This is a genomic window from Atopobium sp., from assembly GCF_034113385.1.
Lineage (GTDB): Bacteria > Actinomycetota > Coriobacteriia > Coriobacteriales > Atopobiaceae > Atopobium.
Genome location: NZ_JAXEXL010000008.1, coordinates 1 through 57284 on the forward strand (window position 1 = coordinate 1; position 57284 = coordinate 57284).

The window sequence follows — 57284 nt, forward strand, 5'->3', positions numbered from 1 at the left end:
AAGCAAGTTAGTATCCCACACAACAAAATCTGCAAGCATGCCAGATTCCAGCGTGCCCAGCTCATGCGCGCGGCCTGTTGCTGCAGCACTGCCGTGTGTATATGCAGCCAACGCCTGAAGGCGCGTGAGCGAATGCTCAGGATACCAACCGCCCGTAGGCATATGCTCTCTTGGCGTTTTGCGCGTACAAGCGGTATACAGCACATCGCCAGAATGAGCTGGAACAACAGGAGCATCAGTTCCCAGCGCCAGAGTTACTCCAGCGGCTGCCATCTGTGCAAACGGCCACATACGAGAAGCGCGGTGCTCTCCTAAGTCATGTGCAGGCTGGACCAGATTGATGGTTACATGAGGCGGCTGCACGGAAGCCACCACTCCAGCACCAACAAAGCGCGGTATATCCTCAGGCACAATATCCTCTATATGTTCCATAGTGTTAACGCCCTGCAAAGGCATACCAAAGCGCTTACGAGCCTCCTCAAAAATAGAAAGTGCTTCAGATACCGCACGGTCTCCAATGGTGTGGATACGCACAGAATAGCCAGCTGCTGCAGCCTTAAGCACCAACGCGCGCATACGAGCAGCAGGCACGGTTGGACGACCCACATCCCCCTCAAAACGTGCATTGGCATACGGCTCTGAGCACCAGGCTGTGTGCTGGCTAGAAACGCCATCAAAAAACTGCTTAAAGCCAGGTGCACGCAACTGAGGGCCAGTCAATCGCTGCTGCAAAGTTTCCAAATACGAAAGGTCATCAGTAAGCGTGGGATACAAATGAGCGCGAACCGTCAACTTGCCCTCTGCTTGGAGCGCCTCATATACACCAGGATTGATGCCATCGGCGCCAGCTACTAAAGAAAGAGCCATATCACAGACGCTTGTAATACCTAAGGAGTTGAGAAGTGCAAAATAGTTGGCATATATTTCTTTAAGCTCATCCATACTAAAGCTGGATAAAATGCGCGCAACGTACACCATGCCTGCAGCCTCACGTAAAACACCCGTAAGGTGACCGTGTGCATCCCTATCAAAACTTCCACCTGCGGGAGACTCTGTTGCGTCCGTAATACCCAGTTCACGCATTCCGCAGCTGTTAAGCCACAAGGTATGCGCGTCACCAGAATAGAGCGCCACAGGTCTGTCAGGAAACGCCTCATCCAAAGAGGCGCAGGTGGGAATGGTACAGGGGGTCCACGCAGTTTCACGCCAACCATGGCTGACTAACCAGCCATTTCCGGGACGCAGAGCCGCACAGTGAACCATGTGTTCTACGCAGTCCTTCTCGCTTGCGCCTTGATACTCGCTTGCCAAGTTTGAGGGAAATAATGCTGCATGAAACACATGTTGGTGCGCATCATGAAAGCCTGGACATACAAACAAATCACCTGCATCAAAAGCATCTGGCTTACCTGCAAACTGAGCAAATGCTGCACGTGGCAAGACTTCAGACACGCGCCCCTTCTCTAGCACTAACGTTGCTGCCTCGTTGGGTTTATCGGCAGAAATAAACATGTGATTGGAAGAAATCACCCGAAGTTGTTGACCCATATCTGCTCCCAAAACTAGCTGTGAGATATACAGCTAACAAAACGTGCACGTGTAGACTGCTTTAGTCTAGCGCGTGCACGCAAACTTACTGGCACAACTGCACAATCAATCGGATAAAGAATCAAATTGCTGAGTTGTACGTATGGAGTTTTAAGCCTCTGCACCCGTGTCTTCTAAATACCGAGACAAAAACTCACGCGTACGACTGCACACAGGATTGGCAAACAGCTGAGCGGGAGCACCCATCTCTGCAATAACACCCTGGTCCATAAACACAACCTTGTCCGAGACATTCTTTGCAAAGTCCATCTCGTGCGTAACAACCACCATGGTCATGCCCTCAGTTGCAAGATTGCGCATGACGGTAAGAACCTCACCGACAATTTCTGGGTCAAGTGCACTCGTAGGCTCATCAAACAACATGAGTTCGGGCTCCATGCACAGCGCGCGTGCAATTGCCACACGCTGCTTTTGCCCGCCAGATAACGAGGCAACGGAAGCATAAGCAAAGTCCAACAGGCCTACGGATTCAAGATGCTTTTTTGCTACCTCTTCTGCCTGAGACTTTTTCATTTTCTTGAGCGCCGTGGGTGCGAGCGTGCAATTATCCAATACATTGAGATTGTTAAACAGGTTAAATCCCTGGAAGACCATGCCGATGCTCGAACGCAGCTTGTTAACATCTACATGCTGAGCTGCTAAATCGTGGCCATGGAACCATACATGGCCAGAATCTGGTGTCTCCAGTAAATTGATGCAACGAAGCAACGTAGACTTTCCCGAACCAGAGGCACCAATAATAGTTACAACCTCGCCAGGAAACACTTCAAAGTCGATAGTTTTAAGTACTTCATGCGAGCCAAAACTCTTGCGCAACCCCTCAATCTTAATAACAGGTTCTTGAGCAATGGGAGCTGTTGTAGAAGCAAATTCAGTCATGGTGCTTACCTTTTTGTCGAGGTGTTTGGGTGTGTAGCGTCAGCGCTATGAGCAGCATCGGTACTGACAGCCTGAGAAGCAGGTTTTGCAGCAGCCTGAGCAACCTTGTGTGGCTTGTGCACCGCAACCTTTGCAGGGTCTGCTTTAGCGCCAGCAACACCATGCGTATGCGTCATATCAGAGGTAGATAACACAGGGCCAGGCGATGCGACCTCAAGATGATGAGCCAACATGCTGAGCAACTTAGAAGCAATCATGGTCAAAATGAGATAGCACACCGTAGCCACTGCGTATACAGCAAGTTGGCGATAATAAATGCCCGCAACCGTAGTAGTAGCAAACATAAGGTCAAACACACCAATAACAGATAAAACCGAAGAGTCCTTGATGTTTACTACCAGCTCGTTAGACAGGGCAGGAATGGCGTTTTTGATGCCCTGAGGAAATACCACGCGCGTCATGGCCTGCCACTGAGACAGACCCAAAGAGCGAGCGGCTTCATTTTGGCCAGCATCTACTGCCTCGATTCCTCCTCGTAGGACCTCCATCATGTAAGCAGTAGAGTTAAGCGAAATAGTAACCAAACCAGCAATAAACGTACTCCAAATGGCACCAATCTCACCAGTAGACATGCCAGTAGAGCTCAACACGGCAAAGCCAGCAAAGTAAATGAGTAAGGATTGCACCATCATAGGAGTGCCACGTACCACGGCAGAATACAGCTTGGCAAAGCCCACTCCCACTACCTTAAGGAAGCGAACAAAGTCATTATCCGGCCGATCAATTTGTTGAATACGAACAAATACCAGCAAAATAGCCAGGAAAAAAGCGATAACGGTACCAAATACCGCCAACTCAATAGTGGTTACAATACCGCGCGCAAATATTGCGCGACCTTGAAATACCATGTATACCGCACTGGGCAAAAAGCCATCAGGATTTGTTTGTGCATTCAAGCTCGCTGCAACAATAGAGCCAAAGCCCATCACAATGCGGTCAAAAGCCAAAATGACGGTAAGCACAACAACCACATACGAAGCAATGCGTTCAATCTTCTTTGCTCGTGGCGAGACAAACCACGAGGTAGTAGCATAATCCTTCCAATGCAAGAGCTTGGCGATAAGTGCTGCAGCAGAAAAAACTACAAACGCAAACAGCGTGTAATACATACCAACTTCCAACGCATATACAGGCGCCAAAAAGCTCCACGTGCTGCGGACTTGGCTAGAAAGCCACATCCCTATGCACGCAATAACACTCGTACCCAACAACACATAGCGATGGTCAGATCGTATACCATGCATAAGCGCCCTAAACCTCGTATGCTGAGGCACAACGCCGCCTGATTGATTACTCATGGATTGCTCCTTATACAAACAAATGGTACAAAAGGCATGCTACCAGCACGTTATGCTGGCTGACGCTCTACGCACGCATCAAAGATTTTGCTGCGTTCATCATCGGAAACCTTAGAAAACGCCTCGTTAATTTTGGCAAGAATGGCATCTTGTCCTTTCTTAATGCCTGCATTACAAGGAACAGTTTCACTAAAGCCTTTACCCTCAGCAAACTGGATTGCTACCAAACCTTTGTTTGCACGCAGCAGGCCCTTGGTATTCTCGGTGTTGTAGGTAATGGCATCACAAGTACCCTGATTAAGTTGGGATAGCTGAGACGGAACGGAATCTACCGGTGTCAGATGGTTTACGTTAGGAATCTCATCAATAACAGTATCCAGCAGCGTATCCTTCTGCCCCAATACGGTGGCGCCATCAAAATCAGCTAAAGAGGTGGCGTTAACATACTTAGAATTGGCTTTTACCAGCAAACCAAATCCGCCCACAAAATACGGGTCGGAAAAATCTATGGCTTGGCGGCGTTCATCCGTAGCACTCATACCTGCCATAATAATGTCAATCTGACCATTGTTGAGAGAATCAATCAAGCCAGTAAATGACATCTTAACCGCAACAGCCTCCATACCCAAAGCAGCTGCAACCACTTTAGCAAGCTGTACGTCATAGCCATCCGCATAGGCGCCAGAAACATTCTGAATTGGAATAGTGGTATCAGATGCCTGCGTAGCCTGCCAATTATAGGGAGCATACGCTGCTTCCATACCAACACGTAAGGTTTTACCATCACCTAAAACGGTACTCGAAGTTTTGATGCCCTCATTGGCAGCTAAATCTACCGTACCTTCTGGAGCAGGGCCACAAGCTGTTAAAACAGATATACCTGCCATACTCAAAACTGAGATGCCAGAAAGTTTAAGGAAGTCACGTCGCGAAAACTGTACCCGCCGAGGCTTGGCTGTCATATTTGAATGAGCGCTTTGTGGTGCTTCTCCACATGTAAATAAGGTCATGTTGGTTCCTTCTTTCCAGCAGTTTTGAGTGACCCCTTCCGCACATACAACCGGAGGGGACCCATTCCCCTCCCCCTTGCAACTTAATGCGTGAAAGTTCCATGTGCTATAGCACCAGTCTAGTCTTATGTTGGAACTCAATCGCACATTTTTTTAGAAAGAAACAGCATTGACATAAAAGCGACTGCGGATATTTGTATCCTCAGTCGCACTTTATTGAATATCGTATGCAATTTTATGCACTTTAATTCTTACAAGTTAGCCTGAGCAAAAAGCCCACCGTACAAAAATCTACTGCTTCCATCGTTGTACAACAGGCGTTACCAAGCTGGACCAGGTGCCTAAAGCAGCATTCGGATCTGCGTCCAATGTAAGATCTGCAAACTGTCCCGCATAAAAATTGCGTAACGCTGCTGCTGCAATCATCGCGCCATTATCGCCACAAACAGCTAGAGGAGGAACGGTCACACGCACGCCACGCTTACCGAATTTGTGCTGGTATTCTGCACGAAGCGCAGGATTTGCCGCAACGCCACCACCTACGCAAAACTCAGAAACACCCGTCTGCTCTACTGCAGCAAGAGCCTTTGCCACCTGTACATCAATAACCGCGGCTTCAAACGAAGCTGCGAGGTCTGGAAGGTTAATGGGATTGCCTGCTTTATTCTGGTTCTCAATATAGGTTATAACCGATGTCTTGAGTCCAGACAGAGAAAACCGGTAATCATGACTGTGCATCATGGCACGCGGAAAATGTATAGCCTTCTTGTTGCCCGAAGCCGCAAGCTTGCTTATAACGGGACCACCCGGGTAACCCAAACCAAGCGCTTTAGCCACCTTATCAAAAGCCTCGCCCACCGCATCGTCAATGGTGGTGCCCAAAATATGATAGTCACCCCACGCACGAACGTGAACCAGCATAGTATTACCACCAGAAACCAGACTTGCCACAAAGGGTGGCTCTAAATCAGGCGTCTCAAATAGATTGGCAAGCAAATGACCTTCGAGGTGATGCACGGCAATCAAAGGCAGCTGCGCGCCAGCACACACTCCCTTAGCAAAAGCAACGCCTACCACCAATGCCCCAACAAGACCAGGACCTGCAGTTACGCCAACAGCAGACAGATCAGATGGCTCCAACGTATCACACCCAAAATGCTCGCCTGCCTGCGCCATAACCTCCTCAAATACGCCCACAATTGCTTCAACGTGCTTGCGAGAAGCAATCTCTGGAACTACCCCACCAAAGCGTGCATGAAAATCAATAGAGGTTGCCACAACATTGGCACAAATGTGTCCCTGCGAATCCATAATAGCCATGGCAGTCTCATCACATGAGGACTCAATGGCCAAGATAAGATTGCCTGCTTGCGCAAGTGCCTGCTTGGCTTGCTCAGAGCGCGCCTGCGCCACAATGGGCCAGGGCCGGATAGATGCCTGCGGCTCAGGTGCAACTTCACCTGCCACCGCATCTATCGATAAAGGCAGCGTAGCACGCATAATATGTGCTGCATTGCCAGGGCCATAATAGTTGGGACGCACACCTTCTTGCACAAATCCCATGCTTACATACAGTGCCAGCGCAGCCGTATTGTGCTCATATACCTCAAGAGAAATGCTCTGTGCATTAAGCATTTGTGCATCATAGGCAAGGCGTGCAATCAAACGAGACGCAATCTTTTCTCGGCGACGATGAGGTGCCACGTCTACCGTTGCAATCTCCATGTCATCGCCTACCAGCATGCCACCGGCAACACCAATAATTTGATCCATGTCATGAGCAACCCACCAGCTGCGACCTTCTGCAGAGAGCTCCTCTTCAAACATGGTGCGCGTCCACGGCTTATGTACAGAATCATGAAAACAAAGGGCATCAAGCGCAGCCACTTGGTCTATGTCATTGATGCTCATAGGGCGCAGCTGTAAATGCATACCTGCAAGTACATCTGCGGTGCCCGTAAGAGCAACACTGGCAGGCACCTGCATCCCTAAACGTTTGCGCTCATTTTCTTCTGCGTCAGATAGACGCGTATACACCGGCAGCACTAACGCTGGGTCTCCAGCAGCACGATCTTTCACAGCATCAGGCGCGGTATATGCAAGTAACAAACCTTCACTCGTAGGACGCCACAGCTCTTCCGGCAAAATGGAAGTAAAGCCCGCCTGTTCAAACTGAGCTCGGTGTTTTACTAAGCCATCGCCACAAACTGTAAGCTCTGGGGCCTCAGGTAAAGCACTCCATTGTTCCACACAAAGCGCTGCTTTACGTACAACTTCTGTGCCAAACAAACGATGGGCACCTGTATCATCCAGCTGGTATATGCCAGGATATACCTCACTACGCATGGCATCTGCCACAACACCTAGTTTGCCACGCACACCAGACTTCCAAGCAGTCCAAGCAACGCCATCGAGTGTAGAGCCTCCCCACAAGGCAGTACCCGCACCGCACGCAAGCCCTTTTGCCGTAGCAATACCAATACGTACGCCTGTAAACGACCCAGGGCCACGACCTACCAGCACGCTATCCACATCTGCCATGCTAAGATTTGCATCTGCAAGTGCCTGTTGTACCGTACTTACCAGCTCTACGTTTGCTTGTCGGCGACACAGGTGGTCGCGGTTAGAAAGCATCTGTACTGCACCAGAAGGTTTCTTCATAGGGGATACTATTGCAGAACTAGTATCATAATTAGCGTCACAATCGGCTGCCTCACCTACGGCAGCTACGCCGCAAACCAGCATGTCAGAAGACGTATCAAGCGCAAGAACAACCCTGCGACCATCTACCAATGCCATATAAAACCTCTACTTAATTGTGCTAGCTAGCTGCGCCACAATGGATTGTGCGCGCGTGCCTTTTGGTTTAAAGCTAATAAGCCGTGCTGGCTCTTGGCCATCTACTGCTTGTTTATCTAACCTGGTGAGAAACACATCAAGGCGCTCATCTCCCAGTTCGTCAGAGAACTGTTCGCCCCACTCTATAACGCAGGGGCCATCACTTTCTAATGCATCCCACACCCCCGCATCGCCGAGCTCTTCTGGATCAGACAAGCGATACAGGTCAAAATGGTACAGTGGCAGATTGATGCCGCGATACCTCATCTGAATCGTAAACGTAGGGCTGGTTACATCATCTGTAACACCCATGCCTTGTGCAATACCCTTAGTCAGTTGGGTCTTTCCTGCACCAAGGTCACCCGTGAGCACCACCACATCTCCAGCTTGCAGCAAACAACCTAGCCGTGCTCCCAACTCTCGCGTTTGCTCAAAGCTTGCAGACTCATAGGTCTTCTCGTCAAGCTTAGTTGGAAGGTGGGTCATGCCTGCTCCTTATGAGAATCTATATGGCTGCTTGCATGTGTATCCTGGCGGGGATTTTGTTGAAGCCACGCCCCCACACGACGTAAGTCTTCCTCTAACAGTGGCTGCCAGTCTCTGTGGTAAATAGTTGCCGCTGGATGGAACGTGGGACAAACAACAAAATGACCCTGCTGATACAACTGCCCGCGCAGCGCAGTAACGCCTTTTTCTGTTTTGAGTACCCACTGCGAAGCAAAATTGCCAAGACACACGATAACATCAGGCCAAATGGAACGAACTTGCTCACGCAAATAGGGTGAGCACGCTTGGATTTCATCATAGCGTGGATTGCGATTTGAGGGTGGCCGACACTTAAGCACGTTGGCGATAAAAATCTCTTCTCGGGTAAGACCTGCACAACTTAACAGAGCATCAAGCTTGTGGCCTGCGGCGCCAATGAAGGGCTTACCGCCTAAATCCTCATTACGACCAGGAGCCTCGCCAATAAACATCACGCGGGCATGTGGATTACCATCCCCAAACACAATGTTGGTGCGCGTATCACACAGTGTGCACTTACGACAATCTTGCATGAGCGCTGCAAGTTCATCGAGTGAAACCTCGCCCGGTTTTGGATGTGGGTGCCCCGGAATCTCCATGGCGTACATAGTCCCTTCAGCATCCGCCAGTGACGGACGTTCTCTTTGTACTCTGGCCATACGCTATACATACACTTTCTGCAGGCGCATACCAAAATTGCAGGTAACTTCATAGTTAATAGTGTCACGTATACGAGCATGGTCTTCTGCTGTAATGATTTGCTCGCCGTCAGTACCCAAAATGGTTACTACATCCCCCACCTCAACAGGCGTGTTTGGTTTATAGCTCCGACCATTTACATCCACCGCAAACATACACTGATCCATGCAAATACGACCAACTTGCTTACAGCGCTGGCCACGCACCAATACATCCATGTTGTTGGAAAGATTGCGAGAAAGACCATCGGCATACCCAATAGGTATTGTGGCAATTTGAATATTCTGTTTTGGAATACGATAGGTCAAACCATAACTGACGCCATCACCCACCGCAGGGTAACACGTATGCGTAACACGTGCACGCACACTCATAACAGGCTTAAGATCCATGGTACCTACCGTGGTAGCAGCGGGATGCATGCCATACAAACCAACGCCTACACGGCACATCATATGTTGCGTTTCTTTATGCAGCATAGTTGCAGGGGTATTATTGCAGTGCACAATACCGTAAGACAATCCTGCTTCATCTAAGGAACTGACTGCATCCATAAAGCGCTTATATTGCAGCTCAAAGTCCCAACCTGTTGGCTCATCCGCCGTAGCAAAGTGTGTAAAAATACCCGCACACTCAAGTCCCGCATGAAACTCTACATTACGACGAAACTCCAGCACATCAAGGGGGCGCAAGCCAATACGACTCATACCTGTATCTACAGCAATATGATAGCGAGCTATCTTACCAGCAAGCGCCGCGCTTTCACCCAATGCATAGGCAAAGGCTTCGGTATACACCGAGGGCATAATATCGTACTCAATAAGCGTAGGGATAGCTTCTACGGGTGGCTCTGAAAGCAGCAAAATTGGCTCGACAATACCGCCGCGACGCAGCTCAACACCCTCATCCACCGTAGCTATTGCAAGCTGGTCTGCTCCAGCAGCAGACATAATTTTTGCGCAGGGCACTGCACCATGACCATAGGCGTCAGCTTTGACTACACACATCATTTTAGTACCACGTGCAAGTTGAGCTTTAAAGGCACGGGTGTTATAGCGCAAAGCCGCTTGATCAATCTCTACCCACGACCAGCGTGTATCGGGGCAAACCCTACTATGCAATCCGGTCATCTCCCCCAGTAGCTATCTGCTCATCAAGATTAAAATCCATGCCTTCAGGCATAGCCGCCTGCGTTTCCAATTGATCAGTTGCTAAGCCCAAGCTATCGATAAGATCAGACGCCATGACACCGCGACTACCAAAGCGAGTTTCTGCCATACCTGCAGCAATACCATGAATCTCACAAGCTAGTGCGCAAAGCAAAGGTAGTTGAGTTCCTGCTGGCTTGTTTTGTGCAAGCTGAGCTGCAATAATGCCACCCAACACATCACCTGAACCCGCTGTTGCCAACGATGCAGGACCAGGCTTAGGTAGTACAGCAGACTCTACTCCCACGCAAGCAGTAGCGCTACCTTTTGCAACAATCGTAAGGTCAGAACCGCCGTCAGACCAAACAATACGACGAGAAGCCTCAAGTGCAGAGGTAAGTGAGTCTGGTGGTGTATCGGGCAATCCCATAAGACGACCAAGCTCACGGCGGTGTGGAGTAAGTACCAAGGTAGCTTGACGACGGATAAGCTCAGGGTAATTATCCAAACGGTTCTCCGTAAGGCGTGCAAGACAATTGAGGGCATCTGCATCTATGACTAAAGGAGTTTTGGTAGACAATAAACCAGAGCACAAAGATACCGTAGCTGCTGTAACGCGGATGCCAGGACCAAGCAAAACGGAATTGACACGACCAGCAAGCTTAACAATAATGTCTACCGCATCCTCAGAAAACGTTCCAGACTCCGCATCATAAGGACAGGGCACAACAGGAATCTCTACTAACTGTGCCTGAACAATTGCCGCAATACATGCAGGAACTGCCAAAGTCACATACCCAGCGCCGCTTCGCGCAGCAGCACGTGCCGCCAAAATTGCTGCACCAGGATAGCGCGTAGAACCCGCCACAACCAAGACACTACCGCGCGTATATTTATCAACAGCACTTGTACGATTGGCAATAACATCCATGTAGTCACTGGTCTCTACACGCCACGCTACGGGATCGGCCTTTAAAACAAGCTCCTCGGTTTTATCGTCAAGTGGGGCAATAACAATGGCACCACAAGCATCACGGCCTTCATCTGCCAAAAGACCTGGCTTAAGCGCCAGCATGGTTACCGTAATATCCGCATATACGCAAGAGCCAGCAGCATGACCCGTTTGCGCGGATAAACCACTGGGTACATCCACAGATACTACGGGAATGCCGCTCATGTTAATAGCGTCAATCCAAATATCAAAAGGAGCAGAAGGAGCGCCATGAAACCCGGTGCCCAACATGGCATCTAAGCAGGCATCATGTTCAAACAAAAGCTCGTCAAGCTCGGCGCGCGGTGGTGCCACCTTTACAGAAACACCTGCTGCGACAGCGCTACGCGCTGCTACCAAAGCTAAATCAGAACGCAAGGCCTCTGGCGCAACGGGACATACCACCGTAACGCCAAAGCCCATCTTGAGAAGGTCTTCTGCTGCAACCCAGCCATCGCCGCCATTGTTGCCCATACCAACAAAGATAAGAGCAGAATGCACATCATCCATGTGAGAGACTTCCGCCGCCGCAGCTGCACCGGCACGATGCATAAGCTCAGAGACGCTCACGCCTGCACGATTGAGGCTATTCTCGACACGCTTAATGTCCTCGACATTAAGAACTGGTTGCATGGACTATCACTACTCCTCAAAAACATGATTGGAAGACCCAATCATTGAATCAATGGTAAGGTTGCGAGGTTGCTCTTGCTTGAGCTGTACCGCTGGTTCCATGGCAGAAATTTGCACGCGTTCCAGCTCATCTATGACAGAACGGGCCTCTTTAAACGAAGCTGCAAGCTGTGCTTTGCCGTCGGGCTTCTCGTCCTTTTTGGGGCGAACTTGATCCGTTACCGCAACCGCATTGGCTACCGCAAGCTCATGAGTAAACGATAGCGAAAGTGCAATCTCAAGTACACCGTTTGTTTGTGCAATTTCTTGCGCCTTGCCACGCAAAACAGCCACTGGCTTGCCATGCGCATCATGTGCCACGCTCACATCAGACAAGCCAATGCCTTGCGAGAAGCCCGTCCCTAACGCCTTAAGCACTGCCTCACGTGCAGCAAAACGGCAGGCGTAGTGCTGAGCAGGGCGTGCCTTAGCGTTGCAATACGCTTGCTCCTCGGGCGTAAAGACGCGCGACGCAAGATGGGGCCGACGCACAAGCGCCTGTTCCATACGGGCAATCTCAAAAATATCTACCCCAACACCGGCTAATGCCATAGCTGTGCCACCTCTGCCCTACTCAACCGTAACCGATTTAGCTAAGTTGCGAGGCTTATCTACATCACAATTACGCGCTAGTGCCACATGACGTGCGAGCATTTGCAAATGGACAACTGCCACAATAGGAACGAAGAACTCTTCATTCATAGGCGGAATCCACAGCACGTGATGGCACAGTGCAGCCACATCGGTGTCACCGTCTGTAGCTACGGCAATACAGGTAGCTCCACGAGCGATAACTTCCTCAATGTTGGAAACGGTCTTATCGTGTACGCGGTCACGCGGTACAAGCGCCACAACGGGAAAGCCCTTCTCAAGAAGTGCAATGGGACCATGCTTCATTTCTCCTGCAGCATAAGCCTCGGCATGCAAATAGCTAATCTCTTTGAGCTTGAGTGCGCCCTCCGCAGCCGTCGTAGCATTAACGCCGCGACCCAAAAACAGACTGGATTGAGCCTGAGCAAAGGCACTTGATACAACCTTGTCTTGCCAACCGCGTTTGAGCACTTCACGGATTTGATCGGGCAACTTAGTAAGCTCAGTAAACTTGTCCTGCACCTGCTTATAGCTCATAGCGCCATTGTGATGTGCCACGTACAAAGCAAGTAAAATGGCAGCAACCATTTGAGCGGTATACGCCTTAGTAGAACAGACGCACACTTCAGGACCTGCCTGAATATACAAAACACCATCGCTTTCACGCGCGGCAGTGGAACCAATCACATTGGTAATGGCAAATACACGCGCGCCCAACCCACGCATCTTGCGAGCAGCAGATAAGGTATCAGCAGTTTCTCCAGACTGAGAAATGATGACACAAAGTGTATGGTCTGTTACAAGAACATCCTGGTAAATAAACTCAGATGCCGTTTCTACCACAACGGGCACTTGAGCCCATGCCTCAATAACGGTGCGTGCAATAAGGCCTACGTGGTAGCTTGTGCCACAGGCAATAACATAAATACGATCAATAGCAGCAATATCCTCGTTTGTCATCTTAAGTTCGTCTAATTTAATGCCATCGGAGGTTAAACGATCACGTAAAAGACGCTCAAGCGCTTCGGGCTGCTCGGCAATTTCTTTTGCCATAAAGTCTGGATAACCACCCAGTGTAGCTGCGGATGCTTCCCAATCAACAGCATATTTGTTGGGTTTTGAAACCAGCGAACCCTCAGAAGTAATAACGTTAACGCTACCGTTCTTGGACAGGCGAGCCAGCTGGTTATCATCAAGTTGAATAACCTCAGAAGCCTTGCCAGCCAAGGCAGACACGTCAGACGCCGCATAAACACCATCAGGTGCCTGAGCAATAATCAAGGGTGACCTGTTGCGCGCAACCACTAGTTCATTGGGGGTATCTGCACACAAAACGGCCAGTGCCCATGAGCCTTCCAGACGACTTGTTGCAATGCGTACAGCTTCTAGCAAGTCCCCCTTAGCAGGACCGGCCAACGACTCACTTACCAAATGAGCTACTACCTCAGAATCTGTATCGGATGCAAAACTATGTCCCGCAACAAGCAGTTCCTCTTTAAGTGCGCGGTAATTCTCGATAATACCATTGTGCACAATGGCTACACGGCCCGAGCAATCCAGATGAGGATGAGAGTTTTTATCTGATGGAGCACCATGAGTTGCCCAACGCGTATGAGCAATACCACTGGTACCCAGCAAGTTTGCCGTTGAGCAACGCTGTGCCAACACGGACACGCGTCCGGCGCACTTTACCCCGTGTAGGCCGCCATCATTGGATAGTACCTCTACACCTGCTGAATCATACCCACGATATTCAAGAGCAGCCAGGCCTTGCAATAAGAAAGGCGCTGCCTGTTTAGTTCCAATGTAACCAACAATTCCGCACATAGCTGTCCTAACGGTTGCGCTTAAAAAACGTGCCTAAGCCTTAAAGGGTTCCAAAGCTGCAATAACAATGGCATTTGCATCACGACAGAGCTTCTCGTCCGGTGCTTCTGCCAACACTCGAACTAAAGGCTCGGTACCCGATGCGCGCACCAATACGCGGCCATTGCCCTTGAGGAACTTCTCGGCAGCGTCCACCGCAGCCTTAACCTTGGGAGATTCCATGGCAGCTTGCTTGTCTGTAACGCGAATGTTGTCCAACTGCTGTGGATAGAGCGAAACAGGACGAACCAGTTCCGACAAGGTCTCGCGCTCTGCACGAATAACTTCCATCACACGAAGGCTTGTCATGATGCCATCCCCGGTGTTTTCTATGTCACCAAAAATGACATGACCAGATTGCTCGCCACCAAGGGAGTAGCCGTTGGCACGCATGCATGCAAAGACGTTTTTATCGCCTACGTCAGTCTTCTCATACGCAACCTTGGCAACATCCAATGCCTTAAAGAGTCCAAAATTAGACATAACGGTGGGAACAACAGTACCCGCAGCCAGACGTCCGTGCTTATTAAGATACTTGGCACACACGTACAAGATGAGGTCACCATCTACTACACGACCACGATCGTCCACAGCAATACAACGGTCAGCATCTCCATCGTAAGCAAAGCCCACATCCAAGCCCTGCTCTACAACATGGCGTTGCAGCACCTCAATATGGGTGGAACCAGCATCTACATTGATATTAAAGCCATTGGGTGAATTATTAATCACGCGCACATCCGCGCCCAAAGCATCAAATACCGGTTTGGCTACACTCGAGGCAGAGCCATTTGCGCAATCCAAGCCAACTTTAACACCCTGAAGAGAAAAGTTTGCGCTTGCAATAAGATGAGCAATGTAACGGTTGCGACCCTGCATATAGTCCACGGTACAGCCAATTGCATTACCCGTGGCTAAAGGAACCTCAAACTTGTTATCAATATAGTCCTCAACCTGCTGTAAGACGTCTTCTTCCATCTTATAGCCATCATTATTTACCAGCTTAATGCCATTATCAGTATACGGATTATGACTGGCGGTAATCATAACGCCACAGTCAAAATTACCATCTACCACCTCATAGCTTACGCCAGGCGTAGGGATAACATGCAGCATGTAGGCGTCAGCACCTGAGGCAACCAAGCCCGCGATAAGAGCAGATTCAAACATGTAACTGGAGCGACGCGTATCCTTACCAATAAGAATGCGAGCCTTACGCTCCTGTTTAGCACCATAATACCAACCAATAAAACGACCAATTTGGTAGGCATGATCTACCGTAAGGCTTTCATTGGCCTTACCTCTAAATCCATCAGTCCCGAAATACTTCATTGTGTCTCCCGTTCTTTCGGCTTGTACTATGGTAACCCAACGAAAAAGGGGCTCGCCACTAGGACGAACCCCTTTGGAGAATCTGAAATAAATAACAGATTAACGCTTGGAGAACTGAGGACGCTTACGAGCCTTCTTCAGACCATACTTCTTACGCTCAACAGCACGTGCGTCACGAGTAAGGAAGCCAGCCTTCTTGAGCTCGGGGCGATACTCACCAGCGTTCAAAAGAGCGCGAGCAATACCCAAGCGAAGAGCGCCAGACTGACCGTTGATGCCGCCGCCATCGCAAAGAGCGATAACGTCAAAGGCATTGACGGTATCAGTGACCTTAAAGGGTGCAAGTGCGTTGTCTACGAGCTGCTGACGACCAAAGTAAGCCAGAGCCTCGCGACCATTAATGGTAACCTTGCCGGTGCCGGGAACGAGGCGTACGCGAGCGACAGCCTCCTTACGACGGCCGGTGCCGGTGTATACAGCGGTGTTATCAGCCATCGGTTATGCCTCCAAATCAATCTTGGTAGGGTTCTGGGCGGTGTGGGGGTGCTCGGAACCAGCGTATACGTGAAGCTTACGATACTGCTGAGCACCAAGGCGGGTCTTGGGAAGCATACCCTTGATTGCATGCTCTACTACACGCTCAGGGTGCTTCTCCATAGCCTCCTTAAAGGACTCGGTCTTAAGGCCACCAAGGAAACCAGAATAGCGCCAGTAAGACTTGTGCTCTGCCTTAACGCCAGTAAGAACTACCTTGTCAGCATTGATGACTACTACAAAATCGCCAGTGTCAGTATGAGGGGTGTACTGAGGCTTGTTCTTGCCGCGCAGGATCATTGCAACCTGAGTAGCAAGACGGCCCAAGGTAGCACCCTCAGCGTCAACGAGCACCCAATTGCGCTCGACTTCGCCGGCCTTGGCGTAATGAGTCGACTTGTTCACTTGACTCCTCCAACATACGGATACGTAGCTGCTCCTGGACGAACAGCTGCTGCTAATTCTTTTACAGAGGTTACGGGGCTCTACAAAAATAGCTTTAAAAGTATACACCACACAAAAATAAAGGTCACGTCCTAGATTTGGTTTCTCGTTTAAACACGCAACAATCACGTAATTTTCACGCAAAGGAGCTGTCAGGCTGTTGCTGGAGGCATGCTCGCTATAATAAAGCCGCTTAATACGTATAAGGAGCAGCATGATTACACTTAAGAACGTAAACGTAAACGAGCTAGAATCCGCAGCTCAAAGCTGTGATTTTATACTTCCTATAGAACAAACTGCCGTGTGGGCAAGCTATCAGGCAACCATTGAGGGGCGCAAGCCTTGGGGTTGCTTTATCATCCAGCAGGACGAGAAACCCCTTGCTTTTATTTCTCTTATCGATTTTGAAACGCATGGCTATCATTACGTACGCTCTATGCATGGTCCCGCATGGCTTGAGCATCCCACCCAAGAACTAGAAACGCAGGTGTTACAAGCCTTAGCAACACAGCTTAAGCAAGCCGATAAAAACCTTGTCTTTATGCGCGTAGACACGTGGTATGACAATCTGGCGGTTCCTGTTTTGAGCACCGTTCCCTACAATCAAACCGTCATCATCTCTTTAGAGGGTGGCTATGAAGAGATTCTAAAACGCATGAAGACTCGTGGTCGCCGCGATGTTCGCAAAGCAATGCGCGAGTGCCCTGCAACATGCATGGACGAGACAGAGCGAGCGTATAACGACTTTAGTGAATACTACGAGGTGATGGTGGACACGGGCAAGCGCGATGGTTTTGTCCCCGCTCCTTTGTCTGACTACACCGATATGCTGGGAGCTTTAGGCAAGGATCACTGCCGCGTATTTGCAGCGCGCGTAGACGAGCGCGTGGTTGGCTGGTCCATTATTACTATGCACGGCCCCGTTGCCGTGCGCTATTACGCAGCCATGCGCTCCGATGCCATGCATATGTTCGTTACCGATAGACTTTTGTATGCGGAATGCTGCATGCTGTATGACTTGGGCGTTACCCACTATGATCTTATGGGCATTGGCAATGACTTTGCCCCTTCACTCAAGGGTCTTAATGTATTCAAAACCAAATTTAGCACCGAGATTATTCCTGTTGCAGCAGGTAGAGACATTCCTTTGCGTCCTGTTTATTACAAGGCGCTCACCACAGCCAAGAAACTTCGCAAGGTCTTAAAGCATTAGACGCACACTAGACACGCGCTAAGCACCTAGTAGCAAGCGCGCAAGTGCCGTAATGTAAATTGCGAGTGCTCGCTTGAGGGAAGATTCTAATACTGCCTCTTGAGGACCATGAATGGTACCCACCCACTCAGGCTGGTGAGGGTCTGGCTCTTCCTCGGGACCAAACGCCACAGCATAGGGAAAATGCTTTGCATACGTTCCGCCACCCAAAGTGACAGGCTTTTTGTGCTGACCCGCCCACTCTGCATAGCTATCGAGAAGTATTTGAAGCTCGGGACTTTGTGGGTCAACGTAGAGATACTTACCACGACGAATCTCTTCATATGCTAGACCATGCTGAGCACAGACCTTTTGCAGTTCTGCACAAATGGCATCAGGCGTAGTAGATTTGGGATAGCGACAATCCACTGTTTGAACTAACTTACCATCACGGGTATACATGACACCACTCACAATGGTAAGCGGGTCAAATATATCATCCGTAGCGTCTACACCCAACAACGAGCCATCCCATGCTCCATGCATACGCTGCTGGAACTCCAGCCAGCGCTTCTCGGCAGGAGTATAGATGCCATGTTCCAACAGATAGGTTGTCAAAATCCCAAGAGCACTCTTTGTGCCTTCAGGCATGGCGGCATGACCACCAACGCCTTCTGCAAACAGCCGCACATAGCCATTATCCTCAGGGACATATGAAATGTTTTTCGCGGCAGGAAGCTCACTGGGCGTAGCACGTACAACTGCCGTTGCATGAGCAGCCACTGCGTTGCGCACCGTACCAGCTTCAACCAAGACAATGCGTCCATCTGCTTGCAGTGGAAATGAAATGAGCGCATTATACGAGCCCTTCTCGCCACACACTACGGGCCAGGAGGAATCAGGCGTAAACAAAAAATCGGGTGCCGAGAACTTAGACTGATAGTAGCGCGCATCTGCCATGCCCGTTTCTTCATTGCCACCCAAAAGCACGCGCAAGTTATGGAACGGCGCAAATTCTGGCTGTGTAAAGAAATGCGCTGCCCATAGCGTAAGGATTGCAGGGCCTTTATCGTCCAAAACGCCGCGCCCAACCAAATAACCTTCTTTGCGCTGGACAACAAAGGGGTTACTCTCCCACCCTGGTCCAGCAGGAACAACATCAAGATGTGCAATGGTGGCAATATGCTTGCGCTTATCGCTCTTACTGGGTGCATCCGAGCGTAGACACGATGCAGGCACATCAGCAAACGCAAGGTAGCCATCGCAGGGGTGTGCTTCAAGGCCTAGGCGCGTCGCAATTTCCATACCGCAGCAAAGTGCCTGATCAACAGGGTCACCAAAAGGCTTCTGAGCAGATGCCGTAGACGGGTCTTCTATACTGGGAATGGCAACAAGTTGGGCAATGTCTGCCACAATCTGTTCCCAATGCGTATGCACAAACGCCTCAACTTGCTCGTGTGTTGGCAGCTGTGGATGCTGATTCATATTATTTCTCCAGGCCAAGTAAGTTCATGAGCTGCAAATAGCTTATGTTTGGAGCACTCAAAGTCTGAGTAGAAAGCATGGAATACACGTACGAGAAAATCGTGTTCTTGTCATCCTGATGCTTGCTTGCAAACACCACCAAAATAAGATTGATGTCCTCATCTTGGGTATGCACTGTTGTTGTGGGGCAAATTGCAAACAGCCTAAAGTTGTTAGATGGTACGTTGGTAACGCAGTGTGGAACAGCCACGCCATTAAACGCCAAGCGCTCTCCTTGTAGTTCACGAGCCAATGTAGCAGCAGCTTCTTCTTTGTTCATACGTCCGCGCTGGATAAACACATCCAAACCCTTGGACAAAACCTCCTCATACGTTAAACAATCCGCTGGTAGCGCTACGTACTGTTCTTGTGGCAACATAGTTGTAAGAGATTTTTTATATGACGTATACAGCACGCTGCGCTGTAGTAAAGCCAAGTCCTTATCGCGCAAAATGCCACGAGTAACCAAATCCCAGGGCAACTCGTCTACCTCAGAACCACAACAGGCTTCATCTCTAATAAGAAGATCAAAACTCTGCGTTTGATACTTCTTAATAGCAGAAGATGCATCATCAGCCAACACGATAGTGGCATCATTCATGGCCTGCTCAAGCAAGGCTCGATTGACAGACTCAAGCGACTTGCGAGCACTTAAAAGTAAAATAGATGTGGGCGTTGCATCAGAGCGCGCTGCCGTACCAATCACATAGAGCGCGCATAGTTCTGGCTCGAGCAGCAGCCCTGGATGCATAAGCTCTACGCGCGAACAATAAATACGCGCAAAATCAAATTCAAAAGGATGTGCAATACGCAGCTCTTCAATCTGGGAACGAAACTCATCATCCATGATGGTTGGAAACAGTGCTGCACGAGCTATATGCGCAAAAATAAGATTGGGTAAATTGGCACTCATCCCCTGAACGCCGTGCTGATTGAGCATATCTGCTGCAAGTCCCATAAGTTCGTAGCGTTTTAAGACAAGCCACGCATAGGTTTGCTGTTTCTCGGCAATAAACGCACGCAGGGCCTCACGATAAGAACTGGTAGAAGCAGCCGTCCTTTGCACAAAGCACGCCGTTGCAATAGAAGCATTAACCTGTATATTTACCTGCGTGGCAGTGAGCCAAGGCTCCAATTTAGTACGATACTCTTCCACTTCTGGTATTAAAGAACCCAACGCAGTAAGGCCTGCATTTGCCAGCAGCTCTACTTCACTTTTGATAGCTTTATTTTGCGCGCAAAGAGCAGCAAGCAAGTCTACCGGACCAAGTTTGTAAAATACCATGTTCAGACCGCGGCCTGCTTGCGAGGTAATATGCAAAATGTCTCGATATCGCATATTAATTGCATCTATTGACTTCCGAACCGTACCTACAGGCAATGACGTGAGGTCAGACAACTCACCCACTGTTACAGAAGGCAAAGTTACCAGAACGAGTAAAACCTCAGTAACCTCGTCGTACGTGTTTTGCACCAAGGCATCCAGCGCACGCACTGAATCTATACGCAAGCTGTAATTAAGCCCTGATTCAATCTGGCCCGCATTGCAAGATTCCAAAAGTGCATTCAGACGCAGGATATCACGCAGTACCGTACGGCGAGAAACGCCAAGGGCATCGGCCAGTTGCCTGCCTGTTGCTGGCCCTTCTCGTAAGAGATGAATCAGTTGCTTTTCTCGACCATTTAATCTCATACGCTTTGCACGCCCTTGTATAGCCCCTCGAGCCCCTGCTCAAGTTTGGATTGAGGGCACGCAACGCACATGCGCATAAAGCGGTCATCTCCATAGGTAGCACCACTCATAATGCCCACATGACCATAGGTTACGCACGCCTGTTGCAGCCGAGAAGAACTTACATGCAACCCAGAAATATCCATCCACGCCAGGTAGGTACCCTGAGGGATTTCAAACTTGATTTGCGGGATAGTGCTACTCAGAAAATCCTTAATGAGCTGCATATTAGAGCGTGTATGAGCCACCAAGCCATCGACATAATAATCACAGCTCGTATAGGCTGCCATCTGCGCGTGCATGCCCATAATGCTCACGCTTGACAAGGCATTGCGCTGCTTGAGCTCCACCAAGAACTCTTCACGCGTTTTTGATTCTGGAATAAACACGTAAGAACCAATCAGCCCAGCCGTATTAAACGTTTTAGAGCTAGAGCAGGCAAGCGCCACACCTGTAGTTGTAATCTCCGTAAGGGGCGTGTACGGCACATCTCCCAAAATGATGTCACGATGGATGTCGTCAGAAATAATAAACGTATTGGTCTGCTGGGCAATATCTACAATGTCTGCAAGCTCCTGGTAAGAAAACACTTTGCCTGTGGGATTGTGCGGATTAGTAAGAAGCAGAACTTTTGCCTGGGGTTTCTCGCAAGCTACGCGCAGCTCATTGAGGTTAAGCGAAGCGCTCTCATGCGCGGCAGGCAGGTACACCGGAAGGATGTCTCGACCGTTTGCCTGAATTGCTCCATAAAAGCCGTCATACAGCGGGGTAAACGTAACAACCGCGTCCCCCGGATTGGACATCATACGAATAAGGGTTGCCACTGAATAGATGACACTAGGGCTATACACAATCCAATCTGGATCTACCTCGGCACCAGAGCGCCTACTAAACCACTGCACAATAGGCTGCTTAAAGTCAGAATGGTTCCAGCGCGTGTAGCCAAAGACAGGATGAGACAAACGCTGCTGCAGCGCTGTAACTATAGGAGATGGCACCTCAAAATCAGCATCAGAAATGGAAAAGGGCACAACGTCATTGGTGCCAAAACGATCCGCAATGTAATCCCACTGCGTGCTATAGCTGCCATGGCGATTGATAACAGCATCAAAATCGTAAGTTGGTACATTCTGCTGCGTGTGCATGGCAAGACCCTTTCGATACACGTATGTCCAACCTGAGTGCGGCTCTAGTGTGCCCGGCATGCGCTTTGTGGTACGCATGCGCTTTGTGGTACGCATGCGTCTAGTCATTATTAATTTTAATAATGACTAGACGGCTCCCATAACAAAACGCACCTGTGGGGAGTATGCCACAGGTGCGCGTATCACAAACTGCTTAAGCGTTATCCTTTTGAGCGCGTTTCTTCATCCACGCAGACTTGAAGATAATAATAAACGCAACGTTAAGGGCAAGGCCCGCAAAGAATACGAAGTAGTACTGTGGTGCAGGAGTAATAAGACCAAGCAGCGGGTCAAACACACCAATGCCCGGAGCTATACGCTTGATACCCAACGCCATAGACAGAGCACCCGCAATACCACCAGCCAAAACGTTGGCAGAAATCATAGGAAGTGGAGCTGCCAAAGCGTAAGGAATTGCAGGCTCTGTAGCGGTGGTAGCGCCAACGATCAAGGCAGGCCATGCGGCGTCACGCTCTGCCTCGGTAAACAAAGCGGGCTTAATCCAAGTGGCAATAGCTGCAGCAACAGGAGGAAGCAGTGTTACTACGCCAACAATGCCATACCACTCGTATACGCCAGAGGCTACCAACGAGAAGGAGAAGAACCACGCTGCCTTATTAACAGGACCGCCCATATCAAAGGCAAGCATGGCGCCCACAAGAAATGCGGCAAACAAACGTGCACTTTCGGGCACACTCTGAAGCATGGTTACCAGGCCGTTCATCATGCCAGCGGCAAGGGGACCCAGTACGTAATAGGTCAAAATGCCAAAGATAAGCAGAGCCGTAAAAGGAATAATCAAGAAGCCCATGAGACCTTGCATATTCTTGGGCAGCTTAATTCCCTTCATGGCCTTAGCGTAATAGCCTATGAGCAAACCAATAGCAACCGCACCAATAAAGCCTGCATTTGCAGGAGTGCCCAACAAATCAGAACGATTTGCCAAATACGAGCAGATAAATGCTGGTGCTAAAGCGGGCTTACCACCAATAGACTGGGCAATGTAACCACCCATAACAGGAACCATAAACGAGAAACCTAAGCCACCAATGGTATTGAGTACCCATGCCAAAGAAGCAACGGTACCAGCCTCCACATTGGGCTCTACATTAGGAGCGCCAAACTGAGCCATAATGGAGCCAATGGCCATAAGCAAGCCGCCACCAATAACAAACGGTAAAGCAGCGGATACACCAGCCATGAGGTGGGACATAAGACCACTTACGGATGACTCTTTGGCGGTACGCCCGCCTAGATCTACAGCAGTGGCACGATACAGGTGAGCTTGTGTCTCTAGGTTGGACATAATAAAATCCATATCCTTAAGCGCCTTAGACACAGATACTTCTACAAGCTTTTTCCCATCAAAGCGAATGCGGTCATCGTCCGTCATGCCCTTACCAAGCGCAAGAATGACGTAATCGGCAGCCTTAATTTGCTCTGTAGTAAGAGCGTTCTCAATGCCATTTGCACCCTGCGTCTCGACATACACCTCGTACCCTGCAGCCTCGCCCTTTGTCTTAATTGCCTCTGCAACCATATAGGTATGGGCAATACCTGCGGGACAATTGGTTACTGCAACAATTGACTTAGACATAGGCCCTCCTTTCATTGCCTCTCATTGCATGTATGGCTACCAGCTTTCTTGTTGCTGGATTTACCTGCTAAAACGTATTACTCACCAGTAAGTGCACTGGCAATCAACTCATATACTTCATCTGTGGTACCGCCTTTGAGCACGTGAGCAAACTCAGGATGAATTAGCTTACGGCTAAGTGACGATAAAAGCCTGAGGTGCTCAGAGTTCTTGTTTGTGGGAACCAGCAAAGAAATCACGGTATCCACGGGTTTATCGTCAAGAGCAGCCCAAGCAACAGGTGTTTTAAGCTTGGCAAAGAGCACTGCTGTGGTAAGGACGCTTGCAGACCTTGCATGCGGGATAGCAATGCCTCCACCAAAACCAGTGCTTGCCTCGGCTTCTCGCTGTAGATAGTCAGACACGATTGCCTGAGGGCTGTTGGTGACGTTTAGCTCTTGCGCGCGAGCGGCGAGCGCCCTAAATGCCTCTGTCTGAGTAGCTACATCCAACGTGCCCAGCATATGATTTTTGGAAAAAAGTGCCATGGTTTGTCATGCCTTTCTTAAGCACCCAGTGCGGGTATGACTTCCATAGTCACAGTATTAACTACCATCTTGAGCAAGTTAAGAATCAAATTGTCACAACGGCTGTGACAGGTATATATACCTGCAGTTTTTATTACAACCATTACAAAATAATTTTTGACTATACCTGAGGGAGTTCAAAATTGAGCATGATATTGAGTAAGATATTGAGTATGATATTAAGTAAGATATTGAGTAAGATAGTTTGATAGGGGACCTATGCAAAACTACCAGCCGCCCTACTCTATTACTTCCAACATGATGATGCTTGCTTCGTCTATTAGCGAGAAAGTCGGCAAGCTTGAAATATATCAGAGCTTACACGCCCACCCTCAACTGCGCAAAAATAATCGTATTAAATCAATTCATTCTTCTTTAGCTATTGAAGCTAACTCTCTTTCTCTTGACCAGGTCAAAGATGTTATTGATGGAAACCTCGTCTTAGGACCAGCGCGAGAAATCCAAGAGGTAAAAAATGCCTATGCGGCATATGAATGTATTAACTCCTATGACCCCTACTCATTAGATGATTTAAAAAGAGCGCATGGTGTAATGACGCAGGGTTTATTGCCCGATGCTGGGAAGTTTCGTACCGGGAATGAAGGGGTATTTAATGGAGATACCTGCATTTTTATGGCACCTCAACCACATTTTGTTCCCGAACTCATGACGCAACTTTTTGCATGGATGCACACTAACAAAGATACGGTTCATCCGCTTATTATCTCATCCATATTTCATTATGAATTTGTTTTTATTCATCCTTTTTCTGATGGCAATGGTCGCATTGCTCGTCTATGGCATACGGTACTTCTTAACACTTGGAACCCGTTTTTTGAATATCTTCCCTTAGAAAGTCAAATTGCTAAGTTCCAAGCTCAGTATTACGACGCAATTGCACAATGCCATGTACATGGATCATCAGACATATTTATTGAATTTATGCTACAGCAGATTGATGCCACACTAGATACAATGCTCATACAAAACAATCGTGCGGCAACTATATTGCCTAAACAGGTCTCTTGTTTACTTCAAGCAATGGAATGGGGAGTTGCTTATAGTGCCGCGCAGTTGATGGAATTAGTACACGTCAAAACAAGGAATACTTTAAGAACAAGTTATATAAATCCAGCACTTGAGCTTGGTCTTATTGCTCCCACCATTCCCGATAAGCCCAAAAGCAAAAATCAGCGCTACATCAAGCAGTAGCGCTGATTCAGCTAGACCATGGGGTACTCTGGATTAAAGCCTAAGCCTGAAGCCGCATAGGTCATCCTATAAATCATCCACAAGAGCAGTGGACTTAGCATATGCAGTAGAGCGAGCTTCAAAGAAGTCCGTTTTTACCATATTGGCACTAGAATACTGAGAAACCCACTCCATGCCCTCGGGCTCGCCAGATACATCATCAAATAGCTGACCATACCCCAGGCCACTCCAACGCAGATTGCCCAGGTAACGGATGTACTTCTCTACCATATCGCCCGTTAATCCAGAGACCTTATCGCCAATCACATAACGGCCCCATGCAATCTCTTGGCGCACACCTTCTAGTAACATGTTGCGCAGCTCTTCCACGGTGTTCGCATCAAACAGCTGGGGCTCTTCACGCTGAAGCTCAGAAATAATATTGCGGAACAACCATAAATGCGTGTTTTCATCGCGATTGATATAACGAATTTCCTGAGCGCTACCAGGCATTTTTCCATTGCGGGCCAAATTGTAAAAGAACATAAAGCCAGAGTAGAAGTACACACCCTCCAAAATGTAGTTGGCCATACACACACGCAATAAAGCACGAGGGCTCTGCTGCGCCAAAAACTCATTGTAGAGGTCACCAATAAAGGTATTGCGGGCAAGCAAATGTGTATCATCGCGCCACTGATACAAAATCTCATTGCGTTTCTCGGGAGAACAAATGGTATCCAGCATGTACGAATAACTCTGCGAATGGACGCACTCCTGGAACGTCTGAATACCTAAACACAAGTTGACCTCGTTAGCCGTAATATAGCTGCTTATATTTGGCAAATTAGCGCTCTGTAGGCTGTCGAGAAACACCAGAAAGCTGAGGATTTTATCGTAAGCAGTGCGCTCAGCCTCGGAAAGCAAAGGATAATCCTTGATGTCCTGTGCCAAATTAATTTCTTCGGGAACCCAAAAGTTGTTCATGGCATTGCGATACCAATTGCTCACCCATTGGTAACGCATGTTGTTAAAATCGTTGAGGTTGGTGGTATTGCCACCAATCATACGACGATTACGCACGTCAATGTCGCCCTGGGGGTTAAACAGAGGCTTGCGCTCCAATTTCATGTTTTTATCAACAGTCATGCTCTCTCTCCATTTCATTACTTGCCAGGCATTGCTTATGACGCACAGCTTTCGCACTCCTCTACTTCAAGAGATTTGGAACGCACATAATACACGGTCTTTACGCCACGAGCCCAAGCGTCTACGTAAAGGTCAAAGACCTGGCGCATGGTAAAGTCATTGGTAATATACAGATTCATGGACTGCGCCTGATCAATATGGCGCTGACGAATAGCTGCCGCACGAATAGACCAGTGCTGGTCAATGCTGTGCGCAGGCTTGTAGTACCAGTACGTTTTAAAAGAAAGCTCAGGCGCAATACGCGGCAACATCATGCCCTTCTTTTCTTCCAAGAAAAACGATTGCATGATGGGGTCTAAACCAGCCGTAGTACCAGCGAGAATAGACGTGGAGCTTGTGGGGGCAATGGCCAGCAAGTAGGCGTTACGCATCCCGTTGGTAGCCACCTGAGCACGAACAGCATCCCATTCTTTACCCGTATATGCGCGCTTCTTAAAATAGGCGCCCGTCTCCCAATCAGAGCCTTCAAACAGCTCATATGATCCGCGTTCAGCCGCCAAATTGCAGGATGCCTCAATGGCAAAACGATTGATCTTCTCAAACAGCTGGTCTACAAAATCCAGGTGTTCCTCGCTCTCCCAACGAATAGCCCGCTGAGCCAACATGTGGTGGTACCCGCTTACGCCCAACCCAATAGAGCGATAGCGGTGGTTGGTAATCTTGGCATAGGGCAAGGCATAAAAATTGAGGTCAATGACGTTATCCAAGGCGCGAACCACCGTATGCACAAGCCCGCGCACATGCTGGGTGTCATCAAGATTAATGTTGCCCAGCGATAGACTAGCCAAATTGCATACTACAAAATCACCAGGCCTAACAGTAGTAACTACCACGGTGTCACCCTCATCAGTCACAATCTCACGCGAGACCGTCTCCATAGAAGAGGTGTTCTGTGCAATTTCTGTACACAGGTTCGAGCAGTAAATAATGCCTGCATGCGGATTAGGGTTGGCACGATTTACGGTATCGCGCATAAAAGCAAAGGGTGTACCTGTTTCTACTGCAGAGCGAATAATCAAGCGCACAATTTCACGAATGGGCATGCTGCGCTTAGCAATACGAGCATCTGCTACACACTCAAGATAGCGGCGCTCCCATTCCTCACCAAAGTACTCCTCCAGCGCATACCCCTTAATGGTCAGGATTTCATGAGGATCCATGAGGTGCCACTCTTGTGACATATCTTTTTGTGCCAATTTCCAAAACAAATCTGGATAGCACACTGCTGGGAAGACATCATGTGCTTTTGTACGGTCATCACCATTGTTGGTACGAATTTGCAAGAACTCAGGCAAATCACGATGCCAAGCATCCAAATACACCGCAACAGCACCTGCGCGCATACCCAACTGGTCTACGGCTACGGCAGTATCATTAATAACGCGAATCCACCGGATGACACCGCCAGCTACACCCTGAAAACCACGGATACTACCACCAGAAGCACGCACTTTACCCAGATACATGCCCATGCCGCCGCCAAACTTGGACACTTGCGAAAAATTATCAATGGAGCGATAAATGCCCTCCAAAGAGTCTGGCACAGTGTCAATAAAACAGCTTGACAGCTGGTGATGAGGCTTGCGCGCATTGGAAAGCGTAGGGGTTGCCATAGTAACTTCCAACGTGCTGAGCATGTTGTAAAACTGAGCCACCCAGGTCAAACGATTGCTGCGCTCCTCTTTCATAGCAAGATGCAAGGCCACACCTAAAAACATCTCTTGAGGCGTCTCTAGAATCTCGCCTTCATGCGAGCGAATAACATACCGACGAAGCACCAAATCAAGACCTGCATAGTCAAAAAGCTTGTCTCTTTCATTATTGAGAAACTCCTGCGCTTGCAGTATTTCTTCGCGGCTATAGTTTTCCAAAATATAGCTACCATATAAATGTGCATCCACCAGCATCTGAATTTTGTCATAGAGGTTGGAAATGCCGCGAGACGCCATGGTTTGTGCAAGCACCTTATGCGCTGCAAATGCCCTGATGCGAGCAGCAATGTAACTCCACTGTGGAGCCTCACGGTTACACAGTTCTACCGCCGCGCGTGCCAGGGTATCTAGGCGTTGAGCAGAGTTCATCTCTGACTTGATTAGACCTTCAAAACGAGAAACCCAAACATCTAGAGGATATAGTTCTTGCTCAAAGTCCTTCTCGATATCCAACAGGACGGGGAGTAGGTCATCATCTCCAGCAAGGCGAATGAGTTCAGAGCGCTGAGCGCGCAGCTCACTTCGTTTGGAGCGGTACAAGATATAGCTTTTTGCCTGCTTAAAGTAACCGGCACGCATAAGAGCTTCCTCGACCAAGTCTTGGATAAGCTCCACCGTTGGCTCAGTAGACAGCACATCGGTGCGCCGTGCGTTAGCGCGCTGCACGTCAGGGCACTGTACGTTAGTGCACTGAGCACCATCATGCTGCATGGACTTTGTTATACATGCCTCTACCTGCGTTAGAAGCTGCTCCAGCTCTGCTTGGCTATAGTGCTCCGACGTTGCAGCAAAGACCTTTTGCAAGGCACGAATAATCTTTTGACCGTCGTACTGCTCAATCGCCCCGCTACGTTTAATAATGTTCATGTGAACCTCAAATATGATATGAATAGAAGATATTGTGGTTAATTCCTTATAAACATACCATATATTGTGTTCAATGCCAGTAAAATGTTACAGTATAACCAACATTTATTTTTGTTACTTTAGGGTTATAGGACAAAAATAAGGGCTGCACGACTCACAACAAGCCGTACAGCCCCAGCGCTAAGTAACTAAGAACTAAGCATCTCGCTAGTTTACAACGCCCTTAAGACCATAACTCTCGTGGTAGATATTATCTGGGTCGTACTCAACCTGCGTAGAGAAGTCATCGTCCTTGACCTCAACCTTAACCTTAACAGGAACGGTGTGGTTATCGTAGCGCATGTTATCCATGAACCCAGACTCGCCTGGCTTGGGAACAACAGGACGGATTGTATAGGTATATGTACCTTCGCGTTTGTACGGAATGTCCTTAAAGTAGACATTACCGTCTGTGTCATTACCAGCGACTTCAATCACGTTACCATCTGCATCTACGAGCTCAAACATAAACATGTTGGGTGATAGCTTCATGTTGTACAGCACCACATGTGCGCTTACTTTACCCTTATTGTTGGGCTTGAAGTATACTTGGACAACAGGTTTGGGATACGTGAAGGTTTCTCCCGTACTAGTACCATCCTGAGCTACGTACTTCACCTGAGCCTCAGCCTTATCTATGTCATAGAAGCCCGGCTTTGCCGTAGAGGTGGGGTTCGCCAAATCATAGTCAGTGTCCGCGTCACCTACATGAGGGTATGACTCATTCGCGGCAAGCCATTTCTTGATAGCAGCTGTGGACGTTCGTTCATCAAACGAGAAGCGATACTTGGTGTCCTCGTTTACCTTATTAACAATAGTTGCTGTAACCGTACGTGTAGCGCCATCAAAAGCAACAGTGTAATCTACGCCATAGTTAAGCTCACGAGTGCGACCATCGGCACCAGTTGCTACCAATTTGTAAGAATTGGGATAGAGGGTTACATCTTCACTCAACTGGCAGGAGATAGTGATGTGCACCTCAGGATTCTTCAGGCGTAGCATAAGAGAGTCAAGCATGTTTTTCATCTCAGTGTCACTGTTTACCGAGAACGCAGCCTTCTCATCACGTGTGGTTATGCCCTGTGTAATAGACTGTAATACCGATGCACCTCGGCCAGAACCAATGAAGATGGAGTACAAAGAATCAATACCCTTAATTTGGTTAAGCAACAGCTGCGTTGCTGGGTATACAACGTCTACCGAAGTATTATAACCACCATAACTTGCACCAAAGTAGTTATAGGGAATCTCAGTGGGCAAACCATCAGTTACCAACAGCAAAACATTGTCAACGTCGGGGCTGTGGTCCACATAGCGCTGCACCTCCATTAAAGCGCCACCAGTGTTGGTACCACCACCAGCTGTCAGTCGGTTAATCGCCCATGCTGCTTGCTGATAGGAGCCCTTATTTAAAACTGGTTGCACTGTATTGGAATAAGCAAGAATAGAAAACGTATTACTGTTATCAAAGGTACCAAGCTTATTGACCATAGTAGAAAGATTACGCTTGAGTGAATCCATCTTTGACTCACTAGAACCATGTAAATAGCGTTCTCTCATGGAACCAGAAACGTCAGCCACGATAATAAAGTTTTTACGACGATACTTAGGGAAGTTGGAATTATCTGCTGCTTGCGCAGACAAATAGGTACGATAGTCATTGGGACCCTTACGCTGAGTATCTGCATTAGAGTTACCGTCGCCCAAATAGTCAATTTGTTTAGTGGTTTTAATGGCAATATCGGGCTTAGGAAGCTTAACAGGGCCAAGCTCCTCGTTATAACGGAAATGCAACTTAATAGAGCCAGACCAGCCAGAAGATGCAAGCTGGGTAAATTGGCCATAACCTGGAAGATCCCATTTTCTACCATAATATGACATTGGATAGGATAGCTGTGCTGCTCCAGAACCAAACTCCATATGAGAAAAACTTATATGAGAGTCAGTACGATCATTGGGCGTCACATAGAAGTACGGAATACGATTAGAAATAAAAACAGTATTTGCACCGCGCTTAAGGGTTGGACTTTTCACAATTGGCGATACGGGAATTTGTCCGTTAATCGAGTAATCTAGCTGCCGCACCTCTGAGAAAAACTTAAAGTCGTAGGAAAAGCCGCTTGAGTCTACAATGCTTTTTGACTGGTCTGATAGCTCATCATAATTATCTATGATGACCTCAACGTTTAAGGTAGACCCATATGCAGTTTGAGCTGGCGCAACAACCGTAAATACACCAGCAAGGCCAAACACTGCCAAGGCACAGACAGCAAGCATACGCACCATATGTGTACGTAAGGAGTGGCGGTTATTCATCAGAAGTCCCTCCTATCTGAGAGATGGCAGTATTAACAGCATCAAGCGCGTTTTTGCGGTGCTGTTCATCAGCACGTTCAAACAAAGTAATGCGCGCCTTATGCTGCAAAGAAATGTTGGCAGGCTTAGTAGTATTTTCGTCTGGATTGTAAGCAGCCTGCAAGCTGTTGGTATCGTGAGCCAAAGAAGCCTGGGCATCATCTGCTAACAGCCAATTAAGAAAATCCTTCTCGCGAGAACCTGCGTCAGGTAAAACAGAAGCAGAATAGCGAGGATAAAATACCGCAGGGCTATCATCAGAAGAGCCTGGTATAGTCATAAATGCACAGTTGACACCCTGCTTTTGGAGCTCCATTGCTTCTTCAGAGCTGCCGATAAACCCAGCAAGTTTACCATCCTTAAACGACGATAAAACCTCCTCGCGGGATGGCAGTGATTTGACTTCAGGCGCAATGGTTGTACCGTCTGATAGAGTGGCTTGCCAGTTATATAGCTCACTCATATATCGCTGCGTTGCCACAGTCCAATCCAAATCACCTTGATCCAACGAATCCGTAAGAAATACCAACGACCCAATGGTTTTATCGGACGGACCCCACATGCCTACACCTTGCGGGAACAACTCAGGATAGCTATGCCCAAGGGCAACCACACCTTCGCTGGACTGCGGAACAATTGCTTTGGCATCATTAAAGGAGTTGGGATTATATACAAAGGCGCTTACATTACCCGTTAAAGGAATGCTGGCAACGCCCCAAAACTCAGGTGCATGCTGAGAAGAATCTCCAGATTTAGCAGCTTCTTTTTTAGCCTCTTCCGCTTTCTTTGCAGCTTCCGTCTGATCCTCTTCCTGACTTTTTGCGATGCCATTTTTGAGGTCTTCATTAGAAGGTATGCCACCGGCATTTTTGATTGCTGCCATGGTAGCCTCTGCACCATCGGGCTCATTGTGATTAAGAGAAGCCTCACCTTTGGTTACACCCTGATTATCTGTAGATTGCGTACTTGCAGCAGTGTTGTCAGACGTATTTGCATCAGAAGTAGAAGCTGCAGTATTGGCATTCTCGGCAGTTTTTACGGCAGTGGAATAGGGCATAACCATAAAGCGGTCATAATTTTTTGCTGCTACATCTTTAAGATCACCCAATTTATCCGTGGTACCCAGTCCATCATTGATGGAATTAGGCCAAATGCACAGCTTAGCGCCCTCGCGCTTCATAACATCCGCAATGGTAGCGCTGGTAAGCTCAGCATCTGGGACAGCGCGCACATGAACCATGCTCAGATGCGTAATGCCATACTTAAGGGAAAGCGGAAACATGGCACCACTTAAAGACTGAGGCACTACGACGGTTACTGCGTTAAAAAAGGAAAACACAACTAACGCCAAGATTGCAAAGGCAACGCTCGCACCAAGTATTCCTTTGATTTTGTTTTTGCGCTGTTGCTCATACTGCTTACGATAAGCACCTACCTGTGTATTGCGCTTAACGGTGGCACTCATGCAACAGTCCATCCATCGGGTAGATTACCTGCATTAAAACCAGTAACGGAGCCGTTATCAAAGGTATAACGACCAGAATAATATGACGCAGGAGCTGAAGGAGACCAAACTACGTTGTCATTGGGCTCACCATAGGTATCGTCAAAATCAGTCTGAGCAGCAAAGTTGATTTTTTGCAAACCAAAGAGCTTGAGGAAGTAGGTGTCACAAGATCCATGCAACACAATACGTGCTTTATAATGACGTGCATTCTCGGTACGCGTATCCTCAGTAAAGTAAAACTCGCCTTTGTTGGAAAAACCATTGGCGCCCAGCGTTTCTATAATGCATTTAGAAAAATCTGTGCCTGGCTGCTCACTGTAGCGCACCGTATCTTGGTACGTTAGACGGTCTTGAGCCACCAGCTGACACATACCATTTAAACGACTATGTGCCATAAGCACCACACTGGCATCCATGGCCAAACCTACAAAGAAAATCATAACCACAAGTGCAGCAGCAAACATTACCAGCACATTGCCTTGCTCATCTTGAGCCTGGGCTGCTGCTTTGCGTGCGCACACCTGGCGTATATAGCGCAATCCAAACTTCATTAGTAGCTCCGCCTCTGCTGGCCAATAATCTGGTCATAATCTATCGTGCGTTCCATGCCATGCTCTGTAATAAATAACCCCACCAGCGGCTTTACGCGATAGCTAATAGTTGCACGCGCATGCATATGACGCGTGTACTGCGTAGCATCATGCGGTTTTTTGTCATAGTTTGGCACGTCAAAAGAGCTTGTCGTACTCGTAAGCGTTACTTGAGCGTTAGAAACAGCAATCTTGGAAGCATCCATGCCAAACCAGCCAGAATCTGTGATAGCTTTTTTGACCACAGTATCTGCACCACTGGTAATCTCGGTAGGAACTGTATCTGAATAATCGCCCGCGTCCTTGTACTCCTCTTTAACATAGCCCCAGTTAGCATGGCTGCACGCATAATCAAAACTGACGTGCTGATAGCCAACCCAGCCCAGCTCAATCGTGGCAAAGATAAGTAACACAAAGAGCGGAAATACTAACGCAAACTCTAGAAGGGCCTGACCATCTTCACGATGACTTTGTCGAGAAACCCTTTGAAGGAGTGCTGCTATTCTTTGCATCGTATCACTCCTTATATCCACTAGCATACACGTTGCGACTCATAGAATCACTCGTGATGGTCCAATCCATGCCGCCTGTAAACAGTGCGCCAAGTGGGGTAATTGCTCTTCCTTCGCACTGCGTACGTACGGTAACAGTTTGGTAGCTGTAGTTGGACGGACGATCTTCAAAGCGCTCGTTAAAGTTGCCTTCTTTTTCCTTATCGGATGAATACACGCGATAGGTATAAGATTGCTGACCTGCAGCTCCAAGATCAATAGACTTTACGCGGAGATTGGTAAGCTTGTTGCGACCGGCTGCCTGAAGCGATGCGTTAATGCTTTCCTGGTAGTTCCCCTGGGCAAGCGATTCGTAGTTTACGTTGGAAAGCGATGAGGCCGTTGCGTCATTAAGTGCCATGCGCAGCGAAGCATACCGAACAAGGTCAATGGGCGCCAAGGCGAGAAGACACATAACGGAAACGATAAGAGCAAACTCAACAAAAGACTGACCCTCTTCATTACGTACCACGTAACGCAAGGCACGGCGCAAACAAGCATGTAGGCGATGGCTCTTTTTGGGTTTAACGTTCATGACTCCCCTCCTTCAGGGTGTAGGTAGGTACAGGTAATGCAGGGTGCAGCTGATAAAGTAGACATGTGTTTATCAGCAGCAACCCTGACTTAGTGATCTGAGTTGCGCTGACGCAGATACTCTTCAGCGCTGAGTGTATGAGATACCGGCTCAGCGGGTTTCTCGTCAACTAACATAAGAGAAGGTGCTTCTGCGTGTACGGATTCACCCTGGTTGGCGGAGTCGTACATACCACAAAAATGCTTTGCTGCATTGTTTGTAGCATCATCCTCCGCGGTATCATCCAGAGTGGAAGCTTTTGCAGCGGAGGCAGTGGGCTCATAGTTGGACACAATGGGCTCAGCGGTGACAGCCGTGTTAGATACAGCATGGTTGGCATACGCACAAACGGTATCAAACTCACCCATAAGCGTGCTGATTACCTGGTAGGACTTGGTAAATGCCGCGGAAAGATGGTTGTTCATAGCCTGAGCCTCGCTCAAAGCCTTGGTAAGCTTCTCGTTATCCGAGCGGGTCTTTGCCATGTCTGCAAGCAAGGCCTCGTACTGCTTATGAACTGCGTCCAGCGTTACCGCAAGTTCATCGCAACGGTGTTGGATTGCCTTATGCGCAGCTTCATACTCTGCAGCAACCTGCCCAGCAGCAACAGCTTCCTGCTGAGCACGCGCAGCCTCTTGCCGAGCTGCAGCGGCCTCCTGTTGAGCAGCAGATGCCTCTGCTTGAGCACGAACCGTCTCCTGCTGGGCAGCAGCGGCCTCTGCTTGAGCGCGCGCAGCCTCATCTTGGGCACGGGCAGCACTGTTCTCTGCAGCCGTTGTGCGAGAAACCAAAGCGGTGCGCTCGTTCTCAAAGTCCTGACACAAAGCTGCAAGCGCATTGTTTTGGCCCACAAGAGCAGCATTAGTCTGGGAAAGCTCCTCAATATGATCGGACAGTTCTGCGCACTCACGCACGGTCTGCTCGACCTTCTCGATAAGTTCTGCGTGGCCAGCAACCTGCTCTTGCGCAGCAGACAACTCACTTGTGAGAGCCTCAATTTGCTGCTCGAGCTCAGAGTTCTTGTCTTGAGCATCCCTAAGCAAGGACGCACGCTCACCCATGTTTGCAGACATTTCCTCAAGACGACCCATAGCAGTGTCGCGCTCTTCAGAAACGCGATTGAGCTCGCTGGAAACACGACCAAGTTCGTCCTTGAGCTGGTCAATCTGAGCAGCGGCATCGCGCTCATGAGCTTCCAGCTCCATAACGCCCTGCTCAAGCTTGGACTTCATGTCCATAGCCTGCTCCAACTGAGAACGAACGGCAGCGAGCTGCTCAATCTTGTCTCGACTTTGTTCGCGCGCATCTTCTAGCTGAGCGGACGCATCAGACAAAGAAGCTTCCAGCTTTGCACGACGATCCTCAATTTGCTCCATTTGGCTGCGCAGCAATTTGCACTCACTCGTGGAACTTGCAACCTCACGAGAAAGATCTTGAATCTGACGTTCAAAACCAGCACGCATCTGAGCATCAGAGTTAGAAATCTCGTCAATCAAATCGTGCACACTGGCCTGAGAGTATCCGCCAAATACAGAGCGCTTAAGCACGCTTTGCAAATCAATGGTGGGCTGACCTTGCGTATCAACCAGACCCGAGAAGGAAATCTCGTCACGGTCAAACGTAGGTGCGATAGCTTCAGACATAGTTGCTCCTGCATCCGTACCAGTCTTTTCGCTTGCAGAAGCGTCACTGGTCATCGAGTCTATAGAAATACTGTCATCTGCATTGCTTGTAGCAGCTGTACGCGCAATGGCATCAAAGTAAGAAATGGGCGCGCCACCTGTGGTTGGCATGCCGTTTGCAACAGATGTACTTCCCTCAGCAGACATGCTACTTGTTGTAGGCATGCCACCAGAAATGAGCACACCGTTATTTCCTGCAAGATTGCAGGTTTTATCGACAGCTGCCTCATCATCAGATGCTTCAGCAGGCTTGACAGGCTGCATACCATACGCGGCCCTCACAGCATTTGCAACATCGGTGCTAGCCGAATCCTCGGTGCCAGCCTCAGTAAACGCGCTGGATAGTGTTGTAATAAGGTTCATGCGATTCGCATGTTCATCATTGGAAAGCTTGCTCATATCAAACTCCTGGGATGTCTCCTTGGGTGCCGAGAAAAACCACGAATTATCAGGGTTTTCTAGGCCGAATACGCCAGATTGCTCCAACGAAGCATCGACCATACCTTTACGCTGCATACTATCCATTGTGCGAGCTGTATTATCCATGTCGCACCCCTTTCTTACTTGTTATTTGCACCCAAACGCACAGACGACAGCAATGGCTCAACAACCAGCGTATCGCCCACAGTAATATGCGCTGCCTTGCCTACAGGCAATTCCAACACGTGCTTTGCACCCTGAACAATCTTGCCAAGACGCCACGGTTTAATTTCTTCTTTGTAGAGCACACGCATAGCACAGTCCATGTACACCACATCTATCGAGAAACGCATGAAGCAACAATGCACCGATGAACAATTCCACAGCAACAAACCACCGTGCACATCCCCCGGTTTACGCAACATAAGGCCGCGCAGACGAGACCAAAAACTCTTTGCCTCTTCTACCTCAGCCTTAAAGCTTTTCTCTTTGTTGGTTATACACACTGTCATGGTATGCGCATACTCCTTTTCTGGCATTTTGCCGGTCTCTTATGACTAGTAATACCCACCAATCCAAAACTAGCCCAAGTGCAAGGTCTCGATAATATTGAGTGCTGCCGGTGCCAGCAAAATAATAAGCAAGCACGGAAGCAAACATACTACGAGCGGAAGCATCATCTTTACAGGCATTTTTGCTGCGCGTTCTTCTACCTGTGAAGCACGGTACTCACGAATAGACTCTGACTGAGCAACCAAAATATTGGCAATAGGAACACCCAGTTTATCTGCCTGATTAACAGCAGTTACAAAGTTGCGCATGGGCTCTACTCCACAACGCTCAGCTAAATGGAACAGGGCATCACGCCGTGACCCACCTAAAGAAATCTCACGCAGCGTTGTTTTAAGCTCATCAGAAAGAGGACCATCAGTACGATTAACAACATGCTGAAGCGCCTGGTCAAAACCAAGACCCGCACTTACGCAAGAGCTGAGAAGATCAAGCGAACCTGGCATGTCCATCTCGATTTGATTTTTACGCTCCGTAATCTGAGCTTTAAGAATAAAGCGTGACAGAATGTAAACGCCCAGCACAAATATGATGCCAAACAGTGGATTGAAAAACACCCAGCCCATAGCACCCATAATAAGTGACAGCAAGACGCGCTGAGCAAGCCATTCGCGCGCAGATTGCTGTTTGCCCGCACTGCGCAAATCATTTGTGAGTTGCTCTTGTGATTTGGAGTCCAGCGGAATAGCGTTACCAAATACCACAATAATGCGATCAACATAGGGCTTAAAAGCACGCTGATAAAACGTTTTTGGTTCTTCTTTTGGCATTGCAAGAGTTGCTGCATCCATCTGCTCAATGGATTCCAAGCGATCTGTAATGCGGTCATGCTTAAGACGCTTAGAAAGCATCAAGAATGCAACAAGATAAATACCAGCTAAAACTAGTATAAAAAGAAAACTACCTTCCACTGTTCACCTCCTAAATCGTTGTAATCTTACGAATAAGAACAAATGCTATAAGCTCGAGGATTACGCAACCCAAGAGTAACGCCATACCGAGCGCAGACGTAAAAAATGCTTTCATATAGCCAGGATTCATGGCTGAAATAATGAAGTACATAGCTGCAGGCAAAACACCAATAATCATGCCAGACATACGGCCTTGCGCAGTAAGCGCATTAATCTTATTGCGTAAACGAACCCGCTCGCGAATGGTGGTAGCAATGTTATCCAAAATCTGAGACAAGTTGCCACCCACGCGACGCTGTACCATTACGGCTGAGGTCATCAGACGCATATCTCCATTATTGGTACGGTTACAAATACCTTCAAGAGCATCTTCCAAAGGTGTGCCTAAACGCATTTCTGCAACTGCGCGCGCAAATTCACTACCAATAGGGTCGGGCATATCGGTTGCAACAGAAGATAAAGCCTGCTCAAATGAAAATCCTGCCCGCAATCCATTAGATAGGAGCATCACGGCATCGTACAGTTGCAGGCCAAACTTTGTTAAACGTTGTGCGCGAGCAATACGCAAGCCAAGTGGAGGCATTGCAGATGCAGCAAGTGTTGCTATGGTACTCATAGGCAAATTACGTGTAAGCAACATGCTCAAAATACCAACAGCAAATGAAAGCGTCACCCAAAAGAGCAAGAACTCTTCAACGCGCACCTGAATGCCAGAATTGAGGATTTCTTCTCTGAGTCGATCAGATACCTGGATATTCAGTTTAATCCGTTTACGCTCTTCTTTCTTATCAGCTGGGCGCTGAGCATAACTGTCGTTATCGGAGTTTTCTATCTCTTCCAAACGCTCTGCAATAGTATTGGATGAGCGTAGTAAATAAACGCAATATCCTAAAATAAGAACGCAAACAGCCAGTATGAAGATGATGATGGTATCCATAGCTACCGCCTAGACAAACCACTCGTCGCGAATCATAATGCCTGATTCCTCAAACTTCTTCAAAATCTTGGGACGGATACCCGTTGCCACAAAGCGACCCTTAATACGTCCTCCTGCATCCAAACCCTCAGGTTGGAATACAAAAATATCCTGCAAGGTAATGTTGTCGCCTTCCATACCCAAAACCTCAGAAACACTCACGATTTTGCGTGAGCCATCACGGAAGCGTGCCTGCTGCACAATAATATCTAAGGCAGAAGCAATCTGAGTACGAATTGCGCGAACCGGCAAATCAATGCCACCCATCAAAATCATGGTCTCCATACGAGAAATAACATCACGGGGAGAGTTAGCATGAACCGTAGTCAGGGAGCCTTCGTGACCGGTGTTCATAGCCTGCAACATGTCCAAGGTCTCTGCAGAACGTACCTCACCAACAATAATGCGGTCAGGACGCATACGCAGGGCATTCTTTACCAAGTCTCGAATAATAACTGCGCCCTTACCTTCTGCATTTGCGGGACGTGACTCAAGAGACACCACATGGTCCTGCTCAAGCTGAAGCTCAGCTGCGTCCTCGATGGTAACAATACGCTCATCACCAGAAACAAAGCCTGACAAGATGTTAAGCAAGGTAGTCTTACCAGAACCCGTACCACCAGAAACAACCATGTTGGCTTTGCCGCGTACGCACGACTCCAAGAAGGACGCCATAGCGTAGTTAATCGAGCCACCTTCAATCAGATTAGAAATCTTTAAAGGTGCAGATGAGAAACGACGGATAGTAATGGAAGGGCCGTTCAAAGCAATGGGCGGAATGATGGCGTTAACACGAGATCCGTCCAATAAACGGGCGTCTACCATAGGATTTGCCTCATCAACACGACGGCCAACCCTACTTACAATGCGATCCAAAATACGAACAACATGAGCATCGTCCTCAAAGGTAACGTTGCTCAAAATCAATTTTCCCTTACGCTCAATATAGACACGATTGGGGCCATTAACCATGATTTCGGAAATAGAAGGATCTTCCATCAGGCGGTCCAAAGGACCCAAACCAGCAACCTCAGAATATACGTCATCTGCAATAGCAGCACGATCTGCTCGAGGAACTTCTGCGGCTTCGGCAATCAAAATGCGTGCAATGAGCTCACGCATACCCTCTTCGGTTTCTACATCCAAAGCAAGATCTTGTGAATTAACCTGTTTGATTACCTCTGCTTGAACGCTCTTCTTGAGTATGGCATAGCGATTAGTTGCAGGCGCCGCCACAGGAGCCTCTGATGACGAGAAGTGCATAGTGCCACCATCGGTGCCTACGGTACCAGTACGTGCCTGTTCAAGACGTTCAATTAAACTCATTTAAGTCCCTTTTTTAAACCAAATAACCCGCGACGCTTGCCTGTTTCTTGACCAGCCTCAGCTGCCGATGGGGTGACTGAACCACCAAAGCTCTTTTTGCCACGCTTACCATGACGAGGGCCAAGCGGTGCTGCAGCAGCTCCCGTCATACGCACGGCATAATCAATTACTGCACGTGATACAGGGTTTTTAGCTGCACTTAAGGTAATGGGCACGCCATTATTGCTGGCAGAACAGCAGCTTACCCAGTCATAGGGAATCTCAAAGGCAAGATTGGTCTTAAGAACACGTACCACATCATTAGTTGCAATACGCGTATCTGGACTTACAAAAGAAATAACCAAGTTCATCTTTGATGCCATGCCAAGACTATGCATCAAAGAAAGCAAGGTCTTAGTGTGTTTAAGCACCGCAATATCTGGACGTACACAGACAAAAATGTCACCTACTGCCTCAGAAATTGCAATAAAAGTATCGTCAATAGTGGTGCCTGTATCTACCAAGACGTAATCGTAATACCCGCGCAAGGCCATAAGAACACGAGACACCTGCGCTGGACTGATCTTCTCGGCAATCTCTGGTCCACGAGGACCGCACAACACATTGACGCCAGACTCATGAATAACAAGATGCTGACGAATATCATCAATGGTGGGCTCGCCTACCTCTTGAAGCAGCTCACCAAGATCATTGTTGCCGGAGTCAATACCAAAGTAGCAACCCACGTCACCATAGAGCAAATCACAGTCAACAACTACAACCTTCTTGTTGCATTTAGCTAAAGCGACTGCCGTGTTTACAAGCGCCGTAGTCTTGCCTACGCCATCTTTGGCAGAAATAAAGCCAACGTACTTGGTATCAGCCACAACCATGGCACCAGATAAGGCTTCCATGCGGCTACGCTCTACCGTAAGTACAACATGCAGTTGCTCAAGAACTTGTTTTTTGGACATGCGCTCATCATATGCATATTGAATGCCCGAAGAGAGCGTTCTGACATCTTGTATTGCAGATTGCGCAACAATACCCACGATTATGATGCCAGGCCTCAGTGCATATACCTGCTGTACACCACGAAGTATCGCATCAGAACCATCTACATACACAACTAATACATCAGTACCAGCACCGCTTACACCGCGAAGTACGTCAGTCTCACGAGAACAAGCGCCTACAATCTTGTAGTCTTCCTCACCCGTAAAAATGGGATAGAGCACCGATTTGCAAGCGGACTCGTCACCATACAAATATACGTTCGTTGCCATGATGACCCTCCACTACTTAATAATAAGATCGCTGGTACTAATAGGTGCAGTTTGTACTGTTGCATCGCCAGCATCCTGAGGACGCAATGCCAAATACAATTTGCCACTTGATGACATAGCAGCCGTTATTTGCTGTGCTTGATCGGTAGTAAGTTGTAGCGTTACAACCGAATAGGTAGAAATATTTGTTGAAGAAGACGCAGTAGAACTACCCTCCGAAGGCTTGCTTTCGGACGTAAGGTTCTTGTTCAAAGCCAAAATAGGCACATTTTGAACAAGATAGACTGCAGTCGTATCATTCTTTACTTCATTGGTGGTGCTGCCTGAAGTAGAAGACTTGTCTGCACTAATGGCAAACATAATATCTACGCGGTTGCCAACCTTAAGCAACCCAGCAATACCAGACACGTCATCAACCTTGAGTGTCATAGCACGCGTGCCTTCATCAAGCTTAATGCCCAAACCAGAACCCATGCCGTTTTGATCAGCCTTGGAGACATGATTCTTAAGGATTGGCTCACCGGGGACCATTGCTACAAGCGTATAGGCACCCTCTACATCCTTGATAGACTGAACGGCATTGGCATTCTGCTCCGTTGCTGGTACTTTTTTCTCCTCCAGCATGTCGGATTTAATCTGAGCATACGCAGGTATTGAGTCCTTGACGACAACAACGGTACGAATTGATTCATCATTCTTGTTGCCCTGAGGTTTTCTCGAGAATACCAAGAGGTAAGCAATTAAAACAATAATGAGAACAGCGGAAACGACGGCAATGGTCCTCAGCTGCTTTTTCTTATCCACGGGTATACCAGCCATGTATGCCTCTCATATGCTCGTATTACATCCAACAAAATAAGGAGAGGGCTAGTAAGTAAACCTACTAGCCCTCACAATGTGTCCGCTAAGGATTAGGGACCAGGCTTAGGCGTAAGCTTGTCATTTACCTCAACAAACTTCTTCCTGATGCCATCACCAAGGGTGGTGAGTGCAACAATGCAAACTACTGCGATAAGAGCAATAATCAGACCATACTCTACGAGACCCTGGCCGGACTCCTCCTCCTTGAACCACATAAGTGCGTTATCCATTTTTTCCTCCTCTCTACACTCGATTTCTTAACTCAACAAACGTACTATTCGAAACTGGACATCAAGGATGACTTGCAACGCCCAATTTTTCGACAATATCTTTGAGTGGCCTTTCGACTGCCTTTCCAAATGCATTTAAAGCGCCGATGCACACTACAACAACAAAAGAGAGTACGAGAGCATACTCAACAAGGCTCTGTCCAGACTCTTCATTACAGATGATGAGTTTGTATTTCATAAAAGCATTCATTACAATGCAACTCCAAAAACCCGCGTAAAGCCTGGAATATAGGGACATAAAACTGCTGCTGCAAGCCCAATAGAAATAAAAGAGCACATTGGAAAATACGCCATAAACGTAAAGTTTTTCATAAACCATTTCGCAGCAAAGTACACAATGGAAGAAACGGCGAGACCCATAAGGAAATAAACCACTGCAGGCCATCCCGCAATAAAACCAGATACCATGGCCAATTTAATATCTCCAGCACCAACACCGCGAGAACCGCTTTGTGCTTTTGTAATAGCCATAGCCAAAAAGAACATTGCTGCTATACCAAGCATGCAGGCAAAACCTGTAAGAAGAGAAAGAAATCCTCCCTCTAAAATTCGATAGATGCCACCAATAGCTAAAACAGCTATCACAGCCTCATTGGAAATGATGCGAAGCATGTTATCTACCAAGGAGCTCACAACGCAGATGGTTGTAAGAAGTAGCACAGGAATAACAAGGGACATAGGAAGGAAAACGCCACAAGCAATGCAAAATAGTGCATGAGTAAGACCAGCTGCAACAAATGCAAGCTTGGAATTATCTGCAATTATTTCGCGTTCGCGTTGAGCCTGCTTAAAATCGACCAGCAGCTCCGTCAAACGTGGTAGAAAGAGCGAGAAACCGATTCCATACAGGGCAGCGCAAAGCGACACGACATTCAGCATTGCCACCCCCCAAAACATACTTTGGTTCAAAATTGGATGAATAATGTAACACATGTTTTTTTGAATTTATCTAACGAAAGCAAAATATCTTTAATTTGAAGGGTTTTATGTACACAAAATTACAAAGCTAAATATCTTTTTAGAAACCCTAAAATATCTTTAAATTAAACGTAAAAATACTCTTTTATACCTGCAGTTAAAGCTGGTATGTTAGTCCCCGTGATTATAACTAAAAACATACGGATGTACAGGGAACTATTCAGAAAAATTCTCTATACGTGCTTAGTAAACCTAAACTGAGTCAAAGCTGAACAATATGCATAAAACTAAGAACATTTTGCATATCAAGTAGTTCTAGCATTAAGAAATGATTGCTTTGAACGTCTCTATTTGAGTACCTCGCTCTTGCTGCACACAAAGCAAGTAGCAGCTATCCACTTACGTTTACCCCACTCAAAATTACTGTAATGTAGGTCGCACATACTAAACCTAAAATTGCGATTACTACAATCCAGCTTTGCTTATATAGTTTACCGAGCACTCCGATTCCGATAGGAAATAGGAAAAGGGATACGTATATATATGCGGGAAATGAAATAGCCTGTCTAATAAAAGGAAGGCAAAGAACCATCTGCAATATCACTATGCCGCTAAAAAAGATATTGACAGCTTTTTGATATGTTTCTGGTAAATGAACTTTCATTATGCAGCGACACCTTCAAAGGTTCCATGAAATACTAGATAGACGCTTTCTATCTTTGTTATAGAACTTGTAATATATTCCAGCCAAATATTAATTTTTGAACGGTAGTATTTTTTGCTTTAACGGCATAGTTTCATCTGCTAAAGCCTATTAATCCCGTAAGAATATATGAGATTCTATAAGTGCCAATACCAGTTGGCGCTTTTTGTATCTTTTGGATGCGTCGTGTCATTATTAATTTTAATAATGACACGACGCACTCAGAACCCATCAAACTACCTCAAACTAGCTACGTTACATCACTAAAAGCAATCCAAAAAAAGCGTCTACCAGCTAAAATGCTAGTAGACGCTCTAAATTACATGGTGGAGGCGCAGAGAATCGAACTCTGGTCCAAAGCACTTCCCTGGCAGGTGTCTCCAAGCTCAGTTACTGGTTACATCTCAAATGAACTACACCCAGTGACCCGCGTGTTCATTCCAGCTGGTTTGGTCTTAACCTGCAGCATACCAACTACATCTGCAGGAGCATCTTCCTAACATGACGTCGCGCTAAAAACGGAAGCAATCCTTAGTTTGACGGCTACTTTTAAATTAAGCAGCGAGGGCGTAAGAGCCCTGATAAGAGTTGTTGTCAATTCAATTTGACGGTACCCCTGTTTAACGTGGCGAGGAGACCACGGCTTGCTGCCCACCTCAGAACTACCTTGTCGAAGCCAGTCGCCCCCAAAGAAGGGACCAATGACCACCATTTTCAAAGTACACACGTACTGACGTAAAGTCATAAGTCCGTGCACACAGTATACCCTTTATCTGGTGTTAATTCTTTACATTTTCTTTAACTGCAGTTTTGGCTGCCCATCATACGCGGACGCTTATTTACCAACAAAATGATAAGTGCACCCGCAAGCAATGCAGGGCTTACCCAAATGGTATGAACGCCCAAGATTGGAATGAGTTTGCTGCCAAGAATAGCGCCTGAAACAAAGCATGCAATGACACCGTAATACAACAGCATGCCCTCAAGTGCTTGGCGTTTTTTAGTGGTAAGAAACGTTACCAGCTCATGTGTACCAGATCGTAAGTTGCCAATACACATGGTCGTAGCAAATGGACGACCATGTAACACGCGGAACGCCTGAACTTGAATACCGCAAGCAAAGGAAGTAATGCAATTGGCTAAAAGTGATTGACCTTCTGGAACAAATCCAACCATTACCAGCACGGCTATCTCAAAAACGACAGCCTCAATGTGCCAGGTAAAGTTCTCATGCTTCCAGGTAAGAGAAACAAAATGGATAAGACCAATACCAATAACAAAAGCAACAGCAGGCAAGATGTAATGAGAAGCGCGCGCAAATTCACCCGCAGCCATATACACGCCAAACAACAGAAGGTTTCCTGTTTGTGCATTGGCAAACACATGACCGCGCACCAAATAGGAGTACGCATCCATAAGTCCGCCAGACAACGCTAAAAAGATAGCAAGTTCAATGGACTCTACTGTGTTTTGCGCACGCCTCAAAACAATCCTTAGCTACAATCAAAATCGATACGACTTAAATTAGTCCTCTACCAGCTCAAACATATCGGGACCAACGCCACACTCAGGACATACATAATCCTCAGGAAGCTCAGGGGTGTTTACGGTTACCTCGTAGCCACAAACGGTGCAACGAAAGGTATAAGTCTGCTCGTCTGCCATGATTTTCTCCTTCTTACAAGAGCCCTCTCCTCTAGGGCTTATGACTCTAGTATATCCATGCAACAGAAGACGCATGCTCATCATTTTAGAATCAGCACTATTTGTACGTATATGTTGTTTGTTAGGTAACGTTTACTTCCGCAGTTAGACGCCTATACCCTACTCATAGCGGTTGCGCTCTTTAAGGGCACGCGCAATCTCGCGGTCAGTATCGCGCTTAGCCATATCCGCGCGTTTATCGTACAGTTTTTTACCCACGCCCAAACCTATAAGCAGCTTTACACGGTTATTCTCGTCAAAGTACAGCTCCAATGGAATAAGAGCTGTACCTTTAGCGCGCAACTTGCCATCAAGATAGTCAATCTGGCGGCGATGCAACAGAAGCTGACGTTTGCGATTAGGGTCTACATTCCATACATTACCGTGACTGTAGGGATGTATATGCACACCATGTAACCAACACTGCCCAGCACGAATAAGGCAAAACGAATCTGTAATTTGGCACGCACGCTCACGCAAACTGCGGACTTCAGTGCCACACAAGACTAGGCCTGCTTCAAAGGTTTCCTCGATAGCATATTCATAGTGAGCTGAACGATTCTTTGCAATGGTCTTTTTTTCACGCTTAGGCATGGGCTTCTCCATCCTTAAAGCCAGCAGAGTTGCCAACAGATGTGCCATCTATATCATTTGTGGAACCAGCGCTGTCCGCGGTGTCTGCATCAGATTGATGAATGAGTTCAATAAGCGTGGCGGCTGCGGGAGCGCCGATAAGATCGCGCGCACGAACCGTAAGTGTGGTAGCTAAGTTGGTATGGCCAGTTGCAGCAGCATCGGAAGCTACCATAAGCATACTCACGGCAATCTCTGCATTAGCGCCCTCGGGTAAACCTTCTTGTTCCAGCAGGTCACGAGCCTGCTCATCCGTAATGCTATCTGGGTCTGCATCGGTACCAGCCGCTATAGCAAGCGCATTTTCTAGAGCAGCGGAAGGCATGGCGAGCCTGCGAGCACACCTTAAGCATGCTGCTTGTGCCTTTGGACTATTGGTGCTCTCAAAAAAGCCAGCAAAATTAAGGTAAGCGCGCACCAGATGATTGGCATCACTTGCTCGTGCAAAACATGAGTAGGTCAACGCCAGGTACTCATTTATATCTCCGTTAGTCTTATATACATCTGCCAAGTTAAGGCGGTGGCTACAATCCATGGGGTTCCAACGAACCGCCTGCTTAAGTGCTTCAGTTGCACGCGCATAGTCACCTTCGTGCACACAAGCCATAGCAAGGTCAGAATACATGCGGTCCAATGGCTCGTCCATCTCACGAAGTTCACGAGGATCATGTTCTACGCGGCGATACGCCAAGCGCTCAAACAGCGTGGGAAAACTAAAGTACTGCACATCATCAGTGGTTTTACAGTTGCGATCAACGTACTCTTCTGCATCCTCCGCCAGACGGGACAACAAAGCATCCGCCTGCTCATACTTGCCCTCGACGAGAAGACCTTCTGCTCGCAGGAGCTCATCTATCATGCGTGTTTGGCTCATAAGAGCTCCTTTCATAGTGTCCAAGGTTGCCGCACTCACTTGCCGCACCCACTATATTACCCAAGCTGGTCTTTGGGTATGAGCTTCAAATCAATTTGTCCATGTGCGACAGTAACGCCATGGACCTGCACCGCAACACGACTACCAGGACGCAACACCGTTCCCGAAGCTTCTCCTGTAAGCGACATATGCGCTTCATCAAATACAAACCACTCATCGCCCAATAGCTTCATGGGAATGAGACCATCAGCATACGTTGCATCCAGCATAACAAACGCACCAAAACGCTCGCAGCCTGTGATTGTTGCCATGGTTTTCTCGCCAATGCGCTGCTCGTAATACTGTGCCATCTTTATTCGCTGAGAAGCCCGTGCCGCTGCATCGGCGGTACGTTCTTTTTCTGAGCAGGTACGACACAGCTGAGGCAACATATCTACCTCAAAGGTTTTTCCAACAAGTAACGCTTTAAGCGCACGATGCACCAGTACATCTGGATATCGGCGAATAGGCGAAGTAAAGTGACAGTACGCCGTAGCACCTAACGCATAGTGTCCTTGATTGTGGGGGCCATACACTGCTTTGGACTGCGCGCGCAGCAACAGCGAGCTTACCAGATACTCCTGGGGAGTTCCCGCCACATCGTGCAGCACCTGCTGAATTGCGTACGGGTCCCCCGCACAAACCAAATCTCCCAATGCGCCTTTTGCAATGCCCAGTTCGCGCAAGATAGCCACAGCACCAAGCAGCGCATCTGCTTGCGGCGCCTCATGCACGCGATAGGCACACGCTCGTTTTGCTTCATCCAGCGTATGTGCCACGCACTCATTTGCAAGCAACATTGCCTCTTCTACCAAAGACGTTGCATCCGTTTTTTGACGCACACTCACACCAATTGGTTGGTTATATTCATCAAGCACTACGCGCGATTCTATGGACTCAAAATCAATAGAACCACGCTGAGCACGAATTCGCTGTCTTTGATGAGAAAGGCGATTAAGCGTGTGCAGGGTTTTCTCAATAGCGCAAGCCACATCAGGAGCGCAGGGCAACTCCGAGGCAGGCAGTGTTCCTGCCAGCAAGTCATTTGCCTGGTCATATGTCAAACGCGCACGAGAACGAATCACTGAAGGGAATGCCCTCCAAGAAACAACCTCACCCGTTTTACTCAAACGAATAAGCACAGTCATGGCAAGCCGATCTTGCTGAGGCATGAGCGAACAAGCATCATTAGAAAGCTCGGGCGGAAGCATGGGGATAACACGATCTGCTAAATAAACCGAACAGGTGCGCTGCCGCGCCTCCAGATCTAATGAGGAATCCCAGGGCACATAGTGACTTACATCCGCAATATGAACGCCCAGTTCTACCTGGCCATTGTCCAGTTCACAAACGGAAATGGCATCGTCATAATCACGAGCGTCGGTAGGATCAATGGTTACGCATATAAGGTCGCGTGCATCTTGACGGATCTTCTCGGTAGCTAGTGCTTGCTTAACGTCCACCGTAACAGCACGCGCCTCTTTGAGCGCAGCTTCTGGAAACGCAACGGCTAACCCATACGACGCTACCACGGACTCCATATCCAAATCCAGCTCCGTTGCTGAGCCCAGTCGCTTGGTAATGGTTACAATGCCAGGCTCACTACGCGTGGGATAGCTGATAATGCGCGCGGACACAATATCGCCCTCGGACACTGCATGCTTGCGAGCTGAATGGTCGCTCGGCAGGATGAGAAAATCGCGTTGTATGCGCTCATCCAGAGGAACCACTACGCCCAGAGGCGCCATATCCGCATAGCTGCCCAAAAAGGTAAGGGTACCGCGCTGGATAACTGACTGAACGTATGCCTGATCATCCGCCGGTCCTTTGTGGATAACAGAGAAGCTTACCAGGTCACCATCCATGCCCTCTCGCAAGCCACGACGTGCCACGGTAAAGGTGCCTTCATCACTCACAATATGAGCAACGCCAGGACGCAAAACCTGTAACGTCCCCTGCAAGGTAGGACGCAGCTTACGCTTGGTATAGCTTGGCTGTCTGCGTCCATAACGCTTCTTTTTGCCTCGACCCACAAGACTCCCTTCAAGCCTGTTCAAAAAACGCCGCACCTACAAAGGTGCAGCGCTTTAGGATATTTATATGTTGGTACGCCCCGCCGTGCGTAGCAGCTAAACCTTGAGGTAACGGCGCATGGCAATAAGAGAACCAAACAGACCAATTACAATGCCAATGCCTAAAAGACCACCGTACACTTGCAACAAGACGGTATGAGACACCGTAAAGTTAAGGAATGACAAGTTAGACTCAAGGCGTGGCACCACATAGGAAAGCACCACTTGTAGTGCACCAATTGCCAAAACAGCACCCAGCAAAGCCTCAAGCACGCCTTCCGTTAAGAACGGCCCGCGAATAAACCCGTTGGACGCACCTACCAGACGTTCAATTGCAATCTCACGACGACGTGCGGTAATTGCCAAGCGAATCGTGTTGTTAATAAAGACAAATGCCACAAATACCAACAGGCCTACCAGCACCAAGGTGATAATGCGAATGTAATTTGTTACCGAGAAAAGCTTCTCGACGGTGCCTTGTCCGTACACAACGGCATTCTCAGCTTTTTTATCGTCAGCAATAGCTGCAAAATCAGCATCTCCAATGAGCTTATCGGCAGTTGCCTTAACCTGCTTTGGATCATCCAACTTAATTACAAGCGATGCAGGAACGGGATTTGTACCGTCAAGTGCAGCTACTGCGGCCTCGGCATTTTTATTGGACATGGTCTCCTTGTACTCTTGGAGAGCCTGCTCCTTGCTTTTGTAATCCACGGAAGCAACGTTATCCCAACCAGAGATTTTGGTTTTAAGAGCGTCAACAGCAGTGTCTTCTGCGGTATCTGCTAAAAATGCTTGGATAGTTACCTTATCCTCTACGTTGCCCACCATGTTTGACAGCATAAACGAGCCAAGTGCAAACAAGCCAATAACAAAGAGGGACAAGAAAATTGTTACCACGGCGCCAAATACCGTAGACCAGTTACGACGAAAGTGGCTGCCGGCCTCACGCAGCGAATATCCAATGTTAGATAGACCCATAGTAACCGTAGCCTCCCCTCTCCTGATCACGAACAATATGGCCACCCTCAAGAGCAATAACACGCTTACGCATGGAATCAACCATTTCACGGTCATGCGTTGCCATCAAGACGGTGGTGCCCGTACGGTTAATACGCTCAAGCAGCTTCATGATGCCCAATGAAATTGCAGGGTCAAGATTACCAGTTGGCTCGTCACATACCAGCAGTGGTGGGCGATTAACCATGGCGCGGGCAACAGAAACGCGCTGCTGCTCACCACCGGAAAGCTGATCAGGATAGCTGTCCATCTTGTCACCCAGACCTACAAGGCGCAATACCTCGGGAACCTGTGCTCGAATAACCGAACGAGGTTTACCAATGCACTCCAAAGCAAACGCAACGTTTTCATACGTAGTTTTACCAGGGAGCAATTTAAAGTCTTGGAATACGCAGCCAATTTGACGGCGCAAATACGGGACTTTCCAGTTGCGCATGTTGGTAAGATCCTGACCAGCAACAATAACCTGACCAGAACTTGCCTTAAGTTCACGGGTAAGCAGGCGCAAAAACGTAGACTTACCAGAACCAGAATGTCCAACCAAGAATACAAACTCGCCTGCATATACGTCCAGGCTTACATCTTGCAAAGCTGGTTTATTGGGCTGAGCATCATATACCTTGGAAACATTGCGCAAAGAAATGACGGGCTTGGAAGAGCGCGGCATAGATGGCTCTACCGGCTCATTGCTTGACGTGATGGGTGCAAAAGCCGTAGTAAAACCTTCGGTGGTGGCAATGCGCTGGGCTTCTTTGATGGCCTCAGATTGATCGGAGTTTGCTGCCGATGCATCTGGTGCGCCGTCCGAAAAACTCGGCACGTTAGCTGCGCTGGGTACATGAGCTGCGTCTGATGCAGGTATAGTGTTGTTAGGAATAACGATGTTCGGTACGTCCTCAGAGGTAGAAGACGTAGGAACCTGATGAGTAGCCTGTGGTGCAGAGCTAGTTACGTGTGCTGCGTCCACAGCCGCGATGTCAGGAACCGCGGACGAGGTTGGAACAGCTGCTCCGGCTACGTCATCTCGTCGCTCGTCGCTGACGAAATGGTTTGCCACAAGAGCTCCTTACTGCGTTTAAGGTACAGATACGTATGCTATTCTACCAAAGCCATCGTGAGCTTATACAACCACCACGTTGTCTGCAGAGAAAACCTACGGGGAGCACAGAGCACTTTGCAGTATTTTGCAAAGAATTACTTCACCCCAAGTTCCGAAAAGCCCTCACCAAATGCCTCGTATACCTCAGAAATAACCACCACGGCTTCGGAATCTATATCTTCCACGATGGATTTCAAAAAGTTAACTTCTCCACGGCTAAGCACTACAAACAGCATGGGCTTACTGTTGCCAGACCACACGCCACGTGCCTGGATTTCCGTGCAGCCGCGCTTCATTTCATACATGACAGCGTTGGCAATACGCTCGTGTTTCTCGGAAATGATGTACGCAGCACGCGTAGTAGAAGGGCCGTCCACCACATAGTCCAACACGCGACAACAAATAAACATACAGATAACTGCATACAAAGCATTGCTGAGCGAGAAAACCGGAATGGATGCCACAATAACTATGAGGTCAATAGCAATTGATGCCGTACCCACCGAGAAGGAACTGTGGCTTGCAATAATTTGCGCAATGATGTCTGTGCCACCCGTGTTGCCACCAGAACGGAACACCAAGCCCAAGCCAATACCCGCAATAACACCGCCCCAGATGGATGCTAACAGCAAGTCACCGCTGCTCAAAACCGGAAGGACAGGAGCAAGAGCATCCAACGCAATGCTGGAGCATACAATTCCTGCAATGGTACGAGCCAAATAACGCTTACCGCCAGTGCGCACTACAGGAATGAGCAAAAAGGCATTAGCCAAAAGTGTTTGGGCGCCAACGGGAATCTCTAGTCCCACCTGTGCACCCAGTGCATGAATAATGGTTGCTACACCTGTTATGCCACCAGCAGCCAGACCATTAGGTACTTGGAAGCAGTCAATTCCCACGGCAAAAAATAAGGAGCCCACAATAATTAAAAATGCATCGCGAATATCGCCGCGGTGAATAATATGACGCTTCATTGTGCCTCCCTTATATTGCATGAATCAAATGAATGGTTCTATTTTATCCAATATCTGTAATACCAGAGTTTGGTTTACCAGCTGCTACCCAACGATGATATCCAATAATAAACTCATCAAGTTCGCCATTTTCCAAAATGGCGTTTACTTTCCCCGTTTCTACACTTGTTCTCAAATCTTTAACCATTTGATAGGGGTACAACACATAGCTGCGAATTTGATTGCCAAAAGAAATATCATGCTTGGGGCCACGCAACTCATCCAGCTCTGCCTCGCGCTCTGCCTTTTTTAGCTCATACAAACGGCTACGCAAGATTTGCATGGCAAAAGCCTTGTTTTGCAATTGGCTCCGTTCATTTTGGCACGTAACTACAATGCCTGTTGGTAAATGCGTAATGCGCACCGCAGAGTCCGTGGTATTAACACCCTGCCCACCATGCCCAGATGCATGGTATACATCAATGCGCAGGTCATTAGGGTCAATCTGCACGTCCACATCTGCGGGCAAGACTGGAATAACCTCTACGCCAGCAAACGAGGTCTGGCGACGCTTCTTGTCATCTGTCGGAGAAATGCGCACCAAACGATGCACACCCTGCTCTGCCCTGAGCATGCCGTAAGCGTTTTCCCCAGCAACAGTAAAGGTTGCACGATCAATGCCAATCACTTCAGCAGTAGGTGCATCATTGATGGTGACCTTCCACCCACGTAACGCACAGTATTTCAGATACATATGGAACAGCATATCGGCCCAATCCTGAGCCTCAAGTCCACCCTGGCCTGGCGTTACGGTAACAATGGCATCACCATGATCAAACTCCTCGGTAAACCAACTTGCCAGTTCAAGTTCTGTAAGCTGCGCCTCGAGTTTCTCGATAAGGTCAGACGCTTCCACCCTAAAGGCTTCATCTGCTGTCTCATCCGCAAGCTGCAAAGCAACCTGAGCATCTTCCAACCAGGTTTTGATATCTGCCACACGAGCAATGGTCTGCTTGGCGCGCGTGAGCTTCTCCATGGTCACGCGTGCAGCTGCTGCATCGTTCCAAAAATCAGCGGCCGAGCTCACACATTCGAGCTCGGCAACCGTTTGCTGCAAAGTATCTATGTGCAAAAACACCTGCGCATGAGCCAGACGTTCCTCTAGCTCATGCAGCAGAGACGGTGTTACTTCAACCATTAACGATTCCTACCGTGGCAATTCTTGAATTTCTTACCGCTTCCGCAAGGGCAGGGGTCATTGCGACCAACACCTGCATACGGGTCGCTTTCGGATTTAATATACGTGCGAGGCTTGTCCTGGCCAGCTACCACCTGCTTACCAGCAGCGTTTAGAGTGGCATGCGGATTTTTGACACGTGCTAGGCCCATAGCAGAACTAGAGCCCTGATCACCATCAACCTCTGCAGGACCAGAATACGTTGCATTGGACAGACCATCATCCACCGGATCGGTGGGTGCAACAGCAAGCTCCATACGCAAAACGGTGCGAATGAAGTCCTCATACATGGTGCTTACCAACTCGGAAAATGCCTGATATGCCTCGCTACGATACTCCATCAAAGGATCGCGCTGACCAAAGCCACGCAGGCCAATACCTGTCTTAAGATAGTCCATTTCCTGCAGATAAGCCATCCAGCGGGTGTCAATAACACGCAGCATAACCTGAGTTGCAAGAGCACTCATAATGTCATCACCAATGCGCTTTGCCTTATTGGTATAGGCGCTAAAGACAAACTCAGAAACCGTTTCCACAATTTCCTGGCTATCCATAGAGGTAGAAATCTTGGGCAAGTCTTGTTCTTCTATGCCCGTAAGTTCTTCAAGCCACTTAAGAAGACCTTCGATGTCCCAATCCTCTGCAGACACAGCAGCCGAGCAGTAATTTTGCACTTCTCGCTCGACGGTATCGTAGGTAACTTCCTCAACATGATCCGTTAAATCTTTGCCGTCCAGAATCTTGTTGCGCTCCTCATAGATTACCTGACGCTGCTTATTCATAACGTCATCGTAATCCAGAACGTTCTTACGCATAGAGAAGTTGATTTCCTCAACCTTGCGCTGAGCACCTTCCACAGCCTTAGAGACAGACTTGGACTGAATGGGCTCATCGGAAGGCATTTCCGCACGCTCCATCCACTCCGCAATCTTGTCCATACGGTCGCCACCAAACAAGCGCATCAAATCGTCTTGGAGTGAAAGGTAAAATTGAGTCTCTCCGGGGTCACCCTGACGGCCAGAACGTCCACGAAGCTGATTATCAATACGACGACTTTCATGGCGCTCGGTACCAATAACGCACAAACCACCAGCATCCTTTACATGCTCGCGCTCTGTTGCGCAAATCTCGCGCGCCTTTTCCAAAGCAGCTGCCTTCTGCTCATCTGTAGCTTCCTCTAGATTAAGGCCTTGCTCCAAAAGAAGATCATCTGCCAAGAACTGAGGATTGCCACCGAGCAAAATATCTGTACCACGACCAGCCATGTTAGTTGCAATAGTTACCGCACCTTCGCGACCAGCTTGTGCAACAATGGCGGCCTCACGCTCATGAAACTTAGCGTTTAGTACGTTATGAGCAATGCCTCGTTTATTGAGCAAACGAGACAAGCGCTCAGAGTTCTCAATGGAAACCGTACCAACCAAGACGGGCTGGCCAGATTTATGGCGCTCAATTACATCCTGTGCAACCGCATTGAACTTATCGTCAATAGTGCGATACACCAAGTCAACGTTGTCAATACGAGCAACAGGCCTGTTGGGTGGTATTGCCTGAACAGGCAGGTTATAAATCTCACGGAACTCCGCATCCTCAGTCATGGCAGTACCGGTCATGCCAGAGAGCTTCTTGTACAGACGGAAGTAATTTTGCAGCGTAATAGTGGCAAGCGTCTGATTTTCTTCGCGTACGTATACGCCTTCCTTGGCCTCAATTGCCTGGTGCAGACCTTCCGAATAGCGACGACCTTCCATAATGCGGCCAGTAAACTCGTCAACAATTTTGACTTCACCATCTGTAACAACATACTGCTGATCACGATGGAACATATACTGCGCCTTAAGTGCCTGCTGCAGATGGTTGACGAGCTGACCAGAAATATCAGCATACAAATCATCAATTCCAAGCGCACGTTCTACCTTCTTAAGGCCCTGCTCAGTAGTGGCAATGGTGTGCTTAGCCTCATCCATCTCAAAATCTTCTTCGGGGATAAGACCACGAACCGCGCGCGCAAAATCCTTGTATGTACTTGCAGATTTAGAACCAGCACCAGAAATAATAAGTGGTGTACGAGCTTCATCAATCAAGATGGAGTCAACCTCGTCCACGATAGTAAAGTTATGTCCACGCTGAACACGCATGCTTGCGCGCGTAACCATGTTATCACGCAGATAGTCAAAACCAAACTCGGAGTTAGTGCCATACGTTACATCTGCCTGATATGCAGGTTTCTTAAGCATGAGAGGCATGCCATTTTGCAGCAAGCCAACATTCATACCCATATAGTGATACAGCTGACCCATCCATTCGCTATCGCGCTTGGCTAGGTAGTCATTAACGGTAACAATATGAACACCGTTACCAGAAATTGCATTGAGATAGCCCGCCAGCGTCGAAACAAGCGTTTTGCCTTCACCTGTTTTCATCTCGGCAATCATGCCACGATGTAACGCTGCGCCACCAATAAGCTGGACAGGAAAGTGACGCATACCCAACACGCGACCAGATGCCTCACGAACCGCAGCAAATGCCTCGGGCATCATGTCATCTAAAGGCTCACCCTTTGCGTAGCGCTCACGAAACTCAGCAGTTTTACCCTTGAGCTCATCTTCGCTCAAAGCTGCAAACTGCTCATTTAAATCTTCGACGCGCGCCGCAACCTTCTCGAATTCCTTGAGTTCCTTATCGGAACCGATTGAAAGTAGTTTAGAAAAGAAACCTGGCATGTTACTTCCTTGCCTGCATACAACTTATAGATAATGCTTTGCACATAATTCTTCAATCTGTAACTTTATCAATCCTAAGACAAAGCCTTGTGCAAGATAGGACCCATCACCATAAATACGCAGACT

Annotated in this window: 47 protein-coding genes and 1 other RNA gene; 2 read left to right on the forward strand and 46 right to left on the reverse strand. The window is 48.1% G+C overall.

The features are described from left to right. From SPD80_RS01450 to rplM, 14 genes are all read right to left on the reverse strand, one after another. Window positions 1-1548: amidohydrolase (locus SPD80_RS01450; RefSeq protein WP_320828149.1), on the reverse strand; the 1548-nt coding region annotated here is incomplete at its 3' end. Between the two features lie 150 nt (window positions 1549-1698). Next, the gene (locus SPD80_RS01455; protein ID WP_320828151.1) at window positions 1699-2487 is read right to left on the reverse strand and encodes an amino acid ABC transporter ATP-binding protein; all 789 of its coding nucleotides are present in this window, start codon (window positions 2485-2487) and stop codon (window positions 1699-1701) included. Between the two features lie 5 nt (window positions 2488-2492). After that, entirely contained in the window at window positions 2493-3845 is a 1353-nt protein-coding gene (locus SPD80_RS01460) for an amino acid ABC transporter permease (protein WP_320828152.1), read from the reverse strand. 50 nt (window positions 3846-3895) lie between these two features. Continuing rightward, the gene (locus SPD80_RS01465) at window positions 3896-4855 is read right to left on the reverse strand and encodes a transporter substrate-binding domain-containing protein (protein WP_320828153.1); all 960 of its coding nucleotides are present in this window, start codon (window positions 4853-4855) and stop codon (window positions 3896-3898) included. A gap of 291 nt (window positions 4856-5146) precedes the next feature. Continuing rightward, the gene (gene tsaD, locus SPD80_RS01470; protein WP_320828154.1) at window positions 5147-7654 is read right to left on the reverse strand and encodes a tRNA (adenosine(37)-N6)-threonylcarbamoyltransferase complex transferase subunit TsaD; all 2508 of its coding nucleotides are present in this window, start codon (window positions 7652-7654) and stop codon (window positions 5147-5149) included. 9 nt (window positions 7655-7663) lie between these two features. Then, window positions 7664-8179 (reverse strand): tRNA (adenosine(37)-N6)-threonylcarbamoyltransferase complex ATPase subunit type 1 TsaE, encoded by a 516-nt coding sequence (tsaE, locus tag SPD80_RS01475; protein WP_320605801.1) that lies wholly within the window; start codon window positions 8177-8179, stop codon window positions 7664-7666. Further along, window positions 8176-8826 (reverse strand): uracil-DNA glycosylase, encoded by a 651-nt coding sequence (locus SPD80_RS01480; RefSeq protein WP_320605839.1) that lies wholly within the window; start codon window positions 8824-8826, stop codon window positions 8176-8178. The genes tsaE and SPD80_RS01480 overlap by 4 nt, the downstream gene beginning before the upstream one ends. A gap of 54 nt (window positions 8827-8880) precedes the next feature. Then, on the reverse strand, window positions 8881-10047 hold the full coding sequence (gene alr, locus SPD80_RS01485; protein WP_320828156.1) for an alanine racemase: 1167 nt from the start codon (window positions 10045-10047) through the stop codon (window positions 8881-8883). Then, complete coding sequence (locus SPD80_RS01490; RefSeq protein ID WP_320828157.1) at window positions 10031-11689, reverse strand: NAD(P)H-hydrate dehydratase; 1659 nt, start codon at window positions 11687-11689, stop codon at window positions 10031-10033. Before SPD80_RS01490 ends, alr begins: the two co-directional genes overlap by 17 nt. A 9-nt stretch (window positions 11690-11698) precedes the next feature. After that, a complete protein-coding gene (acpS, locus tag SPD80_RS01495) occupies window positions 11699-12280 on the reverse strand; it encodes a holo-ACP synthase (RefSeq protein WP_320828159.1) in 582 nt (193 codons plus the stop codon). Between the two features lie 18 nt (window positions 12281-12298). Beyond that, window positions 12299-14146 carry a glutamine--fructose-6-phosphate transaminase (isomerizing) gene (gene glmS, locus SPD80_RS01500; RefSeq protein ID WP_320828160.1) on the reverse strand — a complete coding sequence of 616 codons (1848 nt, stop codon included), beginning with the start codon at window positions 14144-14146 and terminating at the stop codon, window positions 12299-12301. Between the two features lie 33 nt (window positions 14147-14179). Continuing rightward, complete coding sequence (gene glmM / locus SPD80_RS01505) at window positions 14180-15517, reverse strand: phosphoglucosamine mutase (RefSeq protein ID WP_320828161.1); 1338 nt, start codon at window positions 15515-15517, stop codon at window positions 14180-14182. A gap of 99 nt (window positions 15518-15616) precedes the next feature. Then, the gene (rpsI, locus tag SPD80_RS01510) at window positions 15617-16012 is read right to left on the reverse strand and encodes a 30S ribosomal protein S9 (protein ID WP_320605813.1); all 396 of its coding nucleotides are present in this window, start codon (window positions 16010-16012) and stop codon (window positions 15617-15619) included. A gap of 3 nt (window positions 16013-16015) precedes the next feature. Continuing rightward, entirely contained in the window at window positions 16016-16456 is a 441-nt protein-coding gene (rplM, locus tag SPD80_RS01515) for a 50S ribosomal protein L13 (protein WP_320828163.1), read from the reverse strand. A gap of 253 nt (window positions 16457-16709) precedes the next feature. On the opposite strand from rplM, the gene SPD80_RS01520 reads away from it, so the two are divergent. After that, entirely contained in the window at window positions 16710-17708 is a 999-nt protein-coding gene (locus tag SPD80_RS01520; RefSeq protein ID WP_320828164.1) for a lipid II:glycine glycyltransferase FemX, read from the forward strand. 18 nt (window positions 17709-17726) lie between these two features. Here the strand turns inward: SPD80_RS01520 and SPD80_RS01525 are convergent, their stop codons facing one another. The 5 genes from SPD80_RS01525 to SPD80_RS01545 form a co-directional block, all read right to left on the reverse strand. After that, complete coding sequence (locus SPD80_RS01525; protein WP_320828165.1) at window positions 17727-19172, reverse strand: Sapep family Mn(2+)-dependent dipeptidase; 1446 nt, start codon at window positions 19170-19172, stop codon at window positions 17727-17729. Window position 19173: 1 nt separating this feature from the next. Next, window positions 19174-20904, reverse strand: coding sequence for an HTH domain-containing protein (locus SPD80_RS01530; RefSeq protein ID WP_320828166.1), 1731 nt, complete (start codon window positions 20902-20904; stop codon window positions 19174-19176). Then, window positions 20901-22184, reverse strand: coding sequence for a MalY/PatB family protein (locus SPD80_RS01535; protein WP_320828167.1), 1284 nt, complete (start codon window positions 22182-22184; stop codon window positions 20901-20903). Before SPD80_RS01535 ends, SPD80_RS01530 begins: the two co-directional genes overlap by 4 nt. Before the next feature lie 97 nt (window positions 22185-22281). Next, the gene (locus SPD80_RS01540; protein WP_320828168.1) at window positions 22282-23724 is read right to left on the reverse strand and encodes a fructose-specific PTS transporter subunit EIIC; all 1443 of its coding nucleotides are present in this window, start codon (window positions 23722-23724) and stop codon (window positions 22282-22284) included. A 77-nt stretch (window positions 23725-23801) separates the two neighbouring features. Then, entirely contained in the window at window positions 23802-24251 is a 450-nt protein-coding gene (locus SPD80_RS01545; protein WP_320828170.1) for a fructose PTS transporter subunit IIA, read from the reverse strand. Window positions 24252-24509: 258 nt separating this feature from the next. Here SPD80_RS01545 and SPD80_RS01550 point away from each other — a divergent pair, with 258 nt between their 5' ends. Further along, complete coding sequence (locus tag SPD80_RS01550; RefSeq protein ID WP_320828171.1) at window positions 24510-25502, forward strand: Fic family protein; 993 nt, start codon at window positions 24510-24512, stop codon at window positions 25500-25502. A 66-nt stretch (window positions 25503-25568) separates the two neighbouring features. On the opposite strand, the gene SPD80_RS01555 is transcribed toward SPD80_RS01550, so the two are convergent. The 27 genes from SPD80_RS01555 to secA all read right to left on the reverse strand — a co-directional run bounded on the left by SPD80_RS01555 (window position 25569) and on the right by secA (window position 57158). Next, the gene (locus SPD80_RS01555; RefSeq protein WP_320605829.1) at window positions 25569-26627 is read right to left on the reverse strand and encodes a ribonucleotide-diphosphate reductase subunit beta; all 1059 of its coding nucleotides are present in this window, start codon (window positions 26625-26627) and stop codon (window positions 25569-25571) included. Window positions 26628-26662: 35 nt separating this feature from the next. Then, the gene (locus SPD80_RS01560; protein ID WP_320828173.1) at window positions 26663-29266 is read right to left on the reverse strand and encodes a ribonucleoside-diphosphate reductase subunit alpha; all 2604 of its coding nucleotides are present in this window, start codon (window positions 29264-29266) and stop codon (window positions 26663-26665) included. A gap of 207 nt (window positions 29267-29473) precedes the next feature. Continuing rightward, window positions 29474-31621, reverse strand: a complete 2148-nt coding sequence (locus SPD80_RS01565) for a VWA domain-containing protein (RefSeq protein WP_320828174.1) — start codon at window positions 31619-31621, stop codon at window positions 29474-29476. Next, window positions 31614-33125, reverse strand: coding sequence for a hypothetical protein (locus SPD80_RS01570; protein WP_320828175.1), 1512 nt, complete (start codon window positions 33123-33125; stop codon window positions 31614-31616). Before SPD80_RS01570 ends, SPD80_RS01565 begins: the two co-directional genes overlap by 8 nt. Then, a complete protein-coding gene (locus SPD80_RS01575) occupies window positions 33122-33718 on the reverse strand; it encodes a Tad domain-containing protein (protein ID WP_320605958.1) in 597 nt (198 codons plus the stop codon). The genes SPD80_RS01570 and SPD80_RS01575 overlap by 4 nt, the downstream gene beginning before the upstream one ends. Continuing rightward, window positions 33718-34269 carry a TadE family protein gene (locus SPD80_RS01580; RefSeq protein ID WP_320605959.1) on the reverse strand — a complete coding sequence of 184 codons (552 nt, stop codon included), beginning with the start codon at window positions 34267-34269 and terminating at the stop codon, window positions 33718-33720. Before SPD80_RS01580 ends, SPD80_RS01575 begins: the two co-directional genes overlap by 1 nt. 4 nt (window positions 34270-34273) lie before the next feature. Continuing rightward, complete coding sequence (locus SPD80_RS01585; protein ID WP_320605960.1) at window positions 34274-34843, reverse strand: TadE/TadG family type IV pilus assembly protein; 570 nt, start codon at window positions 34841-34843, stop codon at window positions 34274-34276. 89 nt (window positions 34844-34932) lie between these two features. Beyond that, the gene (locus SPD80_RS01590) at window positions 34933-37110 is read right to left on the reverse strand and encodes a hypothetical protein (RefSeq protein WP_320828177.1); all 2178 of its coding nucleotides are present in this window, start codon (window positions 37108-37110) and stop codon (window positions 34933-34935) included. Window positions 37111-37124: 14 nt separating this feature from the next. Beyond that, window positions 37125-37496, reverse strand: coding sequence for a DUF192 domain-containing protein (locus SPD80_RS01595; protein ID WP_320606148.1), 372 nt, complete (start codon window positions 37494-37496; stop codon window positions 37125-37127). A gap of 69 nt (window positions 37497-37565) precedes the next feature. Beyond that, window positions 37566-38465, reverse strand: coding sequence for a type II secretion system F family protein (locus SPD80_RS01600; RefSeq protein ID WP_320606149.1), 900 nt, complete (start codon window positions 38463-38465; stop codon window positions 37566-37568). Window positions 38466-38475: 10 nt separating this feature from the next. After that, entirely contained in the window at window positions 38476-39402 is a 927-nt protein-coding gene (locus SPD80_RS01605) for a type II secretion system F family protein (protein ID WP_320606150.1), read from the reverse strand. A gap of 9 nt (window positions 39403-39411) precedes the next feature. Beyond that, window positions 39412-40767, reverse strand: coding sequence for a CpaF family protein (locus tag SPD80_RS01610; protein ID WP_320606151.1), 1356 nt, complete (start codon window positions 40765-40767; stop codon window positions 39412-39414). Next, complete coding sequence (locus SPD80_RS01615) at window positions 40764-42032, reverse strand: AAA family ATPase (protein WP_320606152.1); 1269 nt, start codon at window positions 42030-42032, stop codon at window positions 40764-40766. The genes SPD80_RS01610 and SPD80_RS01615 overlap by 4 nt, the downstream gene beginning before the upstream one ends. A 12-nt stretch (window positions 42033-42044) precedes the next feature. Beyond that, the gene (gene cpaB, locus SPD80_RS01620; RefSeq protein ID WP_320828180.1) at window positions 42045-42851 is read right to left on the reverse strand and encodes a Flp pilus assembly protein CpaB; all 807 of its coding nucleotides are present in this window, start codon (window positions 42849-42851) and stop codon (window positions 42045-42047) included. 92 nt (window positions 42852-42943) lie between these two features. Beyond that, the gene (locus tag SPD80_RS01625) at window positions 42944-43123 is read right to left on the reverse strand and encodes a Flp family type IVb pilin (protein WP_320606154.1); all 180 of its coding nucleotides are present in this window, start codon (window positions 43121-43123) and stop codon (window positions 42944-42946) included. Between the two features lie 249 nt (window positions 43124-43372). After that, on the reverse strand, window positions 43373-44062 hold the full coding sequence (locus tag SPD80_RS01630) for a prepilin peptidase (RefSeq protein ID WP_320828182.1): 690 nt from the start codon (window positions 44060-44062) through the stop codon (window positions 43373-43375). Between the two features lie 1066 nt (window positions 44063-45128). Further along, window positions 45129-45492: a transfer-messenger RNA gene (gene ssrA, locus SPD80_RS01635) on the reverse strand. 110 nt (window positions 45493-45602) lie between these two features. Then, the gene (locus tag SPD80_RS01640; protein ID WP_320828184.1) at window positions 45603-46289 is read right to left on the reverse strand and encodes a YoaK family protein; all 687 of its coding nucleotides are present in this window, start codon (window positions 46287-46289) and stop codon (window positions 45603-45605) included. Between the two features lie 39 nt (window positions 46290-46328). Continuing rightward, a complete protein-coding gene (locus tag SPD80_RS01645) occupies window positions 46329-46469 on the reverse strand; it encodes a rubredoxin-like domain-containing protein (RefSeq protein ID WP_320605619.1) in 141 nt (46 codons plus the stop codon). 159 nt (window positions 46470-46628) lie between these two features. Further along, on the reverse strand, window positions 46629-47102 hold the full coding sequence (smpB, locus tag SPD80_RS01650) for an SsrA-binding protein SmpB (RefSeq protein WP_320605621.1): 474 nt from the start codon (window positions 47100-47102) through the stop codon (window positions 46629-46631). Next, window positions 47095-48015 carry a hypothetical protein gene (locus SPD80_RS01655; RefSeq protein WP_320828186.1) on the reverse strand — a complete coding sequence of 307 codons (921 nt, stop codon included), beginning with the start codon at window positions 48013-48015 and terminating at the stop codon, window positions 47095-47097. Before SPD80_RS01655 ends, smpB begins: the two co-directional genes overlap by 8 nt. A 56-nt stretch (window positions 48016-48071) precedes the next feature. Continuing rightward, window positions 48072-50087, reverse strand: coding sequence for a VacB/RNase II family 3'-5' exoribonuclease (locus SPD80_RS01660; RefSeq protein ID WP_320828188.1), 2016 nt, complete (start codon window positions 50085-50087; stop codon window positions 48072-48074). A 96-nt stretch (window positions 50088-50183) separates the two neighbouring features. Further along, window positions 50184-51107: a permease-like cell division protein FtsX gene (gene ftsX / locus SPD80_RS01665; protein WP_320828191.1), complete on the reverse strand. Its 924-nt coding sequence runs from the start codon at window positions 51105-51107 to the stop codon at window positions 50184-50186. Then, entirely contained in the window at window positions 51094-52203 is a 1110-nt protein-coding gene (gene ftsE / locus SPD80_RS01670; protein WP_320828193.1) for a cell division ATP-binding protein FtsE, read from the reverse strand. Before ftsE ends, ftsX begins: the two co-directional genes overlap by 14 nt. 137 nt (window positions 52204-52340) lie before the next feature. Next, window positions 52341-53219, reverse strand: a complete 879-nt coding sequence (locus SPD80_RS01675; RefSeq protein ID WP_320828194.1) for a YitT family protein — start codon at window positions 53217-53219, stop codon at window positions 52341-52343. A gap of 43 nt (window positions 53220-53262) precedes the next feature. After that, window positions 53263-54396 carry a peptide chain release factor 2 gene (gene prfB / locus SPD80_RS01680; protein ID WP_320828196.1) on the reverse strand — a complete coding sequence of 378 codons (1134 nt, stop codon included), beginning with the start codon at window positions 54394-54396 and terminating at the stop codon, window positions 53263-53265. After that, entirely contained in the window at window positions 54396-57158 is a 2763-nt protein-coding gene (secA, locus tag SPD80_RS01685; protein ID WP_320828197.1) for a preprotein translocase subunit SecA, read from the reverse strand. Before secA ends, prfB begins: the two co-directional genes overlap by 1 nt. Between the last annotated feature and the right edge of the window lie 126 nt (window positions 57159-57284).

What these genes read in the sequence shown, in the direction of transcription:
- SPD80_RS01455 (WP_320828151.1), bottom strand. Translation starts at nt 2,487, where the DNA reads ATGACTGAATTTGCTTCTACAACAGCTCCCATTGCTCAAGAACCTGTT.
- SPD80_RS01460 (WP_320828152.1), bottom strand. Translation starts at nt 3,845, where the DNA reads ATGAGTAATCAATCAGGCGGCGTTGTGCCTCAGCATACGAGGTTTAGG.
- SPD80_RS01465 (WP_320828153.1), bottom strand. Translation starts at nt 4,855, where the DNA reads ATGACCTTATTTACATGTGGAGAAGCACCACAAAGCGCTCATTCAAAT.
- tsaD (WP_320828154.1), bottom strand. Translation starts at nt 7,654, where the DNA reads ATGGCATTGGTAGATGGTCGCAGGGTTGTTCTTGCGCTTGATACGTCT.
- tsaE (WP_320605801.1), bottom strand. Translation starts at nt 8,179, where the DNA reads ATGACCCACCTTCCAACTAAGCTTGACGAGAAGACCTATGAGTCTGCA.
- SPD80_RS01480 (WP_320605839.1), bottom strand. Translation starts at nt 8,826, where the DNA reads ATGTACGCCATGGAGATTCCGGGGCACCCACATCCAAAACCGGGCGAG.
- alr (WP_320828156.1), bottom strand. Translation starts at nt 10,047, where the DNA reads ATGACCGGATTGCATAGTAGGGTTTGCCCCGATACACGCTGGTCGTGG.
- SPD80_RS01490 (WP_320828157.1), bottom strand. Translation starts at nt 11,689, where the DNA reads ATGCAACCAGTTCTTAATGTCGAGGACATTAAGCGTGTCGAGAATAGC.
- acpS (WP_320828159.1), bottom strand. Translation starts at nt 12,280, where the DNA reads ATGGCATTAGCCGGTGTTGGGGTAGATATTTTTGAGATTGCCCGTATG.
- glmS (WP_320828160.1), bottom strand. Translation starts at nt 14,146, where the DNA reads ATGTGCGGAATTGTTGGTTACATTGGAACTAAACAGGCAGCGCCTTTC.
- glmM (WP_320828161.1), bottom strand. Translation starts at nt 15,517, where the DNA reads ATGAAGTATTTCGGGACTGATGGATTTAGAGGTAAGGCCAATGAAAGC.
- rpsI (WP_320605813.1), bottom strand. Translation starts at nt 16,012, where the DNA reads ATGGCTGATAACACCGCTGTATACACCGGCACCGGCCGTCGTAAGGAG.
- SPD80_RS01520 (WP_320828164.1), top strand. Translation starts at nt 16,710, where the DNA reads ATGATTACACTTAAGAACGTAAACGTAAACGAGCTAGAATCCGCAGCT.
- SPD80_RS01525 (WP_320828165.1), bottom strand. Translation starts at nt 19,172, where the DNA reads ATGAATCAGCATCCACAGCTGCCAACACACGAGCAAGTTGAGGCGTTT.
- SPD80_RS01530 (WP_320828166.1), bottom strand. Translation starts at nt 20,904, where the DNA reads ATGAGATTAAATGGTCGAGAAAAGCAACTGATTCATCTCTTACGAGAA.
- SPD80_RS01535 (WP_320828167.1), bottom strand. Translation starts at nt 22,184, where the DNA reads ATGCGTACCACAAAGCGCATGCGTACCACAAAGCGCATGCCGGGCACA.
- SPD80_RS01540 (WP_320828168.1), bottom strand. Translation starts at nt 23,724, where the DNA reads ATGTCTAAGTCAATTGTTGCAGTAACCAATTGTCCCGCAGGTATTGCC.
- SPD80_RS01545 (WP_320828170.1), bottom strand. Translation starts at nt 24,251, where the DNA reads ATGGCACTTTTTTCCAAAAATCATATGCTGGGCACGTTGGATGTAGCT.
- SPD80_RS01550 (WP_320828171.1), top strand. Translation starts at nt 24,510, where the DNA reads ATGCAAAACTACCAGCCGCCCTACTCTATTACTTCCAACATGATGATG.
- SPD80_RS01555 (WP_320605829.1), bottom strand. Translation starts at nt 26,627, where the DNA reads ATGACTGTTGATAAAAACATGAAATTGGAGCGCAAGCCTCTGTTTAAC.
- SPD80_RS01560 (WP_320828173.1), bottom strand. Translation starts at nt 29,266, where the DNA reads ATGAACATTATTAAACGTAGCGGGGCGATTGAGCAGTACGACGGTCAA.
- SPD80_RS01565 (WP_320828174.1), bottom strand. Translation starts at nt 31,621, where the DNA reads ATGAATAACCGCCACTCCTTACGTACACATATGGTGCGTATGCTTGCT.
- SPD80_RS01570 (WP_320828175.1), bottom strand. Translation starts at nt 33,125, where the DNA reads ATGAGTGCCACCGTTAAGCGCAATACACAGGTAGGTGCTTATCGTAAG.
- SPD80_RS01575 (WP_320605958.1), bottom strand. Translation starts at nt 33,718, where the DNA reads ATGAAGTTTGGATTGCGCTATATACGCCAGGTGTGCGCACGCAAAGCA.
- SPD80_RS01580 (WP_320605959.1), bottom strand. Translation starts at nt 34,269, where the DNA reads ATGCAAAGAATAGCAGCACTCCTTCAAAGGGTTTCTCGACAAAGTCAT.
- SPD80_RS01585 (WP_320605960.1), bottom strand. Translation starts at nt 34,843, where the DNA reads ATGAACGTTAAACCCAAAAAGAGCCATCGCCTACATGCTTGTTTGCGC.
- SPD80_RS01590 (WP_320828177.1), bottom strand. Translation starts at nt 37,110, where the DNA reads ATGGATAATACAGCTCGCACAATGGATAGTATGCAGCGTAAAGGTATG.
- SPD80_RS01595 (WP_320606148.1), bottom strand. Translation starts at nt 37,496, where the DNA reads ATGACAGTGTGTATAACCAACAAAGAGAAAAGCTTTAAGGCTGAGGTA.
- SPD80_RS01605 (WP_320606150.1), bottom strand. Translation starts at nt 39,402, where the DNA reads ATGGATACCATCATCATCTTCATACTGGCTGTTTGCGTTCTTATTTTA.
- SPD80_RS01610 (WP_320606151.1), bottom strand. Translation starts at nt 40,767, where the DNA reads ATGAGTTTAATTGAACGTCTTGAACAGGCACGTACTGGTACCGTAGGC.
- SPD80_RS01615 (WP_320606152.1), bottom strand. Translation starts at nt 42,032, where the DNA reads ATGGCAACGAACGTATATTTGTATGGTGACGAGTCCGCTTGCAAATCG.
- cpaB (WP_320828180.1), bottom strand. Translation starts at nt 42,851, where the DNA reads ATGGCTGGTATACCCGTGGATAAGAAAAAGCAGCTGAGGACCATTGCC.
- SPD80_RS01625 (WP_320606154.1), bottom strand. Translation starts at nt 43,123, where the DNA reads ATGGATAACGCACTTATGTGGTTCAAGGAGGAGGAGTCCGGCCAGGGT.
- SPD80_RS01630 (WP_320828182.1), bottom strand. Translation starts at nt 44,062, where the DNA reads ATGCTGAATGTCGTGTCGCTTTGCGCTGCCCTGTATGGAATCGGTTTC.
- SPD80_RS01645 (WP_320605619.1), bottom strand. Translation starts at nt 46,469, where the DNA reads ATGGCAGACGAGCAGACTTATACCTTTCGTTGCACCGTTTGTGGCTAC.
- smpB (WP_320605621.1), bottom strand. Translation starts at nt 47,102, where the DNA reads ATGCCTAAGCGTGAAAAAAAGACCATTGCAAAGAATCGTTCAGCTCAC.
- SPD80_RS01655 (WP_320828186.1), bottom strand. Translation starts at nt 48,015, where the DNA reads ATGAGCCAAACACGCATGATAGATGAGCTCCTGCGAGCAGAAGGTCTT.
- ftsX (WP_320828191.1), bottom strand. Translation starts at nt 51,107, where the DNA reads ATGGGTCTATCTAACATTGGATATTCGCTGCGTGAGGCCGGCAGCCAC.
- SPD80_RS01675 (WP_320828194.1), bottom strand. Translation starts at nt 53,219, where the DNA reads ATGAAGCGTCATATTATTCACCGCGGCGATATTCGCGATGCATTTTTA.
- prfB (WP_320828196.1), bottom strand. Translation starts at nt 54,396, where the DNA reads ATGGTTGAAGTAACACCGTCTCTGCTGCATGAGCTAGAGGAACGTCTG.
- secA (WP_320828197.1), bottom strand. Translation starts at nt 57,158, where the DNA reads ATGCCAGGTTTCTTTTCTAAACTACTTTCAATCGGTTCCGATAAGGAA.